Genomic DNA, 53,503 nt, shown 5'->3' with positions numbered 1-53,503 from the left:
TCTTGCGCAGCATTGCCAAGGGCGAGGCCATCACGCAGGACACTTCCACGCTGGAAAATCCGGCCATTCTGGAACAGTTGTCACAGACCAATTGACCAAGCCAGACAAGGCGCGGATCACCGCAGCGCTGCATCCAACGGCGACACAGCCAAGCGAAGCACCTGCCCGGTCAGAAACTGCGCGCGCGGGCCGGCCACGTAGTCGAGCAGCGGCATGCAAAGCTGCGGCGCAAGGCCCTGCGGCAGTTCCAGTGCGTTGATGCGCAGCCCCTTCGCACCCCATTCGGCAGCCAGCGTGGCCACCAGCATCCGGGCGGCATCGGCGTCGCCGGCCAGTTGCCAGCCAATCCCCGGTTCGGGCGCAGGCAGCAGCAGCGTGAGGCTGGCCATCGCAACGTGGCTCGAACGAAAGCTGCGAGCGGCATCGAGCACGGCATCCAGCCGCGCGCCGGGCTGCGCATCCAGCGCGCGAGCAGCGACAACAGCTGCATAGCCCGCGCGGTCGAGGTTGCCTGCATGCGCACGCTCCCACACGCTCAGTGCGGCATGCCAGGCCGGCTCGCGCACGCACTCGAGATGCGGATGCAAAGGTGTATCGAACGGAAGGGCCGGATGCTCGCAGGCCGGCAGCGGCTGGCTACCTCCGCACACCGACGAGCCGCCGTCGAGCACCAGCAGCGCTCCGGTGAGCACGCGCGCACCGAGGCTGGCCAGCAAGCACAAGGCTTGAGCCATGTCCTCGGGCTCGGCCATCCGGCCCATCGGAATCTTCGACACCGCCTGCGCAGGGTCGAGCCGACCGCCCTCTATCAGGCGCTGCACAAGTTCGGTTCGCACGAAGCCTGGTACCAGCGTGGTCACGGTCCAGTCGGGCCGGGCTTGCGCCAACCCGCGGCTCTGTCCGATCAGTCCAGCCTTGCTGGGGCTGTAGAGACCGCGCCACGGAATCGCGCGCAGGCCCGCACCGGAAGCCACGTTGACGATGCGCGCGCCGGCAAGCAGATGCGGCGTACAGGCCTGCACCATCCGCGCCGGCGCGGCCAGGTTGAGCGCGAGAAGGCGAGCCGCCGTGCCGTCTTCATGCCCGGACGTGGCCTCCGCACCACCGGCTGAAAGGCCTGCGTTGTTGATCAACGCATCGAGCCGCGGAATCTCGTGCCCCAGGCGCTCGATGCGCGCCGCATCGGTCAGGTCGGCCACCAGGCTCATCGGCGGCTCCGCGTCGGCCGGCCACGCGGCTTCGAGACGCCGCAGCGCGCGCGCATCGGCGTCGACCAGAACGCAGCGCCACCCCGCGCTCGCCAGGGCCAACGCCGCGGCACGGCCGACGCCTGCACCGGCCCCGGTGAGCAGCACAGTCTGCGGCCCGGGCAGGGAAAGCTCGCGGGACGAGCGCGAGAGATCGGTCGTCATGCGATCGGCCGGCTTCAGGCGCCGCGCACGTTGCTCAACAGCGCGTACACGGCGTCGTGCGGCGCTGCCGTGCCGACCGGCTGGCGAACGCCGAACAGCATGGCGTCGGCTTGCGCCAGCTCGGGCCGTCTGCGCTCCTCGATCCAGTCGTAGACCACGGTACGCGCAGCCACGCGCCACTCGCCGCCGCGGCGCTCGAAACGGTCCACGTAGCGGCCGCAAAGGAAGGTCTCGCAATCCAGCTGCGCCGCCGACGCCTGAAGCGCGATGAAACTGCTTTCCACCGCGGCAACGTCGCCATGCAGTTCGATCAGCACGTTGGTGATCTGGTGGACGCGGCGCCCGCCCTGCCGCAGCCTGGCCAGCGCCTGCGCAATGAAGCCCGCTGCGCTGCCCTTCCACGCGCCATGGCAATCCGTGGCGTCTTCCCAGTAGGCCGAGCGCAACGCAGCCTCGTCGCAGCGGTCGATGCCCCGGCAATACCGCAGCAGGCAATCGCGGATCGCTTCGCGGTCCAGCAGCGATTGCAAGCCCGCCGGCATCGGCTCTGGTGCGCTCATGCAGCGGCGGGCGCGGCGCGCCGAAACAGCTGCACCAGGTTGCCCTCCGGATCGCGCAGCGACAGCACGGCCCCGTGGCCGCCCATGTCGCGCAGGCCCAGCACCTGCCCGCCAGCGGCAACGATGCGCTCCTGCGCGCCCTCGAAGCCGTCCACCTCCAGCACCATTACCAGACCGCTGGTGGCGGGCGCCGCTTCTTCAACGCAGGCCAGGGCCACGTTGGTGTTGCCCACGCCGTATTGAATCCAGCGGTCGCCATCGCGAAACTTCATCGGCAGGCCCAGTGCACCTTCGTAGAAGGCATGCAGGCTGGCCGGCTCCTTCGCCACGACGAACACGTTCTGTACCCGTTTGGGCGATGCAACGGTGCCGGTCACAGCGAAGTCTCCGACGCGCCGCCGTCCAGCCGCAGCACGTCCGCGTTGAAGAAGCGCGAGCCGTCGCCGGCCAGGAAACAGATGGCATCGGCAATGTCCTCCACCGTGCCCAGGCGGCCCAGCGGCGTGCGTGCGATGCGCCGGGCATCGAGCTCTGCGTTGCGATGCTTGGCTGTGCCCTCGGTAGGCACCGCACCGGGCGCCACCGCATTCACGCGAATGTTGCGCGCGCCCAGCTCGGCCGCCGATGCCCGTGTGATGCCCAGCACGCCAGCCTTGATGCCGCTGTAGACCACCGACCGCATGGGCGACTTGAAGGCTGCGATGGAGGCCACGTTGATGATCGAGCCGCCGCGTTCAGGGTCCATGGTCTCGGCCGCCGCCTGGATGCCCCAGATCACCGACTTGAAGCCGATCTCCACCATGCGGTCCATCACCTCGGGGGTGATCTCCGCCAGCGGCTGGTAGCGCACCCAGGCGGCGTTGTTGACCATGATGTCCAGCCGTCCCGCATCGCGCGTGAACTGCGCCACGGCCTCGCGCATGCCTTCGCGCGTCGACACATCGCAGGGCAGCCCGATGGCCTGGCCGCCTAGCGCGCGGATCTCGGCGACGGCCTCCTCCACGAACTCGGGCTTCAGGTCGTTGATGCCGACAGTGGCGCCCAGGCCGGCCATGGCGCGTGCGGTGGCCCGGCCGATGCCGTGGCCGGCACCGCTGATGAAGGCCGCTCGGCCTGAAAGAGACGTTGTCATGCGGAGGCTTTCGTGAGGGGTGGCTCGGGCACCAGCAAGGCGTCCAGCGCATGCGCGCCGCGCCCCAGGTCCAGCACCACCAAGGGGTTGATATCGATCTCGGACACGCTGCCCGCATGGCGCACGGCAAATCGCGACAGCGCCGCGATGGCCTTGGCCGCCGCCGGCACATCGGCCTTGGGGCGGCCGCGCGCGCCGTCGAGCAACGCAAAGGCCTTGAGCGACTGGAGCATGGCGGTAGCCTCTGCCTCGTCGACAGGCGCCGGCTGCAGTGCCACGTCCTTGAAGATCTCGGCAAAGATGCCGCCCAGGCCCACCATCACCATCGGGCCGAACATCGGGTCCTTCTTGGTGCCGAGGATCAGCTCGACGCCGCCCTGAACCATCTGCGCGACGAGCACACCGGCAATGCGCGCCTCGGGCGCCTTCTGCGCCACGCGTTCGAGCAGGTTTCCGTATTCCTCGAGCAACTGCGTTTCGGAGCGCACGCCGACGAATACGCCGCCGACCTCGGTCTTGTGGGCGATGTCGGGCGAGACGATCTTCAGCACCAGCGGAAAGCCCATCGCACGCGCCGCAGCGAGCGCCTCGCCGCGGCTGGCGGCAATCGCCTCCCGCGGCACGGGCAGGCCGGCCTCCGCCAGCACGGCCTTGGCACTGGCCTCGGTGGCAAAGGCCTCTGTGGCCAACGGCACGCACTCGATGGCCGGCGCTGCAGCCCGTGCGGCGCCGCGCCCACCGAAGCGCATCAGCGCCGCCAGGGTCGCGCAAGCCGCATCGATGCCTTCGACCACGGGAAAGCCCATGGCATTGAGCGTGGCACGCACGTCCTGCGGCGCGCGGGCACACAGGAGAATGAGGCGCGAAGGATGGTCCTTGCGCACCTGCTCCAGCGCGGCAAGAAACACGTCGCGCAACCGGGGCACATGAAAGGCATTGGCCGACTGCAGGATCAGCGCATCGCAACTGGCGTCGCGCGCCACGGCATCGAGCACCTGGGCCAGCACCTCGGGCCTGCTCGACACCTGCGCCGTCATGTCGACCGGGTTGGAGGGCGCGGCGAAGGGCACGACCGAGAGGATGCGCTCCTGCGTCTGCGCGGCAAGCTTGGGCAGTGCCAGCCCTTGCGCGCTGGCCGCATCGGCCAGCAGCACGCCAAAGCCGCCGGAAGCCGTGAGCACGGCCACGCCGTGGCCGCCGGGCACGCGCGCCGGGCCGACAACCGAGAGCGCATGGCCGACTTCGAGCAACTGCTCGATGCTGGGTACGCGGATGGCACCGCCGTTGCGCAGCACGGCATCGAACACGGCGTCCGAACAGGCCAAAGCGCCGGTGTGCGAGGCCGCGGCCTCGCTACCGGCCTCTGAAACGCCGACTTTCAGCACCACCAGCGGCTTGCCCGCCTCCCGCGCCATAGCCATGGCCCGCGTCAGCTTTGCGCCGTTGCGGCAGGTTTCCATGCAGCACAGGATCACCGAGGTGCCGGGGTCCGCAGCGAGCGAGGCAATCGCATCGGCAATGTCCACGTCGCATTCGTTGCCCGTGGTCAGCATGCGGCTGACGCCCAGGCCGCGCTCACCGGCCAGGCGCAGGGTAAAGCTGCCCAGGTTGCCGCTCTGCGAAACGATTCCCACCGGGCCGACAACGGGAAAGGACGACTCCAGCGCCACCGAGAAAGTGGCGATGCTCTTGGCCGGCACGCCGATCGCGCCCAGGCAGTTCGGGCCGACCACGCGCATGCCGGTGGCACGCGCGACATCGCCGATCTGCGCCTGCAGGCGACTGCCCTCCTCGCCCATCTCGGAAAACCCGGCCGACAGGATGACCGCAGCTTTCACACCCCGCCGGGCGCAGTCTTTCACCGCGTCGAGCACGCCCGCGGGCGGCACCGCCACCACGGCCAGCTCGGGCGCTGCGGGCACGTCGTCCAGGCTTGCATAAGCCGGTAGCGACTGCACGAGCCCCGCCTTGCGATTGATCGGATAGATGGCGCCAGCGTAGCCGTACTTCTGCAGAAACTGCAGCGGCCGCCCGCCGATCTTGGTGACGTCGTCGGACGCCCCGAAGATGGCAATCGAGCGCGGCTCGAACAGCGCGTCCATGCCGCGCCCTACTTCCACGGCCGGCATCTCAGCGCCCCTTGTAGACAGGTTTGCGCTTCTCGAGAAACGCCTTTCGGGCTTCCTTCGCGTCCTCGGTGCGAGCCAGCGCCATGGTGAAGTTCTGCTCGAAGCGGTAGCCGTCGCGCTGCGGCATCAGGTCCATCATGTTGGCGGCCTGCTTGGCATAGGCGATGGCCAGCGGTGCCTTGGAGGCGATCTCCTGGGCGATCTCCATGGCCAGCGGCATCAACTGCTCTGCGGGCACCACTTCGTCGATCACGCCGCGGCGGTACAGCTCGGCGGCCGGCACCTTCATGCCGGTGAAGAACATGCGGCGCGTGAACGAACGCCCGACCATGGTCCGCAGCATCGAGACACCGCCCGCGAGGCCGACGTTGATCTCGGGCATAGCAAAGGTGGCGTCCTCGCTCGCCAGAAAAATGTCGCACGAGGCCATGAGGCCGAAGCCTGCGCCCAGCGCGGGGCCGTTGACGGCCGCGATCACGGGCTTGGCGCACTCGCGAATGGCATTGCCCGTCTCGCGCGTCCAGCGGTTGTGGTCCAGAAAGTCGCCGGCCTTGTCGGCATTGGGCCGGTCCTTCAGGTCTGCGCCCGAGCAGAAGAACTTGCCGGTGCCCGTGAGAATTGCCACCCGCACGTCGGGGCGCTCGGAGACCTCGTCGAAGATCTCGATCAGGCGTCGGCGCGTGGCGCGGTCCAGCGCGTTGACCGGCGGCTTGTCCAGCCGGACGACGGCGATGTAGTCGGAAACTTCCAGATCGATGCTCATCGCACGCTCCCGGTTTGGTTGGAAAAAGAAACTTGTGGTGCGCTTGCCCCTGGCGCCAGCAGCCGGGCAACGTGCAAGAGCCGGTCGCCGTAGCGGAACTCGGAGGCAATGAGGCGCTGCGCCAGGCGGGTGGCCAGCACTTCCTCGCTCACGCCCATGCCGCCGTGCATCTGGATGGCCGCTTCCGCACAGGCGCGCGCCGACTCGGCCAGCGAGACCTTGGCCAGGCGCAGGGTGCGGCGCAGGTCGGGCGCATCCCGCTCGTAGTCGTTGAAGCAATGGATGACCAGGCCCTTGGCGCCCAGGTACTTCACGTACATGTCGGCCACGCGATGGCGCAGCACCTGGAAGCTCGAGAGCGCCACGCCAAACTGGCGCCGCTCCTTCAGGTGGGTGACGGTCTGGCGGATCAAGGTGGCCAGCGCCGCCACCGTGTCGACGGCGGTGAGCAGCAAGGCGGCATCGGTTGCCTTGGCGCGCGCGTCACATGCAGAGGCGCCACGCGCGATGCACGCGCTCTCGGGCACGGCAAGCTGCCCCAAGGCGAAATCCGCACCGAGGCGGCCCTCCATCGTCCGATATCGGGCCTTCGGTGCGCCGACGCGTTCGGCATCGACCAGGAAGATGGCGTCATCGCCATCGACCTGCGCAGGCACGAGGTAGTGCGTGGCTGGCAGCGTCGCGTCCACGCCCTGCACCGTACCGCTCAATTCGTAGCCGATGTCGAGGTGCCGGGCCGTCACGGCACTGGCGTCGGGCGTGGCGGACAAGGCAGTCAAGGGCGCTATCTGCGCGCTGCCCTCTGCCACCGCCTCCAGCCAGCGCCTTGCGGTTTCGGCGCCCGCAGCCTGCAGCAACAGTGGCACCACAGCGCAGGTCTCGACCACCGGCAGCTGCAGGCCGTGCGTGGCAAGCCCCTCCACGATGGACGCGAGATCGCCCAGGGTGCCGCCCACGCCGCCGGCCTCCTCGGGCACCAGGGTGGCCGTCCAACCCAGTTCGCGCACGGGGTCGCCCTGAATTTCGGTGGCAGTGTGGTCTTCGGCATAGCGACTCGCCGCGTCCAGCAGCATGCCGGGAAAGAGCGGCGGAAAAGATGTGGACATGGCTCAGGCTCCCAGCAGTTCGTTGGCGACCACGTTGCGCTGCACCTCGGAGGTGCCGCCGGCGATGGTGCGGGCGCGCGTGAACATGTAGTTCTGGATCCAGGTGGCGTCGGGCACGTCGTCCCCCACCTCGGCAAGAAAGCGATGGGCGGCATCGGGCCCGACCGCATCGAGGGCGATGGTCGTCAGGCGCTGTGCGACGTCGGCGCAGGTCATCTTGATGGCCGAGGGCTGCACGCCCAGCGGGCGCTGGTGAATGAGGTCGTCGGTGGCCTGGGCCATCATCACGCGAGCGCCCTTCACGTCGGCCTCGCACAGCAGCAGCTTGTGATGCAGGCCGCTGAAATCGCGCAGCCCCGCGGCGGCACGGCTGGCTTCTTCAACCAGCTGCGCAACCTGGCGGCGCATGAGCTCCAGCCGCGCCACGTTGGCCGGCGGAAGGCGTTCGCGCTCGAGCAGGAACTTGGCGCAGGTCCAGCCCTTGCCGACCTCGCCGACGAGGTTGTCGCCGCGCACGCGCACCTCGTCGAAGAACACCTCGTTCAGGTGGTGCCAGCCGTCGATGGTCTTGATGGGACGCACCGTGATGCCGGGGGTGTCCATGGGCACCAGCAGCAGCGAGATGCCTTCCTGCTTCTTCGCTTCCTTCGAGGTGCGCACCAGCATGTAGATCATGCTGGCCTCGTGGGCGTGCGAGGTCCAGATCTTCTGGCCGTTGACGACCCACTGGTCGCCTTCCAGGCGCGCACTGGTCGACAGCGAAGCCAGGTCGGAACCCGAGCCCGGCTCCGAGTAGCCTTGGCACCACCAGTCCGAGCCGTCGAGGATGCGCGGCAGGAAGCGCGCCTTCTGCTCGGGCGTGCCAAAACGGATGATCACCGGGCCGATGTGGCCCAGCCCGTGGTGGTAGAGCGGCGGGCAGTCGTTCTCGGCCATCACCTCCTCGAAGATGAGGCGCTGGCGAATGTCCCACCCCGTGCCGCCGGCTTCGCGGGGCCAGCCCGGTGCGCCCCAGCCTTTGGCGTTGAGTATCTGCTGCCATGCCTGGTATTCGCGCTTGGTGATCTTCTGGCCGGCCGCGACCACGGCGCGGATCTCGGGCGGGCAGGCGCTGCGCACGAACGATTCGAGTTCGCGCCGGAAGCCGGCGTAGTCGATGGACATCTTGTCTCCTGTGGAATATCGAAAGGGCTCAACCCTTGCGCAGCTGCGCAATCAGCTCGTCGAGGGCGGCTGTGGCACCGGCGGCGTCGCGCCGGCGCAGGTTGTGCGCCACGTTGCGGCGCAGCGGATACAGGTCGGGGCGCGGGCGCACCGAGAGCACATGCGTCATGCGCTCACGCAGCACGCTGGTCATGGTCTGCGCCATCAGCGTCAGCGCTTCGTTGTGGCCGGCCGCGGCAATCGACGAGAAGAACGCACTGGCAGAGGCAATGCGCTCTTTCAACGGTGCGTCGTCCGGGTGCGCCTCGATGGCACTGGCGGCTTCATGTACGGCGTCCAGCTCGGCCTCGGTCGCGCGCTCGCTCGCCAGGCGCAGCAACGTGCCGTAGAGCGTGCGGTAGGCCTCGTCGATGTCGGCGTCGCCGAGCCGCCCTTCAACCACCAGCTTGCGCAGCGACTCGGCCAGCTTCATGTAGGCGCCCTTGTAGAACACCAGCGCCTGGTCGGCCGCTCCGGCACCCAGGTGCCGCACCTCGCCGATGAAGATCGTGTGGTCTCCGGCCTCGTGCGTTGCATGCACGCGGCATTCGAAGCTCGCCAGGCAATCGTCGATCACCGGCAGGCCCAGCGTGCCGGCGCGCCAGGGCACGCCCTCGAACTTGTCCGCGATCTTGCTGGATGCGAACCGGCCCGACAGCGCGTCCTGCTGCTCCGAAAGGACGTTGATGACAAAGCCCTCCGCCGCCTGGAACGTGTCCAGCAACCGGCTGGCATTGCGCAGGCTGAACAGCACCAGCGGCGGCTCCAGCGAGACCGAACTGAAGGAGTTGCAGGTGAGGCCGGCCGGCCGGCCGTCGGGCGTGCATGTGGTGATGACCGCCACGCCGGTCGGAAAGCAACCGAGCAACTGGCGGAACTGGGCAGGCTCGATGGCGCAGCGGGTGCTTTCTTCAGCGGCTTCGGACATGGCGTCTCCTGGCGTCCGGCCTCAGGCCGCAGCAAATTCGGCTGGCGCCGCGGGCTGGTGCGGCGGATCGTTGGCGATCTCCTGCTGCACCGTCGGAATGATGACCTTGCCCCAGACCTCGAGTTGGCGCAGCATGGCCCGGTGGTCGAAGTCGCCCATCTGGGTCTGGAAGCAGTAGTGCACCGGCTTGAGCGTGCGGATCTCGTTGACCACGCGCTCGATCACCGTGTCGATGTCGCCCACCGGCAGCAGCGCGCGCATCTCGTCCAGCGTGGGCTCGCCTTCGACAATGCCTTCTTCCACCTGGTAGTCGTCGGCAATCTGCGCGGTGCGGCGCTTCAGGCTCACCGCAATGCGGCGCTGGTAGCGGGCGCACTCGAGGTAGCTTTCCACTTCGTCCTTGTTGCTGCTCGCGTAGGCCGCCCGCAGCAAGCCCACCTGCACGCGGGCCGGGTCCTTGCCCTCGGCCGTGGCCACCTTGTCGATGAGTGCGCGGGTGCTCGCCAGCTTTTCCAGGCCGCCGTCGCCGCCCGAAACGAAGACGTGGTGATCGGACTTGACGGCGCGCGACAGAAAGGCCGGATCTACGCTCGTGATCCACATCGGCGGCATGGGGCGCTGCACCGCGCGCTGGCTGATGGCGCTCATCGGCTGCTGGTAGTACTCGCCGTCGTAGCTGAACTTGGGCTGCGTCAGGCCGGCCTCGAGCATGTCGAGCATCTCGAAGGTGCGGGCCTTGGCCGATTCGAGCGACACGCCGAAACGCTCGAACTCGAACTGCTGGTAGCCCGAGCCGATGCCCAGGTTCAGGCGGCCGTTCGACAGCTGGTCGACCATGGCCACGTCTGCAATCAGGCGCGCCGGCGTGTACAACGGCGCCACGACAATGCCGGTACCCAGGCGGATGTTGCGCGTCACGGCGGCGCAATGCGCGATCATGGTCAACGGCGACGAGCACATGCCGTAGTTGCTGAAATGGTGCTCCGCGTACCACGCGGCACCAAAGCCCAGTTCGTCCGCCAGGCGCGTCTGCTCGATGGCATCGCGCAGAATCTGGTGGGAGGTCTTATGCTTGTTCCGCTGCTGCATCAAAATGAAGATTCCGAAATCCATCGCTGTCGCTCCTGGTTGGCTGTTTTCGATCGAGGTCCATCGTAGGAACTCAGGGCCTGAGTGGCTCACCAGCGAACGCACAGCTTCTTTGCGTCTTTCGAAATGAAGGCCCTCGACTCGCTGCGCATCTTTGTCGCCACCCAGAGAAAGGGCAGCCTCTCAGCCGCGGCCCGCAGCCTCAGCCTTTCGCCGGCCACCATCTCGCGGCGCATCAGCGCACTCGAAGAAGAACTGGGCGTGCAACTGGTGGACCGCACCAGCCGCAACCTCAAGGTGACCGAAGCGGGCCGAGCCTTCCTGGAGCGGGCCGAGGCAATGCTCGAACTGATGAGCGAGGCCGAGCAGGCCGTGCACAACGCACGGCAGCGGCCCGAAGGCCGGCTGCGCGTGCATTCGCGCACGCACATCGGCCTGCGGGTGCTGGCGCCGCTGCTGCCGCGCTTTGCGGAGCTCTACCCCGACATCCGCGTCGAACTCGAACTCTCCGAGCATCCGATCAACCTGGTGGAGCACGACTTCGATGTGGACATCCGCACCGGCGAGTCCAGCGATTCGGGCTTCGTCATCAAGCGGCTGCTATCGAGCGACGAGGTGCTGGTGGCGAGCCCGGCGTTCCTGAAGATCTTCTCGCGCATCCGGCATCCCGGCGACCTGCCGCAGGTGCGTTGCCTCACCTACCGGCGTGACCGCGAGGTAATCACCTGGAAGTACATCGACGAAGCCGGCGAGCAGCAGGAGCTGAACATCCAGGGCGTGCTGAGCGCGAACAACGGCGAACTGCTGCGGCTTGCAGCCATCGGCGGCATGGGCGTGGCGCTGCTCTCCGAGGCCACGGTGCGCAACGACCTGCGCGATGGCACGCTGGTGCGGCTGCTGCCCGAATACCGTTTTGCCGTGCGTGCATTCTCCAACGGCGTCTTCGCCGTGTTCCGGCAGAGCCGCGCGCTGCCACTGAAGGTGCGCGCCTTCGTGGACTACGTAGCGGACGCGCTCCGAACCGAGCCGCCAGCAAAATGATGCGGCAGGCGCCCCGGCGCGGGCAGCCCTGAAATCCGGAACAGCCCGCCGTCCTGCGGCTTGCGTCCTTCGAGCCGCGCGCTGCGCGAAATGGAGGTCAGGTACATGTCTTGCAGACCCGGTCCGCCAAAGCAGATGCTGGACGGGTAGCTCACCGGCAAGTCGATCAGGCGGTCCAGCTCGCCGTCGGGTGCATAGCGCGCAAGCCTGGCCGCGCGGGTCAGCACGGTCCAGAAAAATCCTTGCGCATCGACCGTCGCGCCGTCGGGCCCGGAGTCGAACGCGTGCGTCTTTGCAAAAACGCGCTTGTTGCAGAGCGGCCCGTCGGCGTCGTAGTCGTACGCCCAGATGATCCGCTCCAGGCTGTCGGCCAGGTACAGCACGCGCCCGTCGGGGCTGAAGCACGGCCCGTTCGCAAAGCCGATGTCATCCGCCAGACGCTCCACGCGGGCATCGGCGCGCAGCCGGTAGAGCCCGCCCGCCACGGCCTCGCCGGCTTGGCGATCCATATGCATGGTGCCCGCCAGGAAGTTGCCCGCCGGGTCGCACTTTCCGTCGTTGAAGCGAACCTTCGGATGGTCCACCGGAATGCAGGCCAGGTGTTCCAGCGTGCGTGCGGCGAAGTCATAGAGCGCGAAGCTGTTTCGAAGCGCCACCACAACGGCAGTGCTGCGGCAGGGCGCGATCGACCCCACGGGCGCGGGCAGCAGGTGCCGCTCGGGCTCCCCGGCTTCAGGTTTCAGGCGCCACAGCGTGCCCGACAACGCGTCGATCCAGCTCAGCGTCCGGGCATCGGCATCCCAGCACGGGCTCTCGCCCAATTGGTCTTTCGTCGTTCCCACTCTGATGATCTGCACTGCCATCGGCGGAGTGTGCAAGGCCGCCGCGCGCATTGCCGGCGCATCCCGCAAAGCTGCTTTTCATTACTTGCAGGCCGGTGCCTGCGGAGGACATCTAGACTGAATGCAGAGCCCGATCCCGGGCCGGAACAGGAGACAAAATGAGCTATCGCAAACTCGTCATCGGGTTGGCACTGGGTGCGTGCGCAGCCGCATCGGCATTCGCGCAGCAGGTGACCCGCATCGTGGTGCCCTTTGCGGCCGGCGGCGGCACCGACCAGTACTGCCGCATCCTGGCGCAGGAACTCAACAAGCAGGGCCTGAACGTGATCATCGAGAACAAGCCGGGTGCGAGCGGCATTCTCGCGGCCGACTATGTGGCACGCGCCAAACCGGACGGCCAGACGGTGCTCGTGTCGTCGCTGGGCACACTTGCGAACAACAGCGTGCTCTACGACAAGCTGCCCTACGACCCCGCGAAAGATTTCGCACCCGTCACGCAAATTGCCTACCAGCCAGCCATCGTCGTGGGCCGCACCGACCTGCCCTACAAGAACATCAAGGAGATGGTGGCCTACGCCAGGCAGAACCCCGGCAAGATCAACCGCGGTTCGCCCGGCGCGGCCATCCTGACCAACCTGGCACCCATTGCCTTCGAAAAGGAACAAGGCTTCAGCACCTTGCACATTCCTTTCAACGGGGACGCACCCGCCTTGCAGGCCCTGCTGGGCAACCAGATCGACATTCACGGCACGTCGATCACGGGATCGCTGCCCTATGTAAAGGCCGGCAAGCTGCGCGTGCTCGGCGTGATGGATTCACAGCGCCTGCCGCAGGTGCCCGACGCCCCCACCTTCAAAGAGCAGGGCTTCGACATGGAAGCCACCCTGTGGTACTCGCTCTCGGTTCCCGCCGGCACGCCCAAGCCGGCGATCGATCGCCTGAACAAGGCCGTGAACCACGTGATTGCCGATCCCGATTTCGTGGCCCGCGCACGCGCCATCGGCATGGAGCCGCGGGGCGGCACGCCGGAAGAGCTTGGCAAGTTCATCAAGGCCGAGGCCGATCGCTGGCTTCCGATCTTGCGCAGCCTCAATTTGCCCAAGCAATCGCACTGATCGCAGGGCTGGTACGCAACGGATGCCATTCAACGGATGCCATTCATCTGATGACGTTCTTCTGGCCCAGCGCTTCAAGTTGGCCATCGTCCATGTCGAGCAGCTCGCGAAGCACTTCGGCCGTGTGCTCCCCCAGATGCGGCGGGTGGTGGCGCACACCCGAGCGCGCGCCGTCGATGATGTAGGGCGGCGCGTGAACGGCCTGCGGCCCCGCCTGTGCGTCTTCGAACTGGTGCCAGACCTTTGTCTGCGCCGTTCGATCTGACTGCAGCGCTTCGTAGAGGCCGAGCACCTCCCCACAAGGTATGCCCGCCTTGTCCATGCGCTCGATGAGATCGGCGCGTGAGAACTGTGCGATCTTCGCGAGCAGGAGCGGCAGCAATTCATGCCGGTGCTTCGAGCGCCCGGTGTTGGTGGCGAACTTCGCATCGACCGGCAGCTCGGGGCAAAAAATCACCTCGTCGCAGAACTTCCTGAACTGGCCGTTGTTGCCTACCGCGATCACTACCGGGCCATCGGCGGCCTCGAATACACCATAAGGCACGATCGACGGGTGGGAATTGCCGAACTTGGCCGGGTCGCCCTTGTTCAGCCAGGCGGTGAGTCCGTAGTAGGAGGTGATCATCATCCCGCTGTCGTACAGCGACATCTGGATGTGGCGGCCCTTGCCGGTGCGGGTGCGCTCGAACAGCACGGCCAGGATGGCCTGCGCGGAGTACATGCCGGTGAACATGTCGACCGCGGCAATGCCGAACTTCAAAGGCCCCTGGCCCTCTTCGCCGTTCATGGCCATCAAGCCGGTTTCTCCCTGGATCACAAGGTCATAGCCCGGCCGCGCCTTTTCCTGGCTCAGCACCGAGTAGCCCGAGATGGAGCAGTAGATGATCTTCGGGTTGATCTTGCGCAGGTCTTCGTAGCCCAGGCCCATCTTCTGCGCGCCGCCGTACTTGAAGTTCTGGATGACCACATCGCACTGCGCCGCGAGTTTGCGCACGATGTCCTGGCCCTCCTTGTCCTGCAGATCGACGCAGATGGAGCGCTTGTTGCGGTTGCAACTGTTGAAGTAGGACGTGTTGTGGCTGCCGATGCGCACGCCCCAGTCTCGCGTGTCGTCCCCGCGTTCGGGATGCTCGACCTTGATCACGTCCGCACCCAGGTCGGCCAGCGCCATGCCGCACAGCGGGCCGGCCATGACCCTGGAGAGGTCCAGCACGCGCACGCCGGCAAGAGGTTGCATGGAAGAGTGGATCATTCGTTATTCCTCGGGTCTTTTCGTGGTGCGGCCGCTCATTCGCCCAGGCGATAGCCAGCCGCGGCAATGGTGCGCCTGGCGATGTTCAGCTGATGGATCTGGCTGGTGCCTTCGTAGAGGCGAAACAGCCTCACGTCGCGGTAGAAGCGCTCGATGGGATGGCCGTGGATGAAGCCCGTGCCGCCCAGCATCTGCACGCAGCGGTCCGCCACGCGTCCGCACATCTCCGACGCGAAGTACTTGCAGATCGATGCCTGCATGGTCACATCCTCGCCCGCGTCGCGCTGGCGCGCGGTTTGCAGAATGAGCGCCCGCGCGGCCTGGATCTCGGTCTGGCAGTCGGCGATCAAGGCCTGCACCAGCTGGAAGCTCGCAACCGGCTGGCCGAACTGCCGGCGCTGGCAGGTCCACGCGACGGCTTCGTCCAGCATGCGGATGGCAGGGCCCGTGCACAGCGCCGCAAGATGGATGCGCTGCTTGTTGAGCACTTTCATTGCTGTCTTGAAACCTTTGCCCTCCACACCGCCGATGATGCTGTCGGCCGGCACGCGGCAGTCGGCCAGATGCACTTCGGACACGGGCGAGCCGGCCTGCCCCATCTTGCGGTATGGCTCGCCCGTGGTAAGCCCGGGCGTTCCGCGCTCGACCAGGAAAGCTGAAATGCCATGGGCGGACCGGTCTTGCGGATCGGTGCGCGCCATCACCGTGAACAGCCCCGCGATAGGTGCATTGGTAATGAAGCACTTGGTTCCGTTGAGCACGTACTCGTCGCCATCGCGTACGGCGCTCGTGGCCAGTGCGGTCGCGTCCGAGCCGGCATCGGGTTCGGTCAGCGCGAATGCGCCGGTCAGCGCACCACTGGCCAGCAACGGCAGGTAGCGGGCCTTCTGCCCGGGCGTGCCGTCTGCGACCAATGCCTCGGAGCCGATACCGGTGTTGGTGCCAACCCGTGCCCTGAACGCGACGGAGGCTTGCGACAGTTCCATCGCAGCCAGCACCAGCTCTTCGGTCGTCATTCCGCCGCCACCCCACTCCTGGGGAATGGACCAGCCGAAGAAGCCCCGCCTCGCCAGATCGTCGACGAGGTCTGCAGGCACTTCGTCCAGCCGCTCGACCTCCGCCTCGCGCGGAATCAGTTGCTCGCGTACGTAGCGCGGAAGCGCGTCCAGCGTTTCGTTGAACGCAGAAGAATCTCGGATCATGTGTCCCCGCGATGAAGGCATGGCGGCATGCCTTGTTCTTGATTGGTCAGTTGGCGGTGTAGCCGCCGTCCACCGGCAGGATGGTTCCGGTAACGTAGCGCGCCTGCTGCGAAGCCAGGAACACCACTGGCCCTGCAATGTCCTGCGGATCGCCCGCGCGGCGCAGGAACGTGCGGCGCACCATGCGCTCCTGGCGCTCGGTGTCTGCCGCAATGTGGGCGGTCATGGGCGTCATCACCAAGCCGGGAGCTACGGCATTGACACGCACGCCATGAGGCCCGAAATCTAGCGCCAGGAACCTGGTCAGCTGGGCAACGGCCCCCTTCGAGGCGCCATAGGCCATGTGGGCCGAGGTTGCGACGAGCGAGGTGATGGATGCCACGTTGACGACGGCGCCGCGTGTGCGGTGCAGGCCTTCGGTGCATGCCACTGTGAGGTTGAGCACGCCCTTGACGTTGACCGCCATCACATGGTCGATGTCTTGCGACAGCGCCTGTGCCTCGAATACCGCGTTGCGGCCACCCACACCGGCGTTGTTTACCAGCACGCCCACGGGGCCCCAAGACTGCTCCAGGTCGGCAACCACGGCAGCGCATTGCACGGCATCGCGCACGTCCAGCGCATAGGGGCGCACCCGGTCGACGGGGTAGCCCGTGCGTGCGGCGGCGTCGCGCGTCCTGTCGGCGTCAAGGTCGGTCAACGCCACGCGGCAGCCGGCGTCAAGCAGGCGGGTTGCAATGGCAAAACCGATACCCTGGCTCGCACCGCTGACCAGAGCCACGGTGTCGTCGAACAGCGGACTCATTCATTGCCCTTGCTTTGGCAGGTCAAGGCGCTGGAGCAGCGGCACCCAGCGCTGCGTCTCGGCCTTCACATAGTCGGCCAGCGCTTGCGGCGTGCTGCCGCGAGGCTCCATGCCGATCGCTTGCGAACGCGCGATGAAATCAGGATCGACCAGCACCTGGTTGACGGCGCGATTGAGCTTGTCCACCGTGTCCTTCGGCGTGGCCGCGGGCGCAGAGAGCGCATACCAGAGCAGCGCCTCGATGTCGTAGCCCTGCTCCTTGAAGGTCGGCGCATCTGGCACCTGCGCAAGGCGCTTGGAGTCCATCACACCCAGTACCCGCATCTTGCCCGCCTTGACGTGCTGCAGCGGGCCGGTGATGGAGGTGCCCTGGATGTCGATCTGGCTGCCGAGCATGGCCTGCAGCCCGGGGGAATCTCCGTTGAACGGAATGTGTGTCGTGCGAATGCCGGCCATGCCCTCGAAGGCCAGCGGCGCGAGATTGGTCAGGATGGACGCGCCCGGTGAGCCCCGGTTGATCTTGTCCGGATGAGCCTTGGCATAGGCCACCATTTCCTTGATGTTCTTGTACGGCAGATCCGAGCGTCCCACGATGATGGTCGGCTGATAGGCAATCTGCGTGACCGGCGTGAAGCTCTTCACCGGATCGTAGGGCAGCTTGTCGTACATCACCGTGTTGCTGGCCAGAATGCTCAGCGAGCTCATCAGCAAGGTGGTGCCATCGGGCTTGGAGCGGGCCACGTTGTCTGCCGCCACGATGCCGCTGGCGCCGGGCTTGTTCTCCACGATGGTCTGGGTGCCGTGCCTGGTGAGCTCCGCAGCCAGCAGCCGCGCGTACTGGTCTGTTCCGCCGCCGGCCGCAAAAGGAACGACGATACGTAAAGGTTGCTGGGCCTGCGCCGTACCGACGGCGAGGCCAAGGCCTAGGCCAAAGCCGAGCAGAAAGACGCCGAGGCGCTTTCGGATTTGCATTGCGATGTCTCCTGAATGGGCCGCTGGAAATGGTTTTTCCCAGTTTAGGAGCGCGCATTTCGCAAGATGCATCAAGGCATGAAAAGGTGCTTTGTAGTTTTAGAGGAGTGTTGGCAGATCAGGGAGCGGCCACGCGGTCCAGCGCTTCGATCGCATCGGCAGGCAGTTCGAGCTTTCCCGCAGCCAGGTTTTCGCGCAGATGCCCGACGGATGAGGTTCCGGGAATCAACAGGATGTTGGGCGATCGGCGCAGCAGCCAGGCCAGTGCCATCTGCATCGGCGTGGCGCCCAGGCGTTGCGCCACCTCCGAAAGCCCTGCGGACTGCAGCGGCGTAAAACCGCCGAGCGGGAAAAACGGAACATACGCAATGCCCTCACGCGCCAGTTCGTCGATCAGCGCATCGTCGTTGCGATGCACAAGGTTGTACTGGTTCTGCACACATGCAATGCGGCAGATGCTGCGGCCTTGCGCAACCTGTGCGGGGGTTACGTTGCTCAGGCCGATATGGCGCACGAGGCCCTGGCGCTGCAGCTCGGCCAACGCCGCGAGCGGCGCCTCGATCGATCCCTCCGCCGGGCCATGCACGTCGAACATGATGCGCAGGTTCACTGCCTCCAGCACGTCCAGGCCCAGGTTGCGCAGGTTGTCGTGCACCGCCTGCTTCAGCTCCTCGGGCGAGAACGCAGGCAGCCAGCCACCGGTGTCGGAGCGGCGCGCTCCAATTTTCGTCACGATGACAAGGTCCTTCGAATAAGGCGCGAGTGCCTCGCGAATGATCTGGTTGGTAACGTGCGGGCCGTAGAAGTCGCTGGTGTCGATGTGATCGACACCGCTTTCGACAGCTTCGCGCAGCACGGCCAAAGCCGCCTCGCGATCTTTCGGCGGCCCGAACACGCCGGGTCCGGCAAGCTGCATGGCGCCGTAGCCGAGCCGGTGAACCGTGCGGTCGCCGAGGGTGTAGGTGCTGTGGGTTTGCGTGGTGGACATGGTGCTTTTTCCTTGGGCGTTGAAGAGATGAACAGGTTGTGAGGCCAGTCTAGGGAGCCAGTCGCTGTTTGATAAGCCGCCATAATTGGCACGGGCTGTGCAGGATTCAGAACAATGAAAGTCGATCTCGGAGATCTCAATGCCTTTGTTGCGGTTGCGGGCGCCAAGGGCTTTCGCGACGGCGCGCGCCTGAGCGGCGGGAGTGCATCGGGCTTGAGCGAGGCGGTGCGCCGGCTGGAAGCCCAGCTCGGCGTGCGCCTGCTCCACCGCACAACCCGCAGCGTGCGGCCGACGGAAGCGGGCGAACGCCTGCTCGAGCGGCTGAGGCCCGCGCTCACCGAGGTCGAAGCTGCGCTCGACGTGGTGAACGGGTTTCGCGACCGGCCGGCCGGCACGCTCAAGCTGAATGTGCCGATCAGCGCCGCGCGGCTCGTGCTGCCATCGATCGTGCCGCGCTTTCTTGCCGCCTACCCCGACATCTCCCTCGAAGTGATTGCCGAAGATGGCTTTGTGGATCTGCTGGCCGCCGGTTGCGATGCAGGCATTCGCTACGACGAGCGGCTCGAACAGGACATGATCGCCGTGCCGATCGGCCCGCGCATCCAGCGCTTTGCCGTTGCGGCCGCGCCCTCCTACCTCGATCTGCACGGCCGGCCGGAGCATCCCAGCGAGCTGCTCGGCCACGCCTGCCTGCGCGGACGTTTTGAGAGCGGCTCGATGCCGCCATGGGAGTTCGAGCGCAACGGCGAAACCTTGCGCATCGAAGTGACGGGGCAGCTGATCGTGCGGATCGGCGCAGCGGCGGATCTCTCGGTCGACGCGGCGCTGGCTGGTGCCGGCGTGATCTACCTGTTCGAGGATTGGCTGCGCCCTCACCTCGACAGCGGCGCGCTCGAACCGATTCTCGAGCCCTGGTGGCTGCGGTTTTCCGGGCCCTTTCTCTACTACCCAGGCCGCCGGTTGCTGCCGGCGCCGCTAAGGGCCTTTGTCGACTTCATACAGAGCGACGCGCCCTGAGTGCCTGCCCGCGCCGGCAATGCCCGTCAAGGACGATCGGGCCTGACGTCGGGGGCGGGGGTCGAAGAAACCCCCTGCGCCTTGGCGGCGCTCGATTGCGCGGCCATGGCGGCCTTGAAGCCTGGCCGCGCCTGCAAACGCTCCCAGTAGGCTGCCACCGAGGGCGTGAAGCGCTCTGCCATACCCAGGTGCCCGGCCAGCAACAGCGCATAGCCAACGGACACATCTGCAGCGGTAAAGCGGCCCGCGCAAAGATAGTCACGCTCGGCGAGCAGCGGCTCCAGGGTGCGCAACCGCGCCAGGAACCACTTGGCATAGTCGTCGGCCACCTGCGGCTGCTTTCGCTCCCCCAATTCGAAATGCGCGTAGCGCAGCACCAGCGTCTGCGGAAAGGTCAAGGTCGCCTCGCCGAAATGAAGATAGTTGAGGTACGGCCCGAAGTCCGGCTCGTTGCTGCCTACATCCAGTTGTCCGGCCGAGAACCGCGCAGCCAGGTACTGGCAGATCGCGGCCGATTCGGTCATTCGCATGGCGCCTTCGGACAACATCGGCACCGTGCCGAGCGGGTTGACGTCGAGGTACGGCCGGGACAGCACGCGCGGCGGAAACGGCAGCATCTTGAGCTCGTAGGAGAGCCCGATCTCTTCAAGCATCCACAGGGGCCTGAACGAGCGTGCGCTGACGCAGTGGTGAAGGGTGATCATGTATCGGCGGTCTCTGGTTCTTCGCAATGTCGAGACAGATTGTCTCTGTGAACAGTCTTCGTCCGGATTGGCGGCTATCGCCTGAAGGCTTACAGCGCTTCGCGCGGGCGGCTGTCGCACTTTATTGCGGGCGCCTGCAATCGTCGCGGAATGAACACTGCAGACCCTCGGGCGCCCTTTCCCTCCTGGTGGCGCATTGGCGCGCTCGCCTATTCCGCGGCGGGCGTGGTCTGCGTGGTTTCGTCAGCCGCATTTCCTGAAAGCGAACTGGCCATGCTGGCGGCAATCGCGGGCGCGCTGCCCTGGTCGCTGGGGCTGTTGACGCTGAACCTCGAACCCGGAATCGCGCAGACGGCGCTCCTCGTTCTTGCGGGTGGCTGGGCAATCAATGCGGCGCTGCTCTGGTGGCTCGCACTCAGGCGCTCCGGGCACGAGGCGCCGTTTCGCACCGACTGAGCAAAACTCCTTTTCTGCGCGCTGCGCGAAGTACCGCAAGCGACTTTTAGGTGCGATCATTTCGCTTTGCACCCGCGCCAGGCGCGCACCTCTACCCCCGCATACAAAGGTTTCCATGCTTCCTGATACGCAAGTGAACACGCCGCTGATCGGCCTTGCCGGTGGCCGGCAATCGCTCGATACGCCCGCGCTCCTGCTCGACCTGGGCGCCCTCACGCGCAACATCGAGCGCATGGCCGCGTTTGCCAAGGCGCGGGGCGTGGGCCTGCGGCCGCACGTAAAAACGCACAAGTCGGTGGAGATTGCGCGGCGCCAGGTGGCCGCCGGAGCCATTGGCGTGAGTTGCGTCACCCTGGGCGAGGCAGAGGTAATGGTCAAGGGCGGCATTCCAGATGTGCTGATCACCTCGCCGGCTGTTACCCCCAGCAAGATCGCACGGGTGGTCAAGCTCGCAAGGCTTGCAGGCCCGGGCGGAATGATGGTGGTGGTGGACGACCCTCGCAATGCCGCGGACCTTGCCGCCGCCACGCTGGGGCTGCCGCATCCGCTCGAGGTGCTGGTCGACTATGGCGCGGGCTACAACCGCACCGGTGCGGCAACCGAAGCGCAGGTGCTCGAACTTGCGCGCCAGGTGGCAGCCGAACCGCGCCTCAAGCTGCGCGGCTTGCAGGCCTACGCCGGCAACCTGCAGCACATTGTCGACCGGGAGCAGCGCAGCGCGGCTGCCGCCGGGCTGCGCGTAACCGTCGCCCGCATCGTGGCCGAGGCCAGGCGGGAGGGCATTCATTTCGACATCGTCACGGGCGCGGGCACCGGCACCCACGACCTGGACGCCCAGCGCGACGCGTTCACCGAACTGCAGGCGGGCTCCTATGTGTTCATGGACGCGGAATACGCCCAGGTGCTAGGTGGCGCCTCGGGGCAACCGTCGCCTTTCGAGGTGTCGCTGTTCGTGCAGACGGCAGTGGTGAGTGCCAATGCGGCAGATTGGGTCACGGTCGACGGCGGCACCAAGTGCTTTGCCACGGACAGCGGCGTGCCGCTGGTGGCGCGCGGCGCCAATCCGGCGAGCCGCTATGCGTTCTTCGGCGACGAGCACGGCAAGCTGCTGTTTGCCGGAGCGCGGCCGGCACTTGGAGAGCGGGTCGAGTTTGTTACCCCGCACTGCGACCCGACCGTCAACCTGCATGATGCCTATCACGTGGTCGACGGCGACACCCTGGTAGGTATCTGGCCTGTGGACGCGCGGGGCAGGCACTAGGCGCCGGGCGCCGCGCGAAGCTGCGGCGGATTGCTTGCTACGCAGGCGTCAAACGCGAGGTAGCGCAGCAAGGTAGGTAGAGACGACGACAGCGGCCGCACGGTCCAGCTGCAACAGGTCTGCCACTTCGAATGCGCGCGCAGCAGGGCTTCCGCTCATTTCGGGCGGCATGCGGATCTCTACAAGAACTTCGGCCGCGAGCTCGCGGTCGCTGCGGGGCCTGCCATCGGCATCCATTACCCATTCGTCTATCTGCTCGAATGGAATGCTTCGGAAGACGCCGACGACAGGTATGTACTTGTAGCGATCCTCGCCCACCAGGATGGGCACGCTGAGATTGCAGAAAAACGTGGTCGACATGCAGGATCGCCGTCGCAGTCAAAAGGATTAATTGTTAATGAATGTGACTGAATCAGCCACCCTTCCTAACCCTTATTCCCTCGCCAGACGTGACCTTCGTCACACAAAGTTCATCTTTCTACGGAATGGTTTTACAGAAATCGAGAAACCTAAGTGCTACAAAACTACCTTATCGCTGCTTGAGCGTGGCTGCTTTCAGGCATCAACCAGCAAAGCGTATTCATTTTCAGCCACAACGACCTGGGCTCAAGCCGCCGCACCGAATCGAGGCGCGCGCCGCTCGATGTTCGCCTGTACCGCCTCTTTCTGGTTTGCGGCGCCGATCAGTGCTTGCTGCTCCACGGATTCGGCAATCAGCAGATCGGCTGCGCTGTGCGCCTGCGCTGCGTTGAGTAGCCGCTTGCCGGCGCGGATGGCGTCAGGGCTCTTGCCCGCGATGTCGCGCGCCATCTGAAGAGCTTCGGCCAGGGGATCGGCGGAGAGCCGGGTTGCAAACCCGAGCTGCATCGCCTCCTCGCCAGAGAAGATGCGCCCGGTGTAGGTGAGCTCGCGCACCACGTCGCTGCGGGCAAGCTCTCGCATCAGCACCATGCCGCCCATGTCGGGCACGAGGCCCCACTTGATTTCCATCACCGAAAGCCTGGTGTCGGGCGCCACGATGCGGATGTCGGCACCCAGCGCCACCTGCAGGCCGCCGCCAAACGCCACGCCGTGCACGGCGGCTATCACCGGCACCGGAACATCACGCCAGACCATTGCGACATATTGCGCCGCGTTCGAAATGCCATGCGTCCGAACAGATATGTCGGTGCCGCCGGCACTCGCGCCCAGCACGGCGCTCGCGGCGCCTTGCCCCATGCGCTCGAACGAGGCCATGTCCAGGCCTGCGCAAAACGCCTTGCCCTGCCCCGAGATCACCACGGCGCGCACGGCGGTGTCGTGGCGCAACGCCTCACCGGCCTCGATGAGCGCGTCGAACATTGCGGGATCGAGCGCGTTCATCTTGTCTGCGCGTGCAAGCTGCAGTTCCACCACGCCGTCGGGGTGGCGAGTCCATTCGATTCGATCGGCCATTCATGTCTCCTTCGGTTTTCTTCGCGCCAGTATCGCCCGGTGCCGCCGCTCGGCGATGATGGCGGCTGTCGCCTACCCAACACCTGCCCTTTCGACCCATGCCTCTGGATCGCCGGATCTTCCTGCAATCGGGCGCCGCCGCCGTGGTGGCGCTGCTCCACCGGAGCGGCGCGACCGCGCCCCTCGACCGGGAACAGCGGGCCATGCTCGGCTTCACGGCCGTAGCGGCTTCGCTGCGCGATGCCGTGGTGGTGCCACCCGAATATGAGTGGCAGCTGCTCTACCCCTGGGGCACGCCCACCGGCGTGAAGGGCCAACCCATGCCGCGCTTTGCGGCCGACGGTTCCCACAGCGCAGCCGACCAGGCGCTGCAGGCGGGCATGCATCACGACGGAATGCACTTCTTTCCGCTGGCCACACCAGACCGCGCCCTGCTCGTGATGAACCACGAATACACCGACGAGCAACTGCTCCATGCGGATGGCATCAAGGAATGGACCGCAGAGAAGGTTCTCAAGTCGCTGCATGCCATGGGCGTTTCGGTCATCGAAATCCAGCGCACGCGGGAGGGCTGGCAACAGGTGCGCCCTTCGCCTTACGCACGGCGGGTGCACGGCAACACACCCATGCGCATTGCGGGCCCGGCAGCGGGTGCGCCGCTGATGCGCACGGCGGCCAATCCGGCAGGGGACGAGGTGTTCGGCACCTTTGCCAACTGCGCGATGGGCGTCACGCCGTGGGGCACTTACCTGACCTGCGAAGAAAACTTTCACGGCTACTTCGGCGGTCCGAAGGAAGTGGCCAAAGACCTGACCCCGGCGCAACGCCGCTACGGCACCGTGCCTGGCTCGCAATGGGTGGAGTACTGGCGCTTCGAAGAGCGCTTCGACCTGAGCCGGCATCCGAACGAGGCGAACCGCTTTGGCTGGGTGGTGGAAATCGATCCCTTCGACCCCACGGCCAAGCCCGTCAAGCGCACGGCGCTCGGCCGCAAGCGCCAAGAGAGCGCCACCTGCACGCTCACCAAAGACCACCGCGTGGTGGTCTACATGGGCGATGACGCCAGGTTCGAATACATCTACAAGTTCGTGAGCCACGGAAAGGTTTCGCCCAACGGCGGCAGCGCTGCCAACGCACACCTGCTCGACGAAGGCACGCTCCATGTCGCGCGGTTCGACGCGGGCGGCCGCGGCCTTTGGCTCGAACTTGTCCACGGGCGCAACGGCATCAATGCCGAAAGCGGGTTTGCCGACCAGGCCGAGGTGCTGATTCATGCCAGGCTGGCGGCCGACGTGGCGGGCGGCACCCGCATGGACCGCCCCGAATGGATTGCCGTGCATCCGCAAACCGGCGAGGTGTATGTCACGCTTACCAACAACAGCCAGCGCGGCGAGCCCGGCAAGCCCGAGCCGGACGCGGCCAATCCGCGAGCGCCCAATCTCTTCGGCGGCATCTTGCGATGGCGCGAGGACGGCGGCGATGCGGGCAGCGAAGGCTTCGGCTGGGATCATTTCGCGCTCGCCGGCGACCCTGCGCAAACGAACAGCGGGGCGCGTTATCCCTCGGGCGAAGCGGACATCTTCGGCAGCCCCGACGGCTTGCACTTCGACGGCGGCGGCCTGCTCTGGATCCAGACCGACATGAGCGGCCAGCTCATCGGCAAGGCGCCCTACACCTCGCTAGGCAACAACCAGATGCTGTGCGCCGATCCGGCAACGGGCCGCATCAAGCGCTTTCTCACGGCGCCGAACGGCAGCGAGGTTACCGGCTGCGTGGTCACGCCCGACCGGCGCACGCTGTTCGTCAACATCCAGCATCCGGGCGAATCGCGCGACGACGGCAACGCAGCGCCGACCAGCGCCTGGCCCGACGGCACCGTGCCCGGCAGCACGCGCCCGCGCTCGGCCACACTGGCCATACGCCGGCGCGACGGGGGTATCGTCGGCAGCTGAAAAACCGCGCTGAAAAAAAGATAGAAGGAGACCCTGCATGAGCATTCGCATTGTTCGCCTCGGCACACCGCGCGCCCATGGCGAGGGCCTGCGCATCGGCACCGTTCGCCGCCCGCCGCGCGGCGTCCCGAAAACCGAATTTGCCTCGCAGAACTGGTACGACGTGTGGTACCCCAACCTTGCGCCTTCCGCCGAGACGATGAAGATGGGCCAGGAGGCGGAAACGCCCGCGCAATGGAGCGCCTTCATGCGCAAGTACAAAGCCGAGATGGCCGAAGCCGACGCAAGCCGCAGCCTCGACCTGCTCGCGGCGCTGTCGCACACCGCGGCATTTTCCGTAGGCTGCTATTGCGAAGACGAGTCGCGTTGCCATCGCTCGCTTCTTCGCGGCCTGCTCGCCGAACGCGGCGCCGCCATGGCAGGCTGATTCAGCGCTGCGCCTTGTCCTTCTGGTTCTGCGCCTCGATGCGCTCGCGCGCGGCCTGCCAGTCGTCGTCGCTCCATTGGCGCAGCTCGTAGAAGTTGCCGCCCGTGGCCAGCGCATTGCCGCCGTCCATCATGATGCTCTGGCCGGTAAGCCAGTCGCATTGGCCCGGGGCCATGAGAAAGGCCGCAAGATTCTGCAGCTCGCTCATTCGGCCGGTCCGCGCCATCGGGTTGCTCTTTTTGCTGCGGGCGCCGGGCTCCTCGCCGGGGTTGAGCCGCTTGCTCATGCCCTCGGTCGGAATTTCGCCCGGCCCGACGGCGTTCAGCCGAATGCCGTGGCGCGCCCACTCCACGGCCAGCGACTTGGTCATGACTTCGATCCCGGCCTTGCTCATGGCCGAGGGCACCACATAGGGGCTGCCGTTGTCGACCCAGGTCACGATGATGCTCATCACGCTGCGCAGCGCATCGCCCTCCTTCCATTTGCCGGCCTTGGCCTCTGCCACCCAGCGCTTTCCGACAGCCTGCGTGACATAGAAACTGCCGTGGAAGACGATGTTTGCAATGGCATCGAACGCGCGGGGCGACAGGCTTTCCGTCGGCGCCACGAAGTTGCCCGCCGCGTTGTTGACCAGCCCCGTGAGCCCGCCGCTCTGAAACAGGCTCTCGACCATTTCATCGACGTTCTGCGCAATGCGGATGTCCACGCCGAAGGTGTCGATGCGGCGCCCCGGAAACCGCTGGCGCCACTCGGCCGCGGTTTCTTCGCACACCGATTGGCGACGCCCGCAGATCGCAACGTCTGCACCCAAACCCAGAAAGCGCTCGGCCATTGCACGGCCGAGGCCAGTGCCACCGCCTGTCACGAGAATGCGCTGGCCGTTCATGAGAGAAGCCTCGAACATGGTGAATCTCCTTGGTCGTTGCAACAGCGCGGCAAGGCGGGCGCCGCATGGCACATGCTACGCCGTGGGTGGCCGCCGCGGCTTGCGAAATCTGGCTCCGCGTGGGTAAAAATGGCCCTTGCCCTGTTCACCGGACATATGACCATGCAAAGCCCCGCTGCCTCGTCTTTCCAATCGCTTGCCGGCGTTCGTGTGCTGAGCCTTGCGCTCAACCTGCCGGGCCCCGCGGCCCTGCTGCGCTGCCGCGGCATGGGTGCCACCTGCCTGAAGTTCGAGCCGCCGGCCCGCGACCCGATGGCGCTCTACGACAAGGCCGCCTACGCCGCGCTGCACGAAGGCATCGAGGTTCGCACGGCCGACCTGAAGACCGAAGCCGGCCAGAAATTGCTGCATGCCGAGCTCGCGCAAACGGACGTGTTGCTGACTTCTTTCCGGCCCTCGGCGCTCGTCAAGCTGAAGCTCGACTGGGCATCGCTCCAGGCGCGCCATCCTTCGCTCTCGCAGGTTGCAATCGTCGGCGCACCGGGCAATCGTGCCGAGGAGCCTGGGCACGACCTCACCTACGTTGCAGAAAGCGGCCTGGTCACCGGCACCGAGCTACCGCCCACCCTCTATGCCGACATGGGCGGTGCGCTGCTCGCAAGCGAGGCGGTGCTGCAGGCCACCTTGCATGCGCGCTCCGCCGCCAAGCCGAACGGCGTGTACCTCGAAGTGGCGCTCAATGCATCGGCCGACTGGCTGGCGCTTCCCCGCACCTGGGGCCTGACCCGGCCCGAGGGCGCCGTGGGTGGCGCGCACGCGGGCTACCGCGTCTACCCCTGTGCGGATGGGCGCGTGGCCGTTGCCGCGCTGGAGCCGCACTTTGCAGAGCGCCTCTGCGAAGCGGCAGGCGTGGCTTCGCGCGACATGTTTGCCGCGGCAACGCACGAGGGCATTGCCGCCTGGATTTGCACCCGCACGCGTGCGCAGCTCGAAGCCATGGCACGCGAACGCGACGTGCCGCTGCTCACGCTGGCCGGCTGATCAAAGTCGCAGTTCGCTCAGCTTGCGATCGAGCTTGATGAGCCAGATGCGCACCGGCCGCTCCAGGTCGCTGCCGCGCGTGATACGCGCACCCGTCACACCGGCCGGACACTTGGCGATGATCGCGCCAGCTGCATCCACGGTGCAGTCCTCGATGCTGCCTGCGACGGTCTTGCCGTCGGCATCGAGCAGGACGGTGCCCAGGCCGAAGTCGTTGTCGTTCACCAGCGCCAGCGTCTGGTCGTCCACCACGGTCAGGCCCTCGGCTTTTTCAGCCAGCCAGCCCAGCGCGTTGAGGTCGAGCAGCTCGGTCTTGCGCATCGTCACCACGGTGGAATAGTCGGCGGTTCCCGAAGGCGCCTGCGTGATGCTGCTGATCTCGAGGTTGTGATCCAGCGCCGCAATGTCCGTCGCGTTGGCCGGCAGCTCGACGAGCATCAACTTGTTGAACACCTTGCCGTCGCTTTTGCGCGCCCCCTGCTCGATCACGATGAAGCGGCCATTGCCCAGGCTCACCACATCGCCGAGCTTGGCGTTGCCGGTTCGGTTCTTGTCGTACTGGCTGCCGTCGATCGGGTAGGCGTAGAGCCTGGATGTCTCGGTAGCCGGATCGAACGCGAGCCAGCGCGTGAACTTCGCGATGTGGCGCACATCGGTCTTGCTGCCGCCCGGGGGCGTGGCCTGGATCGACTTGCCCGCGCCGTCCTTCGGATCGATCGGGCTTTGCAAAAAGCCATGCAGCTTGCCGCTGGCCACGTCGAGCGTCAGCCCCTCCATGCCGCGATTGGCACGACGCTGCGCGAGCACCGGCGGCAGGTCGGCGGCGCCGTTGCCGGGGGCGTATTTCTTTTCGATCACACCGGTTGCGATGTTGATGCGTGCAATGAACGGACCGTACTCGTCGCTGGTCCACAGCACGTTGCGGGCCTTGTCGAGCACCAGCGTCTCGGGGTCGAGGCCGTTGGCGTCGTAGTTGGCCTTGGCGGCATCGAACACATAGCGATCGGTCAACGGTGTTTCGCCCGTCGAGCCCACGCCCGACTGCGGAGGCAGGCCGGTGATCTTCTTGCCGGCGTCGAGCTTGAGCGGCAGGCTCGACGAGAGCACTGCACCGGTCTTGCCGATGCGCACAACGCCGAAGCTCGGCGCGAAGGACGGCGCAGGAAACACCTTGCTGATGCTGGTGGCGCCGCCGCCACCGGGCACGGGCGCGGTCGGGCCGTCGCCATTGGGGCCGCGGTCGGTAATGGCATAGAACTCGAGCGTGCCGTCGTCGGCCTTGCCCTTGAACGCCAACCCCGAGCCGTAGGCCGGCAGGAAGCCCGCTGGAAAGTCGGCCCTGGTCTTCTCGTTGTCGCCCTCGTAAGGCACGTTGAAGCTGGCGTCCGCCTGCATCTGGTAGCGGGTCACGTCGATGCCGATGGTGCCGAGCGTGTTGGTCTGCGTCGAGGCTTCGGTCACCGGCGCGGCAAAGCGCGAGGCCAGCGTGTTCTCGAAGTGTTCACGCGCCAGCGTGCGGCGGCTCGAATCGACCATGCGGGCATTGTAGGGAGCGGGCAGCCCTGCGAGCACCGCATTGAGAGCGGTGTTGAAGGCGTCGGCTGCGGCGCCGAAGTCGAGCGCACCGGCCGTCAGGGCGGCCTTGAGCGCCGGGGTCAGGCGAATGCCGTTCGAGGGGTCGCGGTCTTCGTCGAAGCTCTGCAGCGCGAGCAAGCGGTTGACCACTGCGTCGGCCTTCACATTGGTGCCGCCGGCCAGGCTCAACGGGGTGATCGCGTCGCCGCAGGCTGCACTGCCGAGCGCGAGCGCGCCGACGCTGAACACAACGGTCTCACCGTCTTTGCAGGTGAACTCGCCACTGGCGTTGGTGGAGGCCTTGGCCGAGTTGCCGGCAACGTAGTCGAGGCCCTCTACTGCCGCGTCGAGGAAGGTGCCGGTCTTTGACTGCGCAACCGGCGGGTTGGCCGTGCCACCGCCACCGCCACTGCCTCCGCCGGATGCCGGCGGAAACGCCCATACGCCAGTACCGCCGCCATCGCCGCTGCCGCCGCAGGCGCTCAACAGCACGCCGGCACTTGCGAGTGCCAGCCAACCCATCCTCGATCCTCTCGTCTTCCGCATTGCTTGTCCTTGTGATGCGCCGGCGCAAAGGCGCAGGCCCCGGCGATTAGCGCCGAGGCAGATGACAAGTCCGTGAAATTGCAGTCGAAAGGCTGCGGTGGCCGCGCCTTTTTTAGCGCCGGTTCAGCGTTTTGTGCCGTCGCGTTCGCGGTCCTCTCGCTTGATTGCGAGATAGGTTTCGAGTTCGATCTCGTGCAGTTGCCGCGGATACTGCTCGGCCGCCGCAAACCAGGAGCGCTCCCGCCGCTCGGCCGGCGCGCCGGCTTCCGAAGAGAGATAAGTGTCGAGCGTAAGAAAGTAGCGCATCGCATTGCGCTCCACCAGCCCGCGCGCGCCGCGAATGTAGTCGGGCTGCCCATCGGACTCCTTGCCCACCACGGTAAAGCCCACCTTGTTGCGGCCGAAGGTGGCCAGGTAGGCCTGGGTGGCCATGCGAACCATCATGTTGTGGTCGTAGCTGTAGCCAAAATGCAGGAAGCTTCTTCGCTCGTCGAGCGCCACTGCTTCCAGCGTGACGCGGTAGTTGCTGGTGCCCAGCGGCCCGCTCGCCGCGTTCATCTCGACCGACAGGTAATCCGGCGTCGCGTTGGCCACCCGATAGATGAATGGCAACTGAAACGCCTGCTCCACCGGCTTGTCGTAGCGCCGTACGACGAAGAGCGTGAGCATGTCTTGCCCCTGCGGCGTGGTGCCCGCGCGGCACCGGCGATTGTTCACATGCAGCCTCAGCAGTTCGCACCACTGAGACGACTCCTTGAGCGCGGCGCTGATCTCCGGCAGCGGATGGTCCACCACTGCGTAAATGTCGCCCTGCAGCCCGCCGGGCGTTTCAAGTGAATCAAGCTGAACCGGACGCCCGAAGCCGCTGCGCTCGAGCTTGGCCTTCATGCGCTGATGCGTCGTACGCAGCGCCTCTGCGGAAGCGGAGGCCGGCGCAGAAGAAGATTCGGACGGCGCTGTTACCGCGTACGACGAAGCCGCGAGCAGGACAGCCCCCGCCAGGGCGCGCAACCACGAAACCGGCGGAGAGAACAAAGTACTCATGGGGCCACACGATACAACGGGCGGCGAGAATCCCGCCATGCCTCCTTCTCTTACTCCCTTCAAACCGTGAAGCGCCAAGGCCGCCTCGTACGCTGGGAGCCCGAACGGGGTTTCGGCTTCATTCGCAGCCCAGAGGTATCCGCGGATGTGTTCGTGCATCTGCGCGATTTCCTCGACCGGCAGGTAAAGCCCGAAGTCGGCATGGCGCTGGGCTTCGAAGAGATACATGTGGGAGGCAAAGGACCGCGAGCGATGGCGGTCTACGCCATTGGCGCCGTCGAGCCTCGAGCTCCGCAGGCAGCACGTACGCGCCAAGCTCCCACATCATCGGGCACGGGCCGCGCTGCAGCCGATTCACGACGCCGCAGCGGCGCCCCGCGCTCCTCCTCTTCATCGTCGATGCTGCCCATGAGCCTGCTGCTCCTGGGTTACCTGGCCCTGCTCGGCTATGGCATATGGACCGCACGCCTGCCGTCGCTTGCCTTGGGCGTGCTGCTGCTGATCAACCTTCTGACCTTCGCTGTCTACGGTTTCGACAAGAGCGCCGCCCAGGCCGGACGCTGGCGCACAGCCGAGAGCAGGCTGCATCTGCTGTCGCTGGCAGGAGGATGGCCGGGTGCGTGGTGCGCGCAGCGGCTCTTTCGCCACAAGTCGCGCAAGGCGAGCTTCATGACGGGCTACTGGGCCACTGTGCTGCTGAATATCGGCGCGGTGGCGGCTTGGGTCGGCAAGCTGTTGCCGGCCGGCCTGCCCGGCGCCTGAACCCGGCTCAGCGCGGCTTGCGGATGCTGCCGCGCGCCGGGCCCGAAGCGGCCTTGCGCCCCGGCGCCGAACCGTTGTCCCGCGGAGGCAGGCCGGTGTGCTGCGTGAGCATGCGGCCCTTCGATGGCTTTGCCGGCGCCAGCCTGACCGGCGCAGATGCCTTGGCATCCTTCGCCTTGGCCGGGGCAACCGGCGCGCTGGTCGAATTTTTGCGCCGCGCACTGGTGTAGCCGCCATCGGTGAGCGGCTGCCACGTTGGAATGAGGTGGTGCTTGCCGTTGCCGATCAGGTCGGCGCGGCCCATGCTCTTGAGCGCCTCGCGCAGCAGCGGCCAATTGTTGGCATCGTGATAGCGCAGAAAGGCCTTGTGCAGGCGCCGGCGCTTGTCGCCGCGAACGATGTCCACCGTCTCGCTGTCGCGCGTGATCTTGCGCAGCGGGTTCTTGTTGGTGTGGTACATCGTGGTGGCGGTGGCCATCGGGCTCGGGTAGAAGGTTTGCACCTGGTCGGCACGAAAGCCGTTCTTCTTGAGCCAGATCGCGAGGTTCATCATGTCCTCGTCGCTGGTGCCTGGATGCGCGGCAATGAAGTACGGAATGAGGTACTGCTTCTTGCCCGCCTCGGCCGAGAACTTCTCGAACATCTGCTTGAACTTGTCGTAGCTGCCGATGCCGGGCTTCATCATCTTGGTGAGCGGGCCCTGCTCGGTGTGCTCGGGCGCAATCTTCAGGTAGCCGCCGACGTGGTGCTGCACCAGTTCCTTCACGTATTCGGGCGACTGCACTGCCAGGTCGTAGCGCAGGCCCGAGCCGATCAGGATCTTCTTGATGCCCCGCAGCGCACGCGCACGGCGGTAGATCTTGATGAGCGGATCGTGGTTGGTGCCCAGGTTCTGGCAGATGCCCGGGTACACGCAGCTGGGCTTGCGGCAGGCGGCCTCGATCTCGGGGCTCTTGCAGCCGAGACGGTACATGTTGGCCGTGGGGCCGCCCAGGTCGGAGATGGTGCCGGTAAAGCCGCTCACGCTGTCGCGAATGGCCTCGACCTCCTTGATGATCGATTCTTCGGAGCGGCTCTGGATGATGCGGCCCTCATGCTCGGTAATGGAGCAGAAGGTGCAGCCGCCAAAACAGCCGCGCATGATGTTCACGCTGAAGCGGATCATCTCCCACGCGGGGATCTTGGTCGCGCCGTCGTGGCTGCCGTTTTCGTCGGCGTAGCGCGGATGCGGGCTGCGTGCATACGGCAGGTCGAACACGTAGTCCATCTCTGCCGTGGTGAGCGGAATGGGCGGCGGGTTGATCCACACGTCGCGCGCCGTGGTGCCCTCGCCGTGCGCCTGCACCAGTGCGCGGGCGTTGCCGGGGTTGGTTTCCAGGTGCAGCACGCGATTGGCGTGGGCATAGAGCACCGGGTCGGCGCGCACCTGCTCGTACGAAGGCAGGCGGATCACGCTGCGGTCGCGCGGCGGCACCTTGATTTTGGCGCGCTGCTGGAGCGCAGGGTTCGGCACGAAGGTGAGCGGCTTGATGGCCGGGTTCACGAGGTTCGCGGGGTTCGCGGGATTGGCCGCCGCAGCGCCTGCTTCGGCAGCTTGTGCCACGGCCTGGGCTTCGTCTTCCTTGGCGCAGGTGGCGCCATTGGCCTTGGCCTGCTCCGAGACCATCAGGTACGGGTTGACGTGGGCCTCCACGCGGCCGGGCTCGTCAACGCTGGTGGAGTTGATCTCGAACCATTCTTCGGGCGTGTCGCGCCGCACGAATGCGGTGCCGCGCACGTCGGTAATTTCATGCACCGGCTCGCGGGCGGCCAGCCGGTGAGCGATTTCGACAATGGCGCGCTCGGCGTTGCCGTAAAGCAGCAGGTCGCACTTCGAGTCGACCACGATCGAACGGCGGACCTTGTCTTGCCAGTAGTCGTAGTGCGCAATGCGCCGGAGCGAGCCTTCGATGCCGCCCAGGATGATGGGCACGTCGTTCCAGGCTTCCTTGCAGCGCTGCGAATAGACGATGGCCGCGCGGTCAGGCCGCGCACCGCCGACGTCGCCGGGGGTGTAGGCGTCGTCGCTGCGAATCTTGCGGTCCGCCGTGTAGCGGTTGATCATCGAATCCATGTTGCCGGCGGTCACGCCGAAGAACAGGTTCGGCTTGCCCAGCGCCTTGAAGGGCTCGGCGCTTTGCCAGTCGGGCTGCGCGATGATGCCCACGCGAAAACCCTGCGCCTCGAGCATGCGGCCGATCACGGCCATGCCGAAGCTCGGGTGGTCGACATAGGCGTCGCCCGTCACCACGATGACGTCGCAGCTGTCCCAGCCGAGCGCGTCCATTTCCTTGCGTGTGGTCGGCAAGAATTTGGCCGTACCGAAGCGGGCCGCCCAGTACTTGCGGTAGCTGGTCAGCGGCTTGGCGGCGCGCGCAAAAAAGGAGACGTCGACGGGGGCGTTCATCAGTGGGAAGTGGGCAGCGCGGCTTGGCGGGCTCGGCGCGGCAGTGGGCAACCCACCATTTTAGGGTTTTCCATCATCTCTGTCGCGTCCGGATGGGTTGGCGCAAGGCCAGCAAGGCCTTTAATTGATTGCCAAAGTCAACCATCAATATGACAATGGCAAGCATGCCGAATGCTCCCGCCACTCCCGATGCCGCCGCCGTCAAGGCAATCCGGCAGTTCAACCGCTTCTACACAAGCCGGATCGGCGTGCTCGATCCGTACCTTGGCAGCGACATGTCGCTCACCGATGTTCGCGTGCTGTACGAACTGGCCCATCGCGAAGTGCCCGTGGCAAGCGAGATCGGACGCGATTTGCGGCTCGATGCCGGCTACATGAGCCGCATCCTGCGCCGCTTCGAAGCCGCCGGCTGGCTCACGCGCGAGCCCCATGCCCGTGACGCGCGGCAAAGCGTGCTGCGCCTTACCGAAGCCGGCCACGCCGCATTTGCGCCGTTGCAACAAAAATCGCGTGACGAGGCAGCCGCCCTTCTCTCACCGCTGCCGCCGCACGACCGCCAGCAGCTGGTCGATGCCATGGCGCGCATCGAGCGCCTGCTCGATCCCGCTGCCGCCCCTGCAGCCCTCACCCGTACCATCGTGCTGCGCGATCCGCTGCCCGGCGACATGGGCTGGGTGGTGCAGCAGCACGGCGAGCTGTATGCGCGTGAATACGGCTGGAACAACGAGTTCGAAGCCTTGGTCGCAGAAATCGTGGCCGAGTTCGTCCGCAAGTTTCAGCCCGGGTGGGAGAAGTGCTGGATTGCAGAACTCGACGGCCAGCGCGTGGGCGCGATCTTCGTGGTGCGCAAATCGGCCACTACCGCCCAGCTGCGGCTGCTCCTGCTGGCCCCTGCGGCCCGCGGCCTGGGCCTGGGCGGGCGCCTCACCGACGAATGCATTGCCTTCGCACGCGCGAAGGGCTACAAAAAGATGGTGCTCTGGACCAACAGCTGCCTGGAGGCCGCGCGCGCCATCTATGCCAAGCGAGGTTTCAAGCTCGACAAGGCCGAGCCCTACGAAGGCTTCGGCCAGCAGCTCGTCGGCGAGACCTGGTCGCTCAAGCTGCAGTAGACGAAGCCGTTCGCCGGCCCTTGGTCCACAGCTTCCTGAGCAAGGGCGCGACCCAAACCAGCACCACCACCGCGGCCAGCGAAGCGGCAATGGGCCGCGACACAAACCCGGCCAGGTTGCCGTCTGACTTGATCATCGAGGTAATGAAGTTCTCTTCGAGCATGCCGCCGAGCACCACGCCAAGAATGGCAGGTGCAATCGGAAAACCGTTTTCTTCGAGCAGGTAGGCCACGATACCGGCCGCGAGCATCACGCCCACGTCGAACAGCGAGTTGTTGATGGCAAATGCACCGACGATGCAGAACAGCAGGATGAGCGGCATCAGCACGTTGCGCGGTACACGCAAGATGCGCTTGGCCACCTTGATGCACAGGATGCCGAGCGGAATCATGATGATGTTGGCGATGATGAACAGCATGAACACCGCATAGATGTTTTGCGGGTTGGTGGTGAACAGCGTCGGCCCCGGGTTGAGGTTCTTCATGTAGAGCACGCCAATGACAATGGCGGTGATCGAGTCGCCCGGAATGCCGAACACCAGCGCCGGAATCCAGGCGCCGGCCAGCGCACTGTTGTTGGCTGAGCCCGATTCGACAATGCCTTCGACATGGCCGGTGCCAAACTTCTCGGGCTCTTTCGAGAACTTCTTGCTCATGGCGTAAGACATCCATGCAGCAATGTCGGCGCCCGCGCCGGGCAATGCTCCCACCGCGGTGCCCAGCACGCTGCCGCGCAATATCTGCACCGGGTACTTCTTGGCCAGTGCCCATTGCCCCGAGAGCACGCGGCCCACTTTTTCGACCACGATCTCGCCCGGCGGCAGCGTGTCGACCGCGAAGCGGATCACCTCCGAGATGGCGAACATGCCGATCATCATCGGGATCATGCCGATGCCGCCGGTCATCTCGGCACTACCGAAAGTGAAGCGCGGAAAACCCGCCGGGTTGCCAAGCCCCACGCAGGCCACCAGCAGGCCCAGCAGCAGCGTGATCATTCCCTTGAGCGGCCGGTCGGATGTAATGAACACCGCGCACGTAAGGCCCAGCAGCACGAGCCAGAAATACTCGAACGAACTGAAGTTGAGCGCAAAGTCGGCCAGCGCAGGCGCCGCAACAATGAGCACCACCGTACCGAAAAGACCGCCGACGGCAGAGAACACCAGCCCCGCTCCCAGCGCCGTTTCTGCCATGCCCTTGCGCGTCATGGCAAAGGCCTCGTCGGTATAGGCGGCCGATGCGGGCGTACCCGGAATGCGAAGCAGGCAGCCCGGAATGTCGCCCGAAAAGATGGCCATTGCGGTGGCCGTCACCATGGCAGCAATGGCGGGAATGGGCTGCATGAAAAAAGTGACCGGCACCAGCAGCGCAACCGCCATGGTGGCCGACAACCCCGGTACCGCGCCAACGAAGAGGCCGTAGAGCGAGGCCAGCACCATCACAAGGATGGTGTAGGGCTCGAAGACCATCGAGAAAGCCTGCAAGAGTGCTGCCGACATGTGTAGAGACCCTCGTTACCAGGCAATGGGCGCCAGCACGCCCCAGGGGAGCGGAACGCGCAGCAGCTTGTAGAACGCTGCATGAATGACCAGCGAGGCAATCAGCGCGACCAGCACCGCGCGGCCTGGCGGCACGCGCATGGTCAGCATCAGCGCCAGCAATGAGATGGCCACGGTCGGCAAGAAACCGAGCCGCTCCGAGGCGAATATGTAGAACAGCACCGATCCGACGACCAGCGCCGCGGCCAGCACATGGCGCGGTGAAGCGGCCCAATCGCCCAGCCGCACCCAGGCCGCGGCATGCCGCTCGCGCCAACCCTTGACCAGCAGCATGGCGCCGCAAAGGCACAGCCCGATGGCGATCAGCCCCGGAAAGAGCGCCGGCCCCACCTGCTGGCCCGGTATGCCCGGATAGCCGCGCACAACGGCAAGCACCAGCCCGCCGAGCACCAGAAGAACGAGCCCGAAGACCGCGTCGTTGAACTTCATTGCGCCGGACCTCCGCCAGGCACGCACGCACGCCGCGCGGCGCTCACTTGACGATACCCACTGCCTTCATGGTTGCGCCAAGCTCGGCGTCGGACTTGGCCATGTAGGCAGCAAATTCATCCGGCGCCGCATAGATCACGCCGAAGCCGCGCGAGGCCATGAAGTCGGTGTACTCCTTGCTCGCCACTACCTTCTTGAGCGCGCCGGCAAGCTTGTCGCGCACGTCGGCCGGAAGGCCCTTGGGCGCAACAATGCCGCGCCAGGCGGCCATCGACCAGTCGCTGCCGATGGAGGCCTTGAGGGTGGGCACATTGGGGTACAGCGCCGAAGGCTTGTCGCTCATGATTGCAAGGCTCTTGACCTTTCCCGCATCGATGAGCGAACGCGCCTCCGGCAGCGAGACCGGTGCAATCTCCACGCCGCCTGCAACCACGTCTTGCAGCCCCGGCGCCGCGCCGTTGCTCGGCACCCACGGCACGGCCGCGGGGTCGATCTTCTGGTCGCGCAAGAGGCCGGCAATGGCCAGGTGCCAGATGCCGCCCTGCCCCGTACCCGAGGCCTTCAACTTGCCGGGGCTGGCCTTGATGGCCGCCAGCAGTTCGGCCACTGTCTTGTAGGGCGCATCGGCGCGCACCTGAATGCCGGCCGGGTCGAGGTTGGCAAGGCCGATGGGCGTGTACGACGCGCTCGTGAGCTGCGTGAGCCCCTGCCAATGCATCATGCCGATCTCGACCGTGGCCATGCCGATGGTGTAGCCGTCCGGCGGCGCGGCGGCAATGGCCGAATGGCCCACCACGCCGTTGCCGCCGGTGCGGTTCACCACGGTGATCGGCTGGCCCAGTTCTTTTTCGAGCAGGCTCGCAATGATGCGCGCCGTGGCGTCGGTGCCGCCGCCCGCGCCCCACGGAACGATCAGTGTGACCGGGCGGCTCGGATACGCCTGCGCTGCCGCGGGAGCCGACCCCGCCAGCATCGCGAGCCCGGCCGCGAGGCCCGCAGCATGGGCAACGAAGGAGCGCCGCGAAAAAACATGGGACGAACTGACACGGGACGAACTGACACGCATGGTTGTTGTCTCCTGGCGAAAGTCATTGGTATGACGTTTGAATGGCCATGCGATTTTTCGCACAGTTCACTCGCCAGAGACATTAGGGTGAACCATCGTGCGCCGCGCGCCGCGGCGTCTTAGGGGTTACTGCATGAACCAGCCGTGGCTCACCACCAGCGATTGCCCCGTGAGCGCGTTGCTCGGAAAAGCCGCGAACATCAACGCCACCCGGGCCACGTCTTCGGTGGTGGTGAACTCGCCGTCGACCGTCTCCTTGAGCATCACGTTCTTGATGACTTGTTCTTCGGTAATGCCAAGCGTCTTCGCCTGTTCCGGAATCTGCTTTTCAACGAGCGGCGTGCGCACGAAGCCGGGGCAGATCACGTTGGCGCGCACGCCATGCCTGGCGCCTTCTTTAGCCACTGTCTTGGCCAGGCCGATGAGGCCGTGCTTGGCGGTAACGTAGGGCGCCTTCAGCAGCGATGCTTCCTTCGAGTGCACCGAGCCCATGTAGATCACGCTGCCGCCACGGCCTTGCGCGTACATGTGCTTGAGGCAGGCCTTGGTGGTGAGAAACGCACCGTCCAGGTGAATGGCGAGCATCTTCTTCCAGTCGGCAAAACTGAACTCCTCGACCGGATGGACGATCTGCACGCCGGCGTTGCTGATGAGAATGTCGATGCCGCCAAAGGCCTTGGCCGCTTCTTCGACCGACGCGTTGACTTGGTCTTCGCTGGTCACATCCACCGCCACGCCGATGGCCTGGGCGCCCGAGGCGTTCAATTCCTCGGCCGTCGCATCGGCGGCTTGCTTGTTGAGGTCGGCAATGACGACCTTGGCGCCTTCGCGCGCAAACAGAACGGCAATTTCCTTGCCGATACCGCTGGCCGAACCGGTGATGTAGGCGACCTTGTCCTTGAGTTGCATGGTGAACGTCCTTGAGGTTGAAGAAGAAAAGAAGCAGAGGAAAAAAGCTGCAAGATTCGGGCGAGCGCTCTGCTCGAGGCCTTTTGAATCAGCGCGACAACCCGGGCCGCTTGATTCGCCCTACACCGGGTTCGCCCAGGTCGAAGGTGGTCACGCCGTTTACCGTGGCGTCGCTGCGCAGCGTTTCAGGGTGCGCAAGCGTTCGCCGCATGTCGCGCGCGCCGGCTTCCCAATGCTCTTCGACGGCGGCGCGGGAGAACTCGTAGTCTTTCGATTCGGCCTCGTAGGGCTTGTCCCGGTAGATCAGGTGAAAGATGTCGATCGGGTGATGCGTGAGTTCGGCCTGCACCGCAAGCACCGAAGGATCGTTGCGCAGGTTTGCGGGCAGCTTGGAGATAAGGTCTGCAATGGCCTGCTGCAGGTTCAGGTTGGCTGCCAGCGCATCGGTGTTCATGCGGGTGCGGCTCGAGTAGGTGATGTCCTTCTGCCGCTCGAGCACACCCGAAAGCGTGCGCGGCATTTCGCCACGCGCATTGAAAAGATCGACCTGCAGCACCACCAGCGGCTCGGAGCGCGGATGAATGTCGAGCACGTATTGCAGCGGTGTGTTCGAGACGATGCCGCCGTCCCAGTAGTCGTCGCCGTCGATCGTTACCGGCGCAAAGCCGGGCGGTAGTGCGCCGCTGGCCATGATGTGCTCGGGGCCGATGCGCTGGCGCGTGTTGTCGAAGTACACCGAATTGCCGGTGCGCACGTCGACCGCGCCCACGCTGAAGCGCGCCTCGCAGGCGTTGATGCGGTCGAAGTCGACCAGGCGCTCCAGCGTGAGCTTGAGCGGCGCCGTGTCGTAGTAGCTTAGAAGCGGTGCCGCGGCGCCCATCAATAGCGCAGGCGAATAGCGCGGTTCGAAGAAACCCGGAATACCGACCAGCATTGCCATGGAAGCGCTCCACTGGTTCTGCGCGGCGCGGTCGCCCAGCCATGCCGGCAGGCGCTGCGCCGGCCCGGAAGACACCAGATGCCAGAACTCCCGCAGCCGCTCGACGCGCTTCTCGGGCGCGTTGCCCGCAATCAGTGCGGCGTTGATGGCGCCGATGGAAACGCCGGCAATCCAGTGCGGCTGCAGATCGGTTTCGCTGAGGGCGGCATACACGCCGGCCTGGTAGGCGCCGAGGGCGCCGCCGCCCTGCAGAACCAGCGCCTTGCGCGCATGGCGCATGTCTTCACGCGGGGCGGCAAAGGGGCTCTGGCTTTGGCCCTGGGTCTTCTTGCTTGCGTTGCGGGCTCTCTGGGGCTTCTTCGTCGTCATATGGCGTCATTTGACACCAGCCCCAAGACCGCAAGCTGACCACTGCTCCCTACATCTTGGGCAGCATCTGTCCCCGGATTTCGCCCGCCGGGTTGGCGGCGGTGTGGATGTTGGCGTACCACTTGCCCGCGACCAGGTCGGCTGCCTGTGCCGGCGTGAGCGTAGCCTGGCCTTCGATCGGGCTTTGGGCGCTGGCAAAAGGCAGCACCACGCCGGCGTTGGCGCCTGCAGCCGCGGGGCCGTGGAAGTGACCCGCCGTTGCCGGGCCGCTGAGGCCGCTGTAGGTGATCTTGTATTTCAGGACATTGGTGTCCCTGTTGAGCCAGGCCTCGGCCAGCCCGCTGCCGCGCGTCATGTTGGGCGGCACTTCGCTGGCGGCGTTCATGGTGCCGCTGAAGCTCGCGACATTCGACTTCGACATCATCCCGCAGCCCGCCAGCGCAGCGCTGGCCACCCCGGCAATGAGGGTTGCGCGCAAAAAGGTGCCATATCGGTTCATGAGCTTTATCTCCTGAGTTATGAAACCGCTACAGCATAGGCAGCGCGCGCGCATACCGGTGTCGGCCACCACCGCGACTTTTACAGCAGGCTTTCGGCCGCTACGCAGCACCGCAAGCTGAAAGAGAATGCGCCGATGATCCCTGCCAACCTTTCCACCGCCCGCGACGTGGTCGACTTCTGGCGCAATGCCGGGCCCGACCGATGGTTTGCCAAGAACGATGCCTTCGACGCCGAATTCGGCCAACGCTTTCTGGCCACGCATGAAGCCGCGGCCGTTGGGCAGCTCGACCATTGGGCCAACGATGCCGAAGGCGCGCTCGCCCTGATGGTGCTGCTCGACCAGTTTCCGCGCAACACCTGGCGCGGCAGCGCGCGCATGTTCGCCACGGATGCCAAGGCCCTTGCCATTGCCCGCCAGGCCATAGAGGCCGGGCTCGACCTGAAGGTGGACGAGGCATTGCGGCGCTTTTTCTACCTGCCCTTCATGCACTCCGAATCGCTGGCGGAGCAGGAGCGCTCGGTCGAGCTCAACGCCGCACTCGACGCCAACACGCAGCGCTTTGCGGTATTGCACCGGGACATCATTGCGCGCTTCGGCCGCTTTCCGCATCGCAACAAGCTGCTCGGGCGCACCAGCAGCACCGAGGAACAGCGCTATCTGGACGAAGGCGGATTTGCCGGCTAGCGCTGGGGCAGCGGCTCCGACCGCGTCGGCGACGGGTTTGCTTGCGCGGCGTCCTTCGCGTTCCTGAGGGAGCCGTAAGTCTTGGCATACACCCAGGTGAACTCGGCGCCCAGAAGAAAGATCTGCGCCGAGTAATACACCCACACCAGCACCACCACCAGCGAGCCCGCGGCGCCATAGCCCGAGGCAACGCTGCTCTTGCCGATGTACAGCCCGATGAGGTGCTTGCCAATGGTGAAGAGCAGCGCCGTGACCGCAGCTCCCACCCACACGTCGCGCCACTGCACTTTGGCGCGCGGCATGATCTTGTAGATCATGGCGAAGATCACCGTCACCATCGCAAAGCTGAAGACGAAGTTCACCACTTGCGCCAAGGTCGCCCAGGCTCCGAACACCGGCGACCACCACTTGCCCAGCGCGGCCAGCGCCGCGCTCGCCACCAGCGACACCATGAGCAGGAACCCGATGCCCATGATCATGCTGAACGACAGTAGCCGCACGCGCAGCAAGTTGAAGAGGCCCTTGTTCTTCGCGCGGGCCGGTGCGCGCCAGATCCGGTCGAGCGCGTCTTGCAGCTCGCCAAAGACGGTGGTCGCGCCGATCACCAGCAGGCCGATGCCCACCACGGTGGCCACGATGCCTTCGGCCGGCTTGTTGACCGCCTGCAGCATGCCCTGCACCGCGGCCGCGCCCTGCTCGCCCATGAGACCCGAAAGCTGCAGGAAGATCTCGCCTCGCGCCGCCTCCTGGCCGAACACCAGGCCGGCCACGGCAATCACGATCAGCAGCAGCGGCGCAATCGAAAACACCGTGTAGTAAGCCAGCGCGGCGCCCATGCTGGGCGCATAGTCGTTCGACCAGGAGGCTACGGCCTCCTTGCACAGATCTAAAAGCGCGCGCATTTGCATGACCATGGAGTGTCCCTTCGAGCGGCACAAGGGCATGTCAGCCCGGGGCCCGGCATGTTGCAGGTAGGCCTACGATAATCGCTGCACATGCATCCGTCCCCCTCAGGCGCGGCGGCGCCGTCCGCCCCTCCGCAACCGAAGTCGCCACGCGACCTTTTTGTTTCATTCACCTGGCTCGCGCTGCAGGGATTCGGTGGCGTGCTTGCAATCGTCCAGCGCGAAATGGTCGAAAAAAAACGCTGGCTCACGCCCGAGCAGTTCCTTGAAGACTGGGCCGTGGCCCAGGTGATGCCGGGGCCCAACGTGGTCAACCTTGCACTGATGATCGGCGACCGGTACTTCGGGCTCCGCGGCGCCATAGCCGCAGTGGCCGGCATGCTCGCGATACCGCTGGTCGTCATCCTCATGCTGGCCGTGCTCTACGCCCACTACGCCGGCAACCCGCAGGTGGCGGGTGCGTTGCGCGGAATGGGCGCGGTCTCGGGCGGACTCATTGCCGCCACCGGCATCAAGCTGATTCCGCAGCTGCGCAAGCATCCGCTGGGCTTTGCCGCCTGCCTGGTGTTCGTGGCGCTGGTGTTCGGCGCCATTGCGCTTCTCAAGATTCCTCTCGGCTGGGTGCTGCTTGCGGTAGGCGGCATGGCTTGCGCGTGGACGTGGCGGAGGATCGCACCATGAACCCGATCGTGATGCATTGGCACGACTGGCTTGCGCTCTTCGGCCAGTACCTGCTGCTTTCGCTGCTGTCGATCAGCGGCGCCATCACCACCGTGCCCGACATGCACCGCTACCTGGTTGCGCAGCACGGCTGGCTTACCGATGCGCAGTTCAGCTCGTCGGTTGCCATTGCACAGGCTGCGCCGGGCCCGAACGTGCTCTTTGTGGCACTCATGGGCTGGAACGTGGGGCTCAATGCGGGCGGCGGCACCGGCGCCGGGCCGGGCGCCTGGCTGCTCGGCTTGCTCGGGCTTTCGGTCACGATGGTCGGCATCATGCTGCCGAGCACCACCCTCACCTACCTTGCCACCCGCTGGGGCCACCGCAACCGCGACAAGCGCGGCGTGCGCGCCTTCAAGCAGGGCATGGCGCCGGTGGTGGTGGGTCTGCTGATTGCCACCGGCTGGGTGCTTGCGGCGGGCAACCATTCCGGCGACGCGCCGGCCTGGCACCTGTGGCTGCTGAGCGCGGTCGCTACGCTCGTCGTCTGGCGCACGCGCATTCACCTGCTGTGGCTGCTCGGCGCGGGTGCGCTGCTGGGTGCCGTGGGCTTCGTCTGATTTTTTCGTTCTCTCCCTCTCAGGAAACACACTCATGTCGCAACTGCGCTCACTGGGCCGCTCGGGCCTCCTGGTTTCACCGCTTGCCTTCGGTGGCAACGTGTTCGGCTGGACGGTGGACGAAGCCACCTCGTTCCGCCTTCTGGATGCCTGGCTCGATGCAGGCTTCAACTTCATCGACACGGCCGACGTGTATTCGAGCTGGGTGCCCGGCCACACCGGCGGCGAATCCGAAACCATCATCGGCAAATGGCTCAAGCAAAGCGGCAAGCGCAACCGCGTGGTGCTGGCCACCAAGGTCGGCAAGCCCATGGGCGAAGGCAAGGTGGGCCTTTCGCCTGCGTACATCCGCGAGGCTGTGGAAGCTTCGCTCAAGCGCCTGCAAACGGATTTCATCGACCTGTACCAGTCTCACGACGACGACACGGCCACGCCGCTGGAAGACTCGCTGGGCGCTTTCGACGAGCTCATCAAGGCCGGCAAGGTGCGCGCCATCGGCGCCTCCAACTACAGCGCGCCGCGGTTGGCCGAAGCGCTTGACGTGTCCGAGCGGCTGGGCATTGCGCGCTACGAAAGCCTGCAGCCGCTCTACAACCTGTACGACCGTGCGGTGTTCGAAGACGAGCTGGAGCCGCTGTGCATGAAGCGCGAAGTCGGCGTCATCAATTTCTATGCGCTGGCGGCCGGCTTCCTGACCGGAAAATACCGCACCGAAGCCGACGCCTCCAAGAGCGCACGCGGCGCCAACACCACCAAGAAGTACCTGAACCCGCGCGGGCTGCGCATTCTCGAAGCGCTGGACAAGGTCGCCCAGCAGTACAACGCCAAGCCGGGCCAGGTTGCAATTGCATGGCAGATCGCGCGGCCTTCGGTTACGGCGCCCATTGCCAGCGCAACTTCGATTGCCCAACTCGAAGAACTGGTCGTGGCCACACAGCTGAAGCTGGACGCCGGCACCATCCAGATGCTCGACCGGGCCAGCGAAGAAGCCTAGCCGTCGACCGGGTTCAGCGGGGTCGAAAGAATCCGCTGATAGAAGGCCACGTCGAGCCAGCGGCCAAACTTGAATCCGGCCTGCCGCACGGTGCCGGCATGTTCGAAGCCCAGCCGTTGGTGCAGGCCGATGCTGCCGGCATTTGCGGCATCGATGGCGCCCACCATCACATGCACGTCGCGAGCCGCCGCCTCGTCGATGATCGCCTCCAGGAGCGTGCGGCCGAGGCCGGCGCCACGGTGCCCGGCCTCTACGTACACCGAGTGCTCCACCGTGTACTTGTAAGCCGGAAAGGCGCGAAACGCACCGTAGCTCGCAAAACCCAGCAGCTTTCCGTTCTCGTCTTCAGCGCCGATTACCGGAAAGCCGTTGGCGCGCTTGGTGGCAAACCACGCCACCATGCTCTCGGGCGTGCGCGGCTTGTAGTCGTACAGCGCGGTCGAGTTGACGATGGCTTCGTTGAGGATGGCGAGAATCGCGCCCGCGTGGGCTTCTTCGGTGCAGGGGATCAGGCGCATGTTTTTTTCCTTTCAGGCGAAAGCCGAGTGTTGAACAGTCTGCCCCATATAGGCGTGCGATTGCCTCACGCGCCAGGCAGGGAGTAGTAGGCAAGTTCCCACATCGACTGGCGACGAAGGCTTGGGCTGCCCTGGCCGACGGTCGGGATACTGCGAGGCATCACAGTTTCGGGGGAAACAAGCATGTCCTTTGTGCTCTACATGATCGGTTTTCTGATTTTCCTGGCCGGCCTCGCCTGGGGCGCTTCGGTTGCTGGCGTGCCCACGCTGTACATCGGCATTGGCGCGCTGATCATCCTGGGCATCGGCATTTTCAGCGCCGTGGGACGCACGCGCAGCAAAGACCCGTCTTGACCGAATAGCCCTGCGGCCGATCTTCAAGATGCGGCAACGGCTTCCTTGACGAAGTCGGCATACGTGCGCAAGGGACGGCCGAGAACGGCCTGCAGGCGATCCGCCGCACCCTCCGCGCGCATGCCGAACTTCTGGATACCGGCCATCATCAGGCGCATGTCGTAGGCAAGCCAGGCCGGCCCGAGCGCGGCCATTTGCCCTTCGAACGCGGCCACGTCATCCCCGCCGTAAGCTACCGTGCGACCGAGTGCGGCGCTCCATATTCCGGCCACCGATTCTCCTGTCAGCAACTCTGGCCCAACCAGTTCCAGCGTTGTGTGCGGCAATGGCGCGGGCGCGCGATCGCGGCGCAGCAATTCGGCCACTGCCGCGTCGGCGATGTCTCGCGCATCGATCATCGCCACGCCCGCCGAGCCGATCGGCATCGGGTACACGCCGTAGCCCTGGATCACCTGCTGGACCATGCGTTCGTTCTGCATGAAGTAGGCCGGACGCAGGATGGTCGTCGGAATGCCCAGGCTTTCGATCATTCGCTCGACCGTGTGCTTGCCGGTGAAGTGCGGCACGTTGGTGAACTTGTCTGCATGAATGACCGACAGGTAGACGATGCGCTCGATGCCAGCCTCGCGCGCCAGGTTCAGCGCAACCAGGGCTTGCGTCACTTCGTCAGGCGTCACGGCGTTCAGCAGAAACAGCGTGCGCACGGACGACAATGCCGCGCGCACTGAAGGCACGTCGGTCAGGTCGCCGACGACTTCCTCGACGCCGGTTGGAAAGCTTTGCTTGCCGGGTGTGCGAACGAACGCGCTGACTTCGGCGCCGGCATTGGCCAGGCCTTGGACGACGAGGGAACCGATGGTGCCGGTGGCACCTGTGACGAGGATGCTCATGAAAATCTCCAGGGTGGTTGAGTGAAAGAATTGAGCTGAATGAACAAGGCGAAGGCGTCGATCAACGCGAGAAGTCCGCGACGACCTTGCCGATGCGAGGGGCGGTGCGGTTGCCTTCAATGGCCGCGGGAATGTCGTCGAAGCCCACGGCTTCGCCTACCGTCGAGACCAGCGTGCCTTGCGCGACCTCGGCCGCGAGGCGTTCCAGCAAGGCGGCATCCGGTTTGTTCATGAACCACAGTCCACGGCGGCCGGAAGGCGTGCGTGCAAGGATGTCGGGCGAGGTCGTGCCGACAATGGCGCCGTTCTTTGCCAGCACCTGCCATGAGCGATCGAGCACTTCGCCGCCGACGTAGTCGAGCACCAGGTCGATGCCCTCGGCGACCGATTCGAAGCGCTCGCTCAGGTAGTCGATGACGTGGTCTGCGCCCAGGCTGCGCACGTAGTCGACGTGCGCCGTAGAGGCAGTTGCGAAGACTTCGGCACCAGCCTGCCTGGCGTACTGCACGGCATAGCCGCCCAAGCCTCCCGCCGCACCGTGGATCAGGATTCGCTGGCCTGCGGCAATCGGGCCCGCGTGGTGCAAGCTTTGCCAGGCGGCAACGGCAGCCACGGGAATGGCGGCTGCATGTACGTCGTCCAGGTCTGGCGGCGTGCGCACCAGGTTCGCTTCGTCGACCGCGACGAAATCGGCATAGGCACCCAGGCCGCCGAGCGGTCCCATGACGCGATCGCCAATGTGAAAGCGCGAGGCGCCGGCGCCGACTTCCTCGACGACACCCGCCAGTTCGATGCCCAGCACGGCAGGCAGCTGAAGCGGAAAGGCCTCGCGGACAAAGCCTTCTCGAACCTTCCAGTCGAGGCCGTTCACGCCAGCAGCCCGAAGGCGGACCAGAACCTGGCCCGGGGCGGCTGTGGGCCTTGCGATCTGGGCGATCTCGGCGGCGTCTGCACCGCCATAAGCACGAATCAGCACGGCACGTTGAGTGGTAGCGGTCATTTCAATTTCCTTGTATCGAAGTTGCGATAGGGAGAAGATAGGCCGTTGCACCATCAAAACGAAGATGCAAAAATGTAGACACCTCGTTTCAAATACGGAACACTCATGGATCTGAACGCATTGAGCGACTTCGCGCTGGTCGCGGCAAATGGAGGCCTCGGAAAGGCAAGCCGCGCCAGCGGAAGATCCAAGGCGACGCTGTCCCGCCGCATCGCCGACCTGGAAGAGCAGCTCGGCGTGCGGCTCATCGAGCGCAGCGCACGTGGGCTCAAGCTCACCGAAGCCGGGCAGCTGCTGATGGATCGCACCGAAGCGCCGATGCACGAAGTGGCCGACGCCATGACCTCCGCTCGCGAGGGCTTGTCCGTACCGCGCGGGCGCCTGCGCATTGCGTCGCCGGTGCTGTTCTCCCAACTTGCAATGGGCCGGATCTGTGCCGAGTTCTGCGCCGTTTACCCAGAGGTCGCGTGCGAGGTGGTGGCTGACGACCGGATGGTCGATCTGGTCGAAGAGCAGTTCGACGCCGCGATCCGGATCAACCCGAGCCCGGACAGCAGCCTGGTGGGCCGGTGCTTCGCCAGGGATCGGCTGGTGGTTGTGGCCGCGCCCTCGGTGCCCATGCCAGCGCCGGGCAAGGCGAGCCCCGTTCCAGGCATCGTTTCAACCAACTATCAGGCCGGAAATTGGACGCTCGACGATGGGCGGCTTGTGCTGGAGCCGGTTCCAAGGCTCAGGCTTTCTTCGTTCCTGATGATTCGCGATGCAGCGGTTGCCGGTGCCGGCGCCGCCCTGATGCCGCAGTCGATCGCGTGGGCCCAGTTGACGCGCGGCGAACTGGTTCAGTGGGGCACGGTCTCGGGCGCGGAGCCCGCGCTGTGGGTCCTGCATACATCGCGGCGACTGCCCGCGCCGAAGGTTCGGGCGTTCGTCGAATTCATGTGCGCGCGATATCCGCAGGGCTCCCTCGTACTGAACGGCTAAAAGACCATTCGACGGTCCGGCTTCAGGCGCTGCGCTGGCGCATTGCCTCGTATAGGCACACGCCGCTAGCCACCGAGACGTTCAGGCTTTCGACCGCGCCGGCCATCGGAATGCTCACCAGCTCGTCGCACGTCTTGCGGGTGAGCTGGCGCATGCCCTCGCCTTCGGCGCCAAGCACAAGCGCCAGCGGCCGCTTGAAGTCGCTCTGGTAGATGGTGCCGGGCGCATCGTCGCTCGTGCCAACGCACCAGATGTTGCGTTCCTTCAGTTCGTTCAGCGTGCGCGCAAGGTTGGTCACCATGAAGTACGGAACGGTTTCGGCGGCGCCGCTGGCCACCTTGGCAACGGTGGCGTTGATGCCGGCCGCATGGTCCTTGGGTGCGATGACCGCGTGCGCGCCTGCGCCGTCGGCCACCCGCAGGCAGGCGCCGAGGTTATGGGGGTCGGTCACGCCGTCGAGCACCAGCAAAAGGGGCACAGTGCCGGCTTCTTCGAGGCCCTCCAGCAGTTCGTCGAGGGAGCGGACCTGTGCAACGGGTTCTACGCGCGCCACAACGCCTTGGTGGCCATGGCTGCCGCTGAGCTTGGCAAGGCGCAGCCCATCGGCCTCGACGAGCCGAACGCCGGCTTCCTGCGCGCGGGCAATGAACTGTTTCATGCGCGCATCACGCCGGCTGGCGTCGAACATCACTTCGAGCACCGATTTCGGCGCGGTCTTGATGCGCACGCCCACGGCATGAAAGCCGAAGATCACTTTGGGAGAAGACATCCCCCGATTATCGAGGGCTGCGCGCCTGCTCTTTCAGGCAATCTTCAGGCGATCGGCAATCCGCTGTGCGCCCGGGTTTTCTCGTCGTGCAGTTCCTGCACGGCGAGCGCGTTCGGATGCACGCTCGCGCTGTTGCCGGCGCTCTCCAGGTACTGGCAGGCGGAATGGCTCTCGGCGGCCCCTTCATAGCGCGCGATCCAGGCATCGCGCACCGGCAGCTTTTCGGGCGAAACGGGCCAGACGCCCGGTTGCGGGCGCATGTGCTCACCGATGCCGATGCGCCAGGGCTTGGCGCTCAGGCGGGCGCGAAAGCAGTTCTGGTTGCGGCACATGCGCGCGTAGGTCTTGTCGGCGCCAAGCGCTTCGAAGCATTCGGCCACGGCCTGGTCGGAGGGGCTGAAAACGTCGTGCATCGCCAGCACCCGAAAGCCTGCCGGCGTGCGGTAAAGGCGCAGGTGCCAGTCGGGGTGCTGTTGAACGAAGCGCCCGATGCGCTCGGCCGCGCGCTTTTCAGGCGCGGGGTTGCCGCTGGCCTCGCCCCGCTTCCTGGCCAAGCCAATACGGTAGGCGACGATGAAGACCACGACGGCGGCAATCAGCCCGCCCAGCCAGGTCTTGGCGGTCCACCCGCCGACAATGCCCGCGATGAGCGCGGGCGCCAAAGCAAAACCCACCACGCTGCCGCGCAACGGTTCGTCGAAGTCGATGTCGACGAAAAGCACGTCAGGCGTATTGAGACAGCGCGCGCCGTAGCTGTTGCGCGTGATGATGGTGTCGCCCTGCCGCTCGACAATTTCTTCGCGAATGGGCACGCCCCTGGCGCCGTTGTAGGCCTGCTTGCGCTCGCGGCGATTGAGTTCTTCACCGGCGGCGATGCGGTCGAACGCCTCTCGCGTGCGCTGGTCGGCGTGCATTTGCGCTGCAATCGGGCTGTCGTCCGACCAGCCGTAGCGCCGCACGGTGATCTGCTTGCCGGCCACCCGCTCCTGAATTCGGCCTTCGGCCCAGAACTGGGGAACGATCATGCCTCGAGCGAGGCCACGAGCACAGGCTTGGACTCATTGAGCGCCATGCGTCCGGCTTCAATGGTGATGCGGCGCTCGCACTGGGCCGCTATGCCGCGGTCGTGTGTGACGAGCACGAGCGTGGTGCCCAGCTCGCGGTTCAGGTCGAACATCAGCCGCATGACCTGTTCGCCGGTCGCAAAATCGAGGCTGCCCGTGGGCTCGTCGGCCAGCAGCAGGGCCGGCTGCACCACGAAAGCCCGGGCCAGCGCCACGCGCTGTTGTTCGCCGCCCGAAAGCACCTTGGGATAGTGGCCGAGGCGCTGCCCGAGCCCCACGCGCCCGAGCATCTCGGTGGCGGCCTTGCGCGCGTCCTTGCGGCCGGCCAGTTCCAGCGGAAGCATCACGTTTTCGAGTGCGCTCAGGTTGCCGAGCAACTGGAAGCTCTGGAACACGAAACCCACTCGCTGGGCCCGGAGGGCGGCGCGCGCGTCCTCGTCGATGGCAAAGATGTCGTCGCCCGCGAGCTTGACCGTGCCGCGCGTGGGGGTGTCCAGCCCGGCAATGATCGACAGCAAGGTGCTCTTGCCGGAGCCCGAAGCCCCGACGATGGCAGCGGTTTCCCGCGCGCCCAGGGTGAAATCGATGTCCTGCAGAATGTCCAGCGTACCGGTCGAGTCTGTTACGGACTTGAACACGTGCTCGACGGCGACAATGGCTTCAGACGGGAGTTGGGACATGGAAAGGCTTTTCGTTTTGAATCGACGTGACTTTATCTTGACCGCCGCCGCGTCCGGAATTGCAGGGACATCGGCACTGGCGCAGGCCCAGCCTGCAGCGGCTCGCAAACCGGTCATTCTGGTGCTTGGCGATTCGCTCAGCGCCGAATACGGCCTCAAGCGCGGCGAAGGCTGGGTGCCCCTGCTCGAGAAGCGCCTAGCGGAGCAAAAGATCGCGGCCACGGTGGTCAACGCCAGCATCAGCGGCGACACCAGCTCGGGTGGGCGAGCCCGCTTTGCATCGCTGCTGGCGCAGCACAAGCCCAGCCACGTGGTGGTTGAGCTGGGCGCCAATGACGCCCTGCGAGGCCTGCCACTTCAGAACACCGAGGAAAACCTGCTGCAGATCACCAAGTCAGCCCAGGCGGCCGGCGCCAAGGTGCTGATCGTGGGCATCCAGGTGCCGCCCAACTACGGCGGGGACTACACGCGCCGCTTCGAGGCGGTATTCGGCAAGGTGGCCAGCACGACCAAGGCAGCACTGGTGCCCTTTCTTCTGAAGGGCGTTGCCGACGCACCCGATGCGCTTGCGCTGTTTCAGGCAGACCGCATTCATCCTACGGCCGCGGCGCAGCCCCAGCTGCTCGACAACGTGTGGCCTGAACTGCGCAAGCTGCTTGCCGCAAAGTAGGCTTGGCACAAACACAAAAAAAGCCGCTGCGAGCTCGAAGGCCGCAGCGGCTTTTTTTGATTGGAAGCTTCGATTGGGAATCAACCGTTCTTGGTGGGCAGGTCGGGCACCGTCGGCGGATCGCGTTCGAGCGAGGCCACGTCGGTTTCTGGGTCGCCCGGGGCGAGCCCTTCGCTGCTTGGAGAGAGCTTGCGATTTGCCTTCTCGCGGAGCTTCTCTTCCTTTTTCTTCTTCTTGGCCAGCTCCTTCTGGCGCTTTTCGTAGCCGTAATTTGGTGTTGCCACTGCTTCTCCTTGAGGCGAGACAGTCACGGTGACTGTGCGTAGCCTACTGTAAGCGATAACGGTGCAGTCTCAAGGCACGGGGTCGGGCGGTGTTTCGAACTCGAACACACCTTGCAAACCTGGATAGCGCTGGTGCATGAACCAGCCCATGGCGGCAGCGCCGGCGACCATTGCCAGGACCAGGGCGGCCACCATCCAGCCGACGTGTTCCCCGAGCGGCCACAAGAAGAACACGGCCCCCGCCGGCACCAGCGCGGCAAGGGAAGAAAGCCACATCCACCGCCTGGGGGCCAGCATGGGCTCCCAGGTCTGCGGGTCGATGCCGGCGTCGATGAACACCTCGGCAGCAAAGCGCAGCCGTGGCCTTGGCTGGGTGGCAAGCCGCAGCAGCAAGGCGCGCAGGAGAGCGGCCCGGTTGCGAAAGCGCAGCACGCGGGTGGCGTCCGTGGTGAGCGCCAAAGGCAGCCTGACTTCGGCGGTTTCGCCACTGCCTGCAGCCCGATGGAAAACCAGCCGCTTGACGATCGCATCGCTTGAAGTGAATTCGGTTTCCACATCATGCAGGCCAGTGCGAACGCGGCACACCTCGTGCCAGGCCAGCGCCTGCACCACATCGGCGTCGCCCCAGCGCATGCCCTCGGAATCGATGCGGATCGAGGCTTGGCCCACGCGCGAAAACCGCCTCAGCAGATACCAGAGCCCGCCGCCCAGCCCCGCGACCAGCGCGAGCACCGCCAGCGCGACGATCCCTTCGTTGCCGTGCAGGTTCGACCAGTCGTCCTGCAGCAGCACTGCGGCGCCCAAGGAGAGTGCAATCAGCGCGAAAAAGGCCACCATGCCGCCGAGCAGGAGCCGCGTGGCCGTGACGTCTGGCTCACCCTCCAAGTGGCCGCCCTGCGCCAGGGCCACAATCACGCTGGCCGGGACCTTCAGCACTCTCGGCGCGACGATGCTGGCCGTTCGTGCAGGCGCGACGTCGCGCACGGCTTGCGCGGCGATGGGCTGGGACTGGAGATCACGGTTGCGAGTGCGGTCGCGATGCCGCCTGGTTGCCATGGAGCGCTGTGCCACGTTCCTACATCTGCAGCAGCGCCTGCTGCAGATCGGCCCGCAGGTCTTCCACGTCTTCAAGGCCAACAGAGAAACGCACGAGCGTGCCCTTGTGCGGCCAGGGAGCCACGCTGGCGTCGCGCATCAGGCCGATGTCGTAGGGCACCACCAGGCTGACCGGGCCGCCCCATGAATAGCCGAGCCGGAACAGGTTGAGGCTGTCGCAGAAACGGTCGACTTGCTCGGTGCTGTAGCGCTCGTCGAACACGATCGAGAAGAGGCCTGCGGCCAGGTCGGTCTTACCGCACAGCGCGCGCCAGTTCGCATGGCCCGGCGATTCTTCGAGTGCCGGGTGGAGCACCTGTGCGATCTCCTCGCGCCCGCTGAGCCATTGCGCCAGTTCGCGCG

General features: G+C 65.8%; 56 protein-coding genes (1 of these 56 running past the window's edge). 17 read left to right on the top strand and 39 right to left on the bottom strand.

Annotated features, from left to right (window positions below; genetic code table 11):
• Positions 1-116: 116 nt before the first annotated feature.
• The 10 genes from J2X67_RS22350 to J2X67_RS22305 are packed head-to-tail and all read right to left on the bottom strand — an operon-like array spanning position 117 to position 10,346.
• On the bottom strand, positions 117-1,412 hold the full coding sequence (locus J2X67_RS22350; protein WP_309956602.1) for an SDR family oxidoreductase: 1,296 nt from the start codon (positions 1,410-1,412) through the stop codon (positions 117-119).
• 14 nt (positions 1,413-1,426) lie between these two features.
• A complete protein-coding gene (locus J2X67_RS22345; RefSeq protein WP_309956600.1) occupies positions 1,427-1,972 on the bottom strand; it encodes a nuclear transport factor 2 family protein in 546 nt (181 codons plus the stop codon).
• Positions 1,969-2,349: a VOC family protein gene (locus tag J2X67_RS22340; RefSeq protein WP_309956598.1), complete on the bottom strand. Its 381-nt coding sequence runs from the start codon at positions 2,347-2,349 to the stop codon at positions 1,969-1,971. The genes J2X67_RS22345 and J2X67_RS22340 overlap by 4 nt, the downstream gene beginning before the upstream one ends.
• Positions 2,346-3,104 (bottom strand): glucose 1-dehydrogenase, encoded by a 759-nt coding sequence (locus J2X67_RS22335; RefSeq protein WP_309956596.1) that lies wholly within the window; start codon positions 3,102-3,104, stop codon positions 2,346-2,348. Before J2X67_RS22335 ends, J2X67_RS22340 begins: the two co-directional genes overlap by 4 nt.
• Complete coding sequence (locus J2X67_RS22330; protein ID WP_309956594.1) at positions 3,101-5,233, bottom strand: acetate--CoA ligase family protein; 2,133 nt, start codon at positions 5,231-5,233, stop codon at positions 3,101-3,103. The genes J2X67_RS22335 and J2X67_RS22330 overlap by 4 nt, the downstream gene beginning before the upstream one ends.
• 1 nt (position 5,234) lies before the next feature.
• The gene (locus tag J2X67_RS22325) at positions 5,235-5,996 is read right to left on the bottom strand and encodes an enoyl-CoA hydratase/isomerase family protein (RefSeq protein ID WP_309956593.1); all 762 of its coding nucleotides are present in this window, start codon (positions 5,994-5,996) and stop codon (positions 5,235-5,237) included.
• A complete protein-coding gene (locus J2X67_RS22320; protein ID WP_309956592.1) occupies positions 5,993-7,102 on the bottom strand; it encodes an acyl-CoA dehydrogenase family protein in 1,110 nt (369 codons plus the stop codon). Before J2X67_RS22320 ends, J2X67_RS22325 begins: the two co-directional genes overlap by 4 nt.
• Positions 7,103-7,105: 3 nt before the next feature.
• Positions 7,106-8,266: an acyl-CoA dehydrogenase family protein gene (locus tag J2X67_RS22315; protein ID WP_309956590.1), complete on the bottom strand. Its 1,161-nt coding sequence runs from the start codon at positions 8,264-8,266 to the stop codon at positions 7,106-7,108.
• Between the two features lie 28 nt (positions 8,267-8,294).
• Entirely contained in the window at positions 8,295-9,233 is a 939-nt protein-coding gene (locus tag J2X67_RS22310) for a flavin reductase (RefSeq protein ID WP_309956588.1), read from the bottom strand.
• A 21-nt stretch (positions 9,234-9,254) separates the two neighbouring features.
• Positions 9,255-10,346 (bottom strand): LLM class flavin-dependent oxidoreductase, encoded by a 1,092-nt coding sequence (locus J2X67_RS22305; RefSeq protein WP_309956586.1) that lies wholly within the window; start codon positions 10,344-10,346, stop codon positions 9,255-9,257.
• 102 nt (positions 10,347-10,448) lie between these two features.
• On the opposite strand from J2X67_RS22305, the gene J2X67_RS22300 reads away from it, so the two are divergent.
• Complete coding sequence (locus J2X67_RS22300; RefSeq protein ID WP_309956584.1) at positions 10,449-11,363, top strand: LysR substrate-binding domain-containing protein; 915 nt, start codon at positions 10,449-10,451, stop codon at positions 11,361-11,363.
• On the opposite strand, the gene J2X67_RS22295 is transcribed toward J2X67_RS22300, so the two are convergent.
• Positions 11,321-12,226: an SMP-30/gluconolactonase/LRE family protein gene (locus tag J2X67_RS22295; RefSeq protein ID WP_309956582.1), complete on the bottom strand. Its 906-nt coding sequence runs from the start codon at positions 12,224-12,226 to the stop codon at positions 11,321-11,323. The two genes, J2X67_RS22300 and J2X67_RS22295, sit on opposite strands and share 43 nt — an antisense overlap.
• A 137-nt stretch (positions 12,227-12,363) precedes the next feature.
• On the opposite strand from J2X67_RS22295, the gene J2X67_RS22290 reads away from it, so the two are divergent.
• Positions 12,364-13,320 carry a tripartite tricarboxylate transporter substrate binding protein gene (locus tag J2X67_RS22290; RefSeq protein WP_309956580.1) on the top strand — a complete coding sequence of 319 codons (957 nt, stop codon included), beginning with the start codon at positions 12,364-12,366 and terminating at the stop codon, positions 13,318-13,320.
• A gap of 43 nt (positions 13,321-13,363) precedes the next feature.
• Here J2X67_RS22290 and J2X67_RS22285 read toward each other — a convergent pair whose 3' ends face one another.
• The 5 genes from J2X67_RS22285 to J2X67_RS22265 form a co-directional block, all read right to left on the bottom strand.
• Complete coding sequence (locus tag J2X67_RS22285) at positions 13,364-14,572, bottom strand: CaiB/BaiF CoA-transferase family protein (protein ID WP_309956578.1); 1,209 nt, start codon at positions 14,570-14,572, stop codon at positions 13,364-13,366.
• A gap of 35 nt (positions 14,573-14,607) precedes the next feature.
• The gene (locus J2X67_RS22280) at positions 14,608-15,774 is read right to left on the bottom strand and encodes an acyl-CoA dehydrogenase family protein (protein WP_309956576.1); all 1,167 of its coding nucleotides are present in this window, start codon (positions 15,772-15,774) and stop codon (positions 14,608-14,610) included.
• A 46-nt stretch (positions 15,775-15,820) separates the two neighbouring features.
• The gene (locus J2X67_RS22275) at positions 15,821-16,579 is read right to left on the bottom strand and encodes an SDR family oxidoreductase (RefSeq protein ID WP_309956574.1); all 759 of its coding nucleotides are present in this window, start codon (positions 16,577-16,579) and stop codon (positions 15,821-15,823) included.
• Positions 16,580-17,551 carry a tripartite tricarboxylate transporter substrate binding protein gene (locus J2X67_RS22270; RefSeq protein ID WP_309956572.1) on the bottom strand — a complete coding sequence of 324 codons (972 nt, stop codon included), beginning with the start codon at positions 17,549-17,551 and terminating at the stop codon, positions 16,580-16,582.
• Between the two features lie 118 nt (positions 17,552-17,669).
• Positions 17,670-18,539 carry an aldo/keto reductase family oxidoreductase gene (locus J2X67_RS22265; protein ID WP_309956570.1) on the bottom strand — a complete coding sequence of 290 codons (870 nt, stop codon included), beginning with the start codon at positions 18,537-18,539 and terminating at the stop codon, positions 17,670-17,672.
• A gap of 114 nt (positions 18,540-18,653) precedes the next feature.
• Here J2X67_RS22265 and J2X67_RS22260 point away from each other — a divergent pair, with 114 nt between their 5' ends.
• The gene (locus J2X67_RS22260; RefSeq protein ID WP_309956568.1) at positions 18,654-19,556 is read left to right on the top strand and encodes a LysR substrate-binding domain-containing protein; all 903 of its coding nucleotides are present in this window, start codon (positions 18,654-18,656) and stop codon (positions 19,554-19,556) included.
• A 26-nt stretch (positions 19,557-19,582) separates the two neighbouring features.
• On the opposite strand, the gene J2X67_RS22255 is transcribed toward J2X67_RS22260, so the two are convergent.
• Positions 19,583-20,260: a glutathione S-transferase family protein gene (locus tag J2X67_RS22255; RefSeq protein ID WP_309956566.1), complete on the bottom strand. Its 678-nt coding sequence runs from the start codon at positions 20,258-20,260 to the stop codon at positions 19,583-19,585.
• A 150-nt stretch (positions 20,261-20,410) separates the two neighbouring features.
• Here J2X67_RS22255 and J2X67_RS22250 point away from each other — a divergent pair, with 150 nt between their 5' ends.
• Complete coding sequence (locus tag J2X67_RS22250) at positions 20,411-20,716, top strand: hypothetical protein (RefSeq protein WP_309956564.1); 306 nt, start codon at positions 20,411-20,413, stop codon at positions 20,714-20,716.
• A 115-nt stretch (positions 20,717-20,831) separates the two neighbouring features.
• Positions 20,832-21,977 carry a DSD1 family PLP-dependent enzyme gene (locus J2X67_RS22245; RefSeq protein WP_309956562.1) on the top strand — a complete coding sequence of 382 codons (1,146 nt, stop codon included), beginning with the start codon at positions 20,832-20,834 and terminating at the stop codon, positions 21,975-21,977.
• Between the two features lie 48 nt (positions 21,978-22,025).
• On the opposite strand, the gene J2X67_RS22240 is transcribed toward J2X67_RS22245, so the two are convergent.
• Together J2X67_RS22240 and J2X67_RS22235 are read right to left on the bottom strand one after the other, a co-directional pair.
• Positions 22,026-22,337 carry a hypothetical protein gene (locus J2X67_RS22240; protein ID WP_309956560.1) on the bottom strand — a complete coding sequence of 104 codons (312 nt, stop codon included), beginning with the start codon at positions 22,335-22,337 and terminating at the stop codon, positions 22,026-22,028.
• Between the two features lie 246 nt (positions 22,338-22,583).
• Entirely contained in the window at positions 22,584-23,411 is an 828-nt protein-coding gene (locus J2X67_RS22235) for a crotonase/enoyl-CoA hydratase family protein (RefSeq protein WP_309956558.1), read from the bottom strand.
• Between the two features lie 98 nt (positions 23,412-23,509).
• Between J2X67_RS22235 and J2X67_RS22230 the strand changes: the two genes are divergently transcribed.
• Positions 23,510-25,363 carry a PhoX family phosphatase gene (locus J2X67_RS22230; protein WP_309956556.1) on the top strand — a complete coding sequence of 618 codons (1,854 nt, stop codon included), beginning with the start codon at positions 23,510-23,512 and terminating at the stop codon, positions 25,361-25,363.
• Between the two features lie 37 nt (positions 25,364-25,400).
• Positions 25,401-25,790, top strand: a complete 390-nt coding sequence (locus J2X67_RS22225; RefSeq protein WP_309956554.1) for a DUF488 family protein — start codon at positions 25,401-25,403, stop codon at positions 25,788-25,790.
• A gap of 1 nt (position 25,791) precedes the next feature.
• Here J2X67_RS22225 and J2X67_RS22220 read toward each other — a convergent pair whose 3' ends face one another.
• The gene (locus J2X67_RS22220; protein ID WP_309956553.1) at positions 25,792-26,694 is read right to left on the bottom strand and encodes an SDR family oxidoreductase; all 903 of its coding nucleotides are present in this window, start codon (positions 26,692-26,694) and stop codon (positions 25,792-25,794) included.
• Between the two features lie 144 nt (positions 26,695-26,838).
• Here J2X67_RS22220 and J2X67_RS22215 point away from each other — a divergent pair, with 144 nt between their 5' ends.
• On the top strand, positions 26,839-27,717 hold the full coding sequence (locus J2X67_RS22215; protein WP_309956551.1) for a CoA transferase: 879 nt from the start codon (positions 26,839-26,841) through the stop codon (positions 27,715-27,717).
• Here J2X67_RS22215 and J2X67_RS22210 read toward each other — a convergent pair whose 3' ends face one another.
• Together J2X67_RS22210 and J2X67_RS22205 are read right to left on the bottom strand one after the other, a co-directional pair.
• Positions 27,718-29,838 carry an esterase-like activity of phytase family protein gene (locus tag J2X67_RS22210; protein ID WP_309956549.1) on the bottom strand — a complete coding sequence of 707 codons (2,121 nt, stop codon included), beginning with the start codon at positions 29,836-29,838 and terminating at the stop codon, positions 27,718-27,720. It abuts the gene before it with no gap.
• A gap of 123 nt (positions 29,839-29,961) precedes the next feature.
• Positions 29,962-30,726, bottom strand: a complete 765-nt coding sequence (locus J2X67_RS22205; protein WP_309956547.1) for a hypothetical protein — start codon at positions 30,724-30,726, stop codon at positions 29,962-29,964.
• Between the two features lie 222 nt (positions 30,727-30,948).
• Between J2X67_RS22205 and J2X67_RS22200 the strand changes: the two genes are divergently transcribed.
• Positions 30,949-31,644 (top strand): cold shock and DUF1294 domain-containing protein, encoded by a 696-nt coding sequence (locus tag J2X67_RS22200; protein ID WP_309956545.1) that lies wholly within the window; start codon positions 30,949-30,951, stop codon positions 31,642-31,644.
• 7 nt (positions 31,645-31,651) lie between these two features.
• Here J2X67_RS22200 and J2X67_RS22195 read toward each other — a convergent pair whose 3' ends face one another.
• Complete coding sequence (locus J2X67_RS22195; RefSeq protein ID WP_309956543.1) at positions 31,652-34,090, bottom strand: YgiQ family radical SAM protein; 2,439 nt, start codon at positions 34,088-34,090, stop codon at positions 31,652-31,654.
• Between the two features lie 164 nt (positions 34,091-34,254).
• Between J2X67_RS22195 and J2X67_RS22190 the strand changes: the two genes are divergently transcribed.
• Positions 34,255-35,202, top strand: coding sequence for a GNAT family N-acetyltransferase (locus J2X67_RS22190; RefSeq protein WP_409050529.1), 948 nt, complete (start codon positions 34,255-34,257; stop codon positions 35,200-35,202).
• On the opposite strand, the gene J2X67_RS22185 is transcribed toward J2X67_RS22190, so the two are convergent.
• The 6 genes from J2X67_RS22185 to J2X67_RS22160 form a co-directional block, all read right to left on the bottom strand.
• Positions 35,189-36,697 carry a tripartite tricarboxylate transporter permease gene (locus tag J2X67_RS22185; RefSeq protein ID WP_309956539.1) on the bottom strand — a complete coding sequence of 503 codons (1,509 nt, stop codon included), beginning with the start codon at positions 36,695-36,697 and terminating at the stop codon, positions 35,189-35,191. The two genes, J2X67_RS22190 and J2X67_RS22185, sit on opposite strands and share 14 nt — an antisense overlap.
• Before the next feature lie 15 nt (positions 36,698-36,712).
• Entirely contained in the window at positions 36,713-37,186 is a 474-nt protein-coding gene (locus tag J2X67_RS22180) for a tripartite tricarboxylate transporter TctB family protein (RefSeq protein ID WP_309956537.1), read from the bottom strand.
• Between the two features lie 43 nt (positions 37,187-37,229).
• Entirely contained in the window at positions 37,230-38,252 is a 1,023-nt protein-coding gene (locus J2X67_RS22175) for a tripartite tricarboxylate transporter substrate binding protein (RefSeq protein ID WP_309956535.1), read from the bottom strand.
• 126 nt (positions 38,253-38,378) lie between these two features.
• On the bottom strand, positions 38,379-39,161 hold the full coding sequence (locus J2X67_RS22170) for a 3-hydroxybutyrate dehydrogenase (protein WP_309956533.1): 783 nt from the start codon (positions 39,159-39,161) through the stop codon (positions 38,379-38,381).
• An 88-nt stretch (positions 39,162-39,249) separates the two neighbouring features.
• Positions 39,250-40,380: a patatin-like phospholipase family protein gene (locus J2X67_RS22165; RefSeq protein ID WP_409050534.1), complete on the bottom strand. Its 1,131-nt coding sequence runs from the start codon at positions 40,378-40,380 to the stop codon at positions 39,250-39,252.
• A 139-nt stretch (positions 40,381-40,519) separates the two neighbouring features.
• Positions 40,520-40,969: a CHRD domain-containing protein gene (locus tag J2X67_RS22160; protein WP_309956530.1), complete on the bottom strand. Its 450-nt coding sequence runs from the start codon at positions 40,967-40,969 to the stop codon at positions 40,520-40,522.
• Positions 40,970-41,104: 135 nt separating this feature from the next.
• Here J2X67_RS22160 and J2X67_RS22155 point away from each other — a divergent pair, with 135 nt between their 5' ends.
• Positions 41,105-41,656, top strand: coding sequence for a DUF924 family protein (locus J2X67_RS22155; protein ID WP_309956528.1), 552 nt, complete (start codon positions 41,105-41,107; stop codon positions 41,654-41,656).
• On the opposite strand, the gene J2X67_RS22150 is transcribed toward J2X67_RS22155, so the two are convergent.
• Positions 41,653-42,570, bottom strand: coding sequence for a YihY/virulence factor BrkB family protein (locus J2X67_RS22150; protein ID WP_309956525.1), 918 nt, complete (start codon positions 42,568-42,570; stop codon positions 41,653-41,655). The two genes, J2X67_RS22155 and J2X67_RS22150, sit on opposite strands and share 4 nt — an antisense overlap.
• Before the next feature lie 81 nt (positions 42,571-42,651).
• On the opposite strand from J2X67_RS22150, the gene J2X67_RS22145 reads away from it, so the two are divergent.
• Genes J2X67_RS22145 through J2X67_RS22135 form a run of 3 tightly spaced genes read left to right on the top strand, consistent with a single transcriptional unit; the run spans position 42,652 to position 44,835 of the window.
• On the top strand, positions 42,652-43,242 hold the full coding sequence (locus tag J2X67_RS22145; RefSeq protein ID WP_309956523.1) for a chromate transporter: 591 nt from the start codon (positions 42,652-42,654) through the stop codon (positions 43,240-43,242).
• Positions 43,239-43,841 (top strand): chromate transporter, encoded by a 603-nt coding sequence (locus J2X67_RS22140; protein WP_309956521.1) that lies wholly within the window; start codon positions 43,239-43,241, stop codon positions 43,839-43,841. Before J2X67_RS22145 ends, J2X67_RS22140 begins: the two co-directional genes overlap by 4 nt.
• 34 nt (positions 43,842-43,875) lie before the next feature.
• Positions 43,876-44,835: an aldo/keto reductase gene (locus J2X67_RS22135; protein WP_309956518.1), complete on the top strand. Its 960-nt coding sequence runs from the start codon at positions 43,876-43,878 to the stop codon at positions 44,833-44,835.
• Here J2X67_RS22135 and J2X67_RS22130 read toward each other — a convergent pair.
• Positions 44,832-45,353 carry an N-acetyltransferase family protein gene (locus tag J2X67_RS22130; RefSeq protein WP_309956516.1) on the bottom strand — a complete coding sequence of 174 codons (522 nt, stop codon included), beginning with the start codon at positions 45,351-45,353 and terminating at the stop codon, positions 44,832-44,834. The two genes, J2X67_RS22135 and J2X67_RS22130, sit on opposite strands and share 4 nt — an antisense overlap.
• Before the next feature lie 183 nt (positions 45,354-45,536).
• Here J2X67_RS22130 and J2X67_RS22125 point away from each other — a divergent pair, with 183 nt between their 5' ends.
• Positions 45,537-45,707: a hypothetical protein gene (locus J2X67_RS22125; protein ID WP_018902777.1), complete on the top strand. Its 171-nt coding sequence runs from the start codon at positions 45,537-45,539 to the stop codon at positions 45,705-45,707.
• A gap of 23 nt (positions 45,708-45,730) precedes the next feature.
• On the opposite strand, the gene J2X67_RS22120 is transcribed toward J2X67_RS22125, so the two are convergent.
• Together J2X67_RS22120 and J2X67_RS22115 are read right to left on the bottom strand one after the other, a co-directional pair.
• On the bottom strand, positions 45,731-46,597 hold the full coding sequence (locus J2X67_RS22120; protein WP_309956513.1) for an NmrA/HSCARG family protein: 867 nt from the start codon (positions 46,595-46,597) through the stop codon (positions 45,731-45,733).
• Between the two features lie 61 nt (positions 46,598-46,658).
• Complete coding sequence (locus J2X67_RS22115) at positions 46,659-47,597, bottom strand: NADP-dependent oxidoreductase (RefSeq protein ID WP_309956511.1); 939 nt, start codon at positions 47,595-47,597, stop codon at positions 46,659-46,661.
• A 105-nt stretch (positions 47,598-47,702) separates the two neighbouring features.
• On the opposite strand from J2X67_RS22115, the gene J2X67_RS22110 reads away from it, so the two are divergent.
• Entirely contained in the window at positions 47,703-48,578 is an 876-nt protein-coding gene (locus tag J2X67_RS22110; protein WP_309956509.1) for a LysR substrate-binding domain-containing protein, read from the top strand.
• 22 nt (positions 48,579-48,600) lie between these two features.
• On the opposite strand, the gene rlmB is transcribed toward J2X67_RS22110, so the two are convergent.
• From rlmB to J2X67_RS22095, 3 genes are read right to left on the bottom strand one after another with little or no spacing between them, the layout of a single operon-like run.
• On the bottom strand, positions 48,601-49,347 hold the full coding sequence (gene rlmB / locus J2X67_RS22105; RefSeq protein WP_309956507.1) for a 23S rRNA (guanosine(2251)-2'-O)-methyltransferase RlmB: 747 nt from the start codon (positions 49,345-49,347) through the stop codon (positions 48,601-48,603).
• 44 nt (positions 49,348-49,391) lie between these two features.
• Positions 49,392-50,372 (bottom strand): hypothetical protein, encoded by a 981-nt coding sequence (locus J2X67_RS22100; RefSeq protein ID WP_309956506.1) that lies wholly within the window; start codon positions 50,370-50,372, stop codon positions 49,392-49,394.
• Entirely contained in the window at positions 50,369-51,091 is a 723-nt protein-coding gene (locus J2X67_RS22095) for an ABC transporter ATP-binding protein (RefSeq protein ID WP_126747300.1), read from the bottom strand. The genes J2X67_RS22100 and J2X67_RS22095 overlap by 4 nt, the downstream gene beginning before the upstream one ends.
• Between J2X67_RS22095 and J2X67_RS22090 the strand changes: the two genes are divergently transcribed.
• Positions 51,090-51,761, top strand: coding sequence for an arylesterase (locus tag J2X67_RS22090; RefSeq protein WP_309956503.1), 672 nt, complete (start codon positions 51,090-51,092; stop codon positions 51,759-51,761). The genes J2X67_RS22095 and J2X67_RS22090 overlap by 2 nt on opposite strands.
• Positions 51,762-51,841: 80 nt before the next feature.
• Here J2X67_RS22090 and J2X67_RS22085 read toward each other — a convergent pair whose 3' ends face one another.
• From J2X67_RS22085 to J2X67_RS22075, 3 genes are all read right to left on the bottom strand, one after another.
• Positions 51,842-52,045, bottom strand: a complete 204-nt coding sequence (locus J2X67_RS22085; protein ID WP_047785064.1) for a hypothetical protein — start codon at positions 52,043-52,045, stop codon at positions 51,842-51,844.
• Positions 52,046-52,114: 69 nt separating this feature from the next.
• Positions 52,115-53,116 carry a hypothetical protein gene (locus tag J2X67_RS22080; protein WP_309956501.1) on the bottom strand — a complete coding sequence of 334 codons (1,002 nt, stop codon included), beginning with the start codon at positions 53,114-53,116 and terminating at the stop codon, positions 52,115-52,117.
• Positions 53,117-53,120: 4 nt separating this feature from the next.
• Positions 53,121-53,503, bottom strand: partial view of a cystathionine beta-lyase gene (locus J2X67_RS22075; protein ID WP_309956498.1) — the final stretch only. It continues 811 nt past the right edge of the window; the window shows 383 of its 1,194 coding nt (coding positions 812-1,194); the start codon falls outside the window, past its right edge — the gene reads right to left on this strand; its stop codon occupies positions 53,121-53,123.

It is taken from the genome of Variovorax sp. 3319 (assembly GCF_031456585.1).
Taxonomy (GTDB): domain Bacteria; phylum Pseudomonadota; class Gammaproteobacteria; order Burkholderiales; family Burkholderiaceae_C; genus Variovorax; species Variovorax paradoxus_P.
The sequence above is the reverse complement of the archived record's forward strand: the minus strand, read 5'-3'. Positions and strand labels throughout refer to the sequence as shown.

What these genes read in the sequence shown, in the direction of transcription:
- J2X67_RS22295 (WP_309956582.1), bottom strand. Translation starts at nt 12,226, where the DNA reads ATGGCAGTGCAGATCATCAGAGTGGGAACGACGAAAGACCAATTGGGC.
- J2X67_RS22125 (WP_018902777.1), top strand. Translation starts at nt 45,537, where the DNA reads ATGTCCTTTGTGCTCTACATGATCGGTTTTCTGATTTTCCTGGCCGGC.
- J2X67_RS22265 (WP_309956570.1), bottom strand. Translation starts at nt 18,539, where the DNA reads ATGTCCACCACGCAAACCCACAGCACCTACACCCTCGGCGACCGCACG.
- J2X67_RS22135 (WP_309956518.1), top strand. Translation starts at nt 43,876, where the DNA reads ATGTCGCAACTGCGCTCACTGGGCCGCTCGGGCCTCCTGGTTTCACCG.
- J2X67_RS22280 (WP_309956576.1), bottom strand. Translation starts at nt 15,774, where the DNA reads ATGATCCGAGATTCTTCTGCGTTCAACGAAACGCTGGACGCGCTTCCG.
- J2X67_RS22270 (WP_309956572.1), bottom strand. Translation starts at nt 17,551, where the DNA reads ATGCAAATCCGAAAGCGCCTCGGCGTCTTTCTGCTCGGCTTTGGCCTA.
- J2X67_RS22250 (WP_309956564.1), top strand. Translation starts at nt 20,411, where the DNA reads ATGAACACTGCAGACCCTCGGGCGCCCTTTCCCTCCTGGTGGCGCATT.
- J2X67_RS22115 (WP_309956511.1), bottom strand. Translation starts at nt 47,597, where the DNA reads ATGACCGCTACCACTCAACGTGCCGTGCTGATTCGTGCTTATGGCGGT.
- J2X67_RS22170 (WP_309956533.1), bottom strand. Translation starts at nt 39,161, where the DNA reads ATGCAACTCAAGGACAAGGTCGCCTACATCACCGGTTCGGCCAGCGGT.
- J2X67_RS22090 (WP_309956503.1), top strand. Translation starts at nt 51,090, where the DNA reads ATGGAAAGGCTTTTCGTTTTGAATCGACGTGACTTTATCTTGACCGCC.
- J2X67_RS22215 (WP_309956551.1), top strand. Translation starts at nt 26,839, where the DNA reads ATGCAAAGCCCCGCTGCCTCGTCTTTCCAATCGCTTGCCGGCGTTCGT.
- J2X67_RS22260 (WP_309956568.1), top strand. Translation starts at nt 18,654, where the DNA reads ATGAAAGTCGATCTCGGAGATCTCAATGCCTTTGTTGCGGTTGCGGGC.
- J2X67_RS22095 (WP_126747300.1), bottom strand. Translation starts at nt 51,091, where the DNA reads ATGTCCCAACTCCCGTCTGAAGCCATTGTCGCCGTCGAGCACGTGTTC.
- J2X67_RS22180 (WP_309956537.1), bottom strand. Translation starts at nt 37,186, where the DNA reads ATGAAGTTCAACGACGCGGTCTTCGGGCTCGTTCTTCTGGTGCTCGGC.
- J2X67_RS22220 (WP_309956553.1), bottom strand. Translation starts at nt 26,694, where the DNA reads ATGTTCGAGGCTTCTCTCATGAACGGCCAGCGCATTCTCGTGACAGGC.
- J2X67_RS22205 (WP_309956547.1), bottom strand. Translation starts at nt 30,726, where the DNA reads ATGAAGGCCAAGCTCGAGCGCAGCGGCTTCGGGCGTCCGGTTCAGCTT.
- J2X67_RS22315 (WP_309956590.1), bottom strand. Translation starts at nt 8,266, where the DNA reads ATGTCCATCGACTACGCCGGCTTCCGGCGCGAACTCGAATCGTTCGTG.
- J2X67_RS22110 (WP_309956509.1), top strand. Translation starts at nt 47,703, where the DNA reads ATGGATCTGAACGCATTGAGCGACTTCGCGCTGGTCGCGGCAAATGGA.
- J2X67_RS22320 (WP_309956592.1), bottom strand. Translation starts at nt 7,102, where the DNA reads ATGTCCACATCTTTTCCGCCGCTCTTTCCCGGCATGCTGCTGGACGCG.
- J2X67_RS22345 (WP_309956600.1), bottom strand. Translation starts at nt 1,972, where the DNA reads ATGAGCGCACCAGAGCCGATGCCGGCGGGCTTGCAATCGCTGCTGGAC.
- J2X67_RS22285 (WP_309956578.1), bottom strand. Translation starts at nt 14,572, where the DNA reads ATGATCCACTCTTCCATGCAACCTCTTGCCGGCGTGCGCGTGCTGGAC.
- J2X67_RS22235 (WP_309956558.1), bottom strand. Translation starts at nt 23,411, where the DNA reads ATGGCCGATCGAATCGAATGGACTCGCCACCCCGACGGCGTGGTGGAA.
- J2X67_RS22300 (WP_309956584.1), top strand. Translation starts at nt 10,449, where the DNA reads ATGAAGGCCCTCGACTCGCTGCGCATCTTTGTCGCCACCCAGAGAAAG.
- J2X67_RS22245 (WP_309956562.1), top strand. Translation starts at nt 20,832, where the DNA reads ATGCTTCCTGATACGCAAGTGAACACGCCGCTGATCGGCCTTGCCGGT.
- J2X67_RS22145 (WP_309956523.1), top strand. Translation starts at nt 42,652, where the DNA reads ATGCATCCGTCCCCCTCAGGCGCGGCGGCGCCGTCCGCCCCTCCGCAA.
- J2X67_RS22190 (WP_409050529.1), top strand. Translation starts at nt 34,255, where the DNA reads ATGCCGAATGCTCCCGCCACTCCCGATGCCGCCGCCGTCAAGGCAATC.
- J2X67_RS22150 (WP_309956525.1), bottom strand. Translation starts at nt 42,570, where the DNA reads ATGGTCATGCAAATGCGCGCGCTTTTAGATCTGTGCAAGGAGGCCGTA.
- J2X67_RS22130 (WP_309956516.1), bottom strand. Translation starts at nt 45,353, where the DNA reads ATGCGCCTGATCCCCTGCACCGAAGAAGCCCACGCGGGCGCGATTCTC.
- rlmB (WP_309956507.1), bottom strand. Translation starts at nt 49,347, where the DNA reads ATGTCTTCTCCCAAAGTGATCTTCGGCTTTCATGCCGTGGGCGTGCGC.
- J2X67_RS22100 (WP_309956506.1), bottom strand. Translation starts at nt 50,372, where the DNA reads ATGATCGTTCCCCAGTTCTGGGCCGAAGGCCGAATTCAGGAGCGGGTG.
- J2X67_RS22240 (WP_309956560.1), bottom strand. Translation starts at nt 22,337, where the DNA reads ATGTCGACCACGTTTTTCTGCAATCTCAGCGTGCCCATCCTGGTGGGC.
- J2X67_RS22255 (WP_309956566.1), bottom strand. Translation starts at nt 20,260, where the DNA reads ATGATCACCCTTCACCACTGCGTCAGCGCACGCTCGTTCAGGCCCCTG.
- J2X67_RS22160 (WP_309956530.1), bottom strand. Translation starts at nt 40,969, where the DNA reads ATGAACCGATATGGCACCTTTTTGCGCGCAACCCTCATTGCCGGGGTG.
- J2X67_RS22275 (WP_309956574.1), bottom strand. Translation starts at nt 16,579, where the DNA reads ATGAGTCCGCTGTTCGACGACACCGTGGCTCTGGTCAGCGGTGCGAGC.
- J2X67_RS22165 (WP_409050534.1), bottom strand. Translation starts at nt 40,380, where the DNA reads ATGCGCCATGCGCGCAAGGCGCTGGTTCTGCAGGGCGGCGGCGCCCTC.
- J2X67_RS22210 (WP_309956549.1), bottom strand. Translation starts at nt 29,838, where the DNA reads ATGCGGAAGACGAGAGGATCGAGGATGGGTTGGCTGGCACTCGCAAGT.
- J2X67_RS22350 (WP_309956602.1), bottom strand. Translation starts at nt 1,412, where the DNA reads ATGACGACCGATCTCTCGCGCTCGTCCCGCGAGCTTTCCCTGCCCGGG.
- J2X67_RS22175 (WP_309956535.1), bottom strand. Translation starts at nt 38,252, where the DNA reads ATGCGTGTCAGTTCGTCCCGTGTCAGTTCGTCCCATGTTTTTTCGCGG.
- J2X67_RS22335 (WP_309956596.1), bottom strand. Translation starts at nt 3,104, where the DNA reads ATGACAACGTCTCTTTCAGGCCGAGCGGCCTTCATCAGCGGTGCCGGC.
- J2X67_RS22155 (WP_309956528.1), top strand. Translation starts at nt 41,105, where the DNA reads ATGATCCCTGCCAACCTTTCCACCGCCCGCGACGTGGTCGACTTCTGG.
- J2X67_RS22330 (WP_309956594.1), bottom strand. Translation starts at nt 5,233, where the DNA reads ATGCCGGCCGTGGAAGTAGGGCGCGGCATGGACGCGCTGTTCGAGCCG.
- J2X67_RS22120 (WP_309956513.1), bottom strand. Translation starts at nt 46,597, where the DNA reads ATGAGCATCCTCGTCACAGGTGCCACCGGCACCATCGGTTCCCTCGTC.
- J2X67_RS22225 (WP_309956554.1), top strand. Translation starts at nt 25,401, where the DNA reads ATGAGCATTCGCATTGTTCGCCTCGGCACACCGCGCGCCCATGGCGAG.
- J2X67_RS22325 (WP_309956593.1), bottom strand. Translation starts at nt 5,996, where the DNA reads ATGAGCATCGATCTGGAAGTTTCCGACTACATCGCCGTCGTCCGGCTG.
- J2X67_RS22185 (WP_309956539.1), bottom strand. Translation starts at nt 36,697, where the DNA reads ATGTCGGCAGCACTCTTGCAGGCTTTCTCGATGGTCTTCGAGCCCTAC.
- J2X67_RS22230 (WP_309956556.1), top strand. Translation starts at nt 23,510, where the DNA reads ATGCCTCTGGATCGCCGGATCTTCCTGCAATCGGGCGCCGCCGCCGTG.
- J2X67_RS22195 (WP_309956543.1), bottom strand. Translation starts at nt 34,090, where the DNA reads ATGAACGCCCCCGTCGACGTCTCCTTTTTTGCGCGCGCCGCCAAGCCG.
- J2X67_RS22290 (WP_309956580.1), top strand. Translation starts at nt 12,364, where the DNA reads ATGAGCTATCGCAAACTCGTCATCGGGTTGGCACTGGGTGCGTGCGCA.
- J2X67_RS22305 (WP_309956586.1), bottom strand. Translation starts at nt 10,346, where the DNA reads ATGGATTTCGGAATCTTCATTTTGATGCAGCAGCGGAACAAGCATAAG.
- J2X67_RS22310 (WP_309956588.1), bottom strand. Translation starts at nt 9,233, where the DNA reads ATGTCCGAAGCCGCTGAAGAAAGCACCCGCTGCGCCATCGAGCCTGCC.
- J2X67_RS22140 (WP_309956521.1), top strand. Translation starts at nt 43,239, where the DNA reads ATGAACCCGATCGTGATGCATTGGCACGACTGGCTTGCGCTCTTCGGC.